This window comes from Duganella aquatilis (assembly GCF_009674565.1).
Taxonomy (GTDB): domain Bacteria; phylum Pseudomonadota; class Gammaproteobacteria; order Burkholderiales; family Burkholderiaceae_D; genus Rugamonas; species Rugamonas aquatilis.
Window position 1 is genome coordinate 228,445 of the sequence record NZ_WKJL01000002.1, and the last position, 53,600, is coordinate 282,044.

59 protein-coding genes (2 of these 59 only partly in view) are annotated in these 53,600 nt (G+C 64.3%); 20 read left to right on the top strand and 39 right to left on the bottom strand.

Features of this window, described 5'->3' with window-relative positions; all coding sequences use genetic code 11:
- The 5 genes from GJ698_RS05395 to GJ698_RS05415 all read right to left on the bottom strand — a co-directional run.
- Window positions 1-782, bottom strand: partial view of an aldehyde dehydrogenase (NADP(+)) gene (locus tag GJ698_RS05395; RefSeq protein ID WP_154356578.1) — the beginning only. Its footprint begins 796 nt before the window's first position; only the first 782 of its 1,578 coding nucleotides appear in the window; it begins with the start codon at window positions 780-782; its stop codon lies off the left edge, out of view.
- A 72-nt stretch (window positions 783-854) separates the two neighbouring features.
- Window positions 855-1,766 (bottom strand): 5-dehydro-4-deoxyglucarate dehydratase, encoded by a 912-nt coding sequence (gene kdgD, locus GJ698_RS05400; RefSeq protein WP_154356579.1) that lies wholly within the window; start codon window positions 1,764-1,766, stop codon window positions 855-857.
- A gap of 137 nt (window positions 1,767-1,903) precedes the next feature.
- The gene (locus GJ698_RS05405; RefSeq protein WP_154356580.1) at window positions 1,904-2,659 is read right to left on the bottom strand and encodes a FadR/GntR family transcriptional regulator; all 756 of its coding nucleotides are present in this window, start codon (window positions 2,657-2,659) and stop codon (window positions 1,904-1,906) included.
- Window positions 2,660-2,749: 90 nt separating this feature from the next.
- Window positions 2,750-3,568, bottom strand: coding sequence for an HDOD domain-containing protein (locus GJ698_RS05410; RefSeq protein WP_154356581.1), 819 nt, complete (start codon window positions 3,566-3,568; stop codon window positions 2,750-2,752).
- Window positions 3,569-3,584: 16 nt separating this feature from the next.
- The gene (locus tag GJ698_RS05415) at window positions 3,585-5,006 is read right to left on the bottom strand and encodes an MFS transporter (RefSeq protein WP_154356582.1); all 1,422 of its coding nucleotides are present in this window, start codon (window positions 5,004-5,006) and stop codon (window positions 3,585-3,587) included.
- Window positions 5,007-5,212: 206 nt separating this feature from the next.
- Between GJ698_RS05415 and GJ698_RS05420 the strand changes: the two genes are divergently transcribed.
- On the top strand, window positions 5,213-6,532 hold the full coding sequence (locus tag GJ698_RS05420) for a porin (protein ID WP_154356583.1): 1,320 nt from the start codon (window positions 5,213-5,215) through the stop codon (window positions 6,530-6,532).
- 81 nt (window positions 6,533-6,613) lie between these two features.
- Here the strand turns inward: GJ698_RS05420 and GJ698_RS05425 are convergent, their stop codons facing one another.
- The 4 genes from GJ698_RS05425 to GJ698_RS05440 all read right to left on the bottom strand — a co-directional run bounded on the left by GJ698_RS05425 (window position 6,614) and on the right by GJ698_RS05440 (window position 9,643).
- A complete protein-coding gene (locus tag GJ698_RS05425; protein ID WP_154356584.1) occupies window positions 6,614-7,195 on the bottom strand; it encodes a TerD family protein in 582 nt (193 codons plus the stop codon).
- Between the two features lie 16 nt (window positions 7,196-7,211).
- Window positions 7,212-7,910, bottom strand: a complete 699-nt coding sequence (locus tag GJ698_RS05430) for a TIGR00266 family protein (protein ID WP_154356585.1) — start codon at window positions 7,908-7,910, stop codon at window positions 7,212-7,214.
- Between the two features lie 24 nt (window positions 7,911-7,934).
- Window positions 7,935-8,510 carry a TerD family protein gene (locus GJ698_RS05435; RefSeq protein ID WP_154356586.1) on the bottom strand — a complete coding sequence of 192 codons (576 nt, stop codon included), beginning with the start codon at window positions 8,508-8,510 and terminating at the stop codon, window positions 7,935-7,937.
- An 83-nt stretch (window positions 8,511-8,593) separates the two neighbouring features.
- Window positions 8,594-9,643, bottom strand: a complete 1,050-nt coding sequence (locus tag GJ698_RS05440; RefSeq protein ID WP_154356587.1) for a DUF475 domain-containing protein — start codon at window positions 9,641-9,643, stop codon at window positions 8,594-8,596.
- Window positions 9,644-9,745: 102 nt separating this feature from the next.
- Here GJ698_RS05440 and nhaR point away from each other — a divergent pair, with 102 nt between their 5' ends.
- The 3 genes from nhaR (at window position 9,746) to GJ698_RS05455 (ending at window position 12,999) form a co-directional block, all read left to right on the top strand.
- Window positions 9,746-10,648: a transcriptional activator NhaR gene (nhaR, locus tag GJ698_RS05445; RefSeq protein WP_154356588.1), complete on the top strand. Its 903-nt coding sequence runs from the start codon at window positions 9,746-9,748 to the stop codon at window positions 10,646-10,648.
- Window positions 10,649-10,832: 184 nt separating this feature from the next.
- The gene (locus GJ698_RS05450; RefSeq protein WP_154356589.1) at window positions 10,833-12,170 is read left to right on the top strand and encodes a hemolysin family protein; all 1,338 of its coding nucleotides are present in this window, start codon (window positions 10,833-10,835) and stop codon (window positions 12,168-12,170) included.
- 34 nt (window positions 12,171-12,204) lie between these two features.
- Window positions 12,205-12,999 carry a substrate-binding periplasmic protein gene (locus GJ698_RS05455; RefSeq protein ID WP_154356590.1) on the top strand — a complete coding sequence of 265 codons (795 nt, stop codon included), beginning with the start codon at window positions 12,205-12,207 and terminating at the stop codon, window positions 12,997-12,999.
- Here the strand turns inward: GJ698_RS05455 and GJ698_RS05460 are convergent.
- The 6 genes from GJ698_RS05460 to GJ698_RS05485 form a co-directional block, all read right to left on the bottom strand.
- Window positions 12,993-14,045, bottom strand: a complete 1,053-nt coding sequence (locus GJ698_RS05460) for an AI-2E family transporter (protein WP_154356591.1) — start codon at window positions 14,043-14,045, stop codon at window positions 12,993-12,995. The genes GJ698_RS05455 and GJ698_RS05460 overlap by 7 nt on opposite strands.
- Window positions 14,046-14,059: 14 nt before the next feature.
- Window positions 14,060-14,653: an SCO family protein gene (locus GJ698_RS05465; protein WP_154356592.1), complete on the bottom strand. Its 594-nt coding sequence runs from the start codon at window positions 14,651-14,653 to the stop codon at window positions 14,060-14,062.
- 204 nt (window positions 14,654-14,857) lie between these two features.
- Window positions 14,858-15,754 carry a heme o synthase gene (gene cyoE / locus GJ698_RS05470; RefSeq protein WP_154356593.1) on the bottom strand — a complete coding sequence of 299 codons (897 nt, stop codon included), beginning with the start codon at window positions 15,752-15,754 and terminating at the stop codon, window positions 14,858-14,860.
- Between the two features lie 13 nt (window positions 15,755-15,767).
- Window positions 15,768-16,922 (bottom strand): COX15/CtaA family protein, encoded by a 1,155-nt coding sequence (locus GJ698_RS05475; RefSeq protein ID WP_166454807.1) that lies wholly within the window; start codon window positions 16,920-16,922, stop codon window positions 15,768-15,770.
- Between the two features lie 4 nt (window positions 16,923-16,926).
- Window positions 16,927-17,550 carry an SCO family protein gene (locus GJ698_RS05480; RefSeq protein ID WP_154356594.1) on the bottom strand — a complete coding sequence of 208 codons (624 nt, stop codon included), beginning with the start codon at window positions 17,548-17,550 and terminating at the stop codon, window positions 16,927-16,929.
- On the bottom strand, window positions 17,522-18,253 hold the full coding sequence (locus tag GJ698_RS05485; protein WP_371865154.1) for an SURF1 family protein: 732 nt from the start codon (window positions 18,251-18,253) through the stop codon (window positions 17,522-17,524). The genes GJ698_RS05480 and GJ698_RS05485 overlap by 29 nt, the downstream gene beginning before the upstream one ends.
- Before the next feature lie 33 nt (window positions 18,254-18,286).
- On the opposite strand from GJ698_RS05485, the gene GJ698_RS05490 reads away from it, so the two are divergent.
- Window positions 18,287-18,493: a twin transmembrane helix small protein gene (locus GJ698_RS05490; protein ID WP_154356596.1), complete on the top strand. Its 207-nt coding sequence runs from the start codon at window positions 18,287-18,289 to the stop codon at window positions 18,491-18,493.
- A 40-nt stretch (window positions 18,494-18,533) separates the two neighbouring features.
- Here GJ698_RS05490 and GJ698_RS05495 read toward each other — a convergent pair whose 3' ends face one another.
- The 7 genes from GJ698_RS05495 to GJ698_RS05520 all read right to left on the bottom strand — a co-directional run bounded on the left by GJ698_RS05495 (window position 18,534) and on the right by GJ698_RS05520 (window position 24,306).
- The gene (locus GJ698_RS05495; RefSeq protein WP_154356597.1) at window positions 18,534-19,403 is read right to left on the bottom strand and encodes a cytochrome c oxidase subunit 3; all 870 of its coding nucleotides are present in this window, start codon (window positions 19,401-19,403) and stop codon (window positions 18,534-18,536) included.
- Window positions 19,404-19,420: 17 nt separating this feature from the next.
- On the bottom strand, window positions 19,421-19,615 hold the full coding sequence (locus GJ698_RS05500; RefSeq protein WP_154356598.1) for a DUF2970 domain-containing protein: 195 nt from the start codon (window positions 19,613-19,615) through the stop codon (window positions 19,421-19,423).
- Window positions 19,615-20,154: a cytochrome c oxidase assembly protein gene (locus tag GJ698_RS05505; protein ID WP_154356599.1), complete on the bottom strand. Its 540-nt coding sequence runs from the start codon at window positions 20,152-20,154 to the stop codon at window positions 19,615-19,617. The genes GJ698_RS05500 and GJ698_RS05505 overlap by 1 nt, the downstream gene beginning before the upstream one ends.
- 1 nt (window position 20,155) lies before the next feature.
- Window positions 20,156-20,263, bottom strand: coding sequence for a cytochrome oxidase small assembly protein (locus GJ698_RS30790; protein ID WP_217363440.1), 108 nt, complete (start codon window positions 20,261-20,263; stop codon window positions 20,156-20,158).
- A 2-nt stretch (window positions 20,264-20,265) separates the two neighbouring features.
- Window positions 20,266-21,867, bottom strand: coding sequence for a cytochrome c oxidase subunit I (gene ctaD, locus GJ698_RS05510; protein ID WP_154356600.1), 1,602 nt, complete (start codon window positions 21,865-21,867; stop codon window positions 20,266-20,268).
- 15 nt (window positions 21,868-21,882) lie between these two features.
- On the bottom strand, window positions 21,883-23,100 hold the full coding sequence (coxB, locus tag GJ698_RS05515) for a cytochrome c oxidase subunit II (protein ID WP_154356601.1): 1,218 nt from the start codon (window positions 23,098-23,100) through the stop codon (window positions 21,883-21,885).
- A gap of 282 nt (window positions 23,101-23,382) precedes the next feature.
- Window positions 23,383-24,306, bottom strand: a complete 924-nt coding sequence (locus tag GJ698_RS05520; RefSeq protein WP_154356602.1) for a methyltransferase domain-containing protein — start codon at window positions 24,304-24,306, stop codon at window positions 23,383-23,385.
- Window positions 24,307-24,501: 195 nt separating this feature from the next.
- On the opposite strand from GJ698_RS05520, the gene GJ698_RS05525 reads away from it, so the two are divergent.
- Together GJ698_RS05525 and trmL are read left to right on the top strand one after the other, a co-directional pair.
- Window positions 24,502-25,233: a ComF family protein gene (locus GJ698_RS05525; RefSeq protein WP_166454812.1), complete on the top strand. Its 732-nt coding sequence runs from the start codon at window positions 24,502-24,504 to the stop codon at window positions 25,231-25,233.
- Window positions 25,234-25,257: 24 nt separating this feature from the next.
- Entirely contained in the window at window positions 25,258-25,728 is a 471-nt protein-coding gene (gene trmL / locus GJ698_RS05530; protein WP_154356604.1) for a tRNA (uridine(34)/cytosine(34)/5-carboxymethylaminomethyluridine(34)-2'-O)-methyltransferase TrmL, read from the top strand.
- A gap of 50 nt (window positions 25,729-25,778) precedes the next feature.
- Here trmL and GJ698_RS05535 read toward each other — a convergent pair whose 3' ends face one another.
- Together GJ698_RS05535 and GJ698_RS05540 are read right to left on the bottom strand one after the other, a co-directional pair.
- Window positions 25,779-26,729, bottom strand: a complete 951-nt coding sequence (locus GJ698_RS05535) for a DMT family transporter (protein ID WP_154356605.1) — start codon at window positions 26,727-26,729, stop codon at window positions 25,779-25,781.
- Window positions 26,730-26,789: 60 nt separating this feature from the next.
- The gene (locus GJ698_RS05540; protein WP_154356606.1) at window positions 26,790-27,536 is read right to left on the bottom strand and encodes a helix-turn-helix domain-containing protein; all 747 of its coding nucleotides are present in this window, start codon (window positions 27,534-27,536) and stop codon (window positions 26,790-26,792) included.
- A 169-nt stretch (window positions 27,537-27,705) separates the two neighbouring features.
- On the opposite strand from GJ698_RS05540, the gene GJ698_RS30795 reads away from it, so the two are divergent.
- Window positions 27,706-28,527 carry a phage tail protein gene (locus tag GJ698_RS30795; protein WP_229259845.1) on the top strand — a complete coding sequence of 274 codons (822 nt, stop codon included), beginning with the start codon at window positions 27,706-27,708 and terminating at the stop codon, window positions 28,525-28,527.
- A 9-nt stretch (window positions 28,528-28,536) separates the two neighbouring features.
- Window positions 28,537-28,938: a phage tail protein gene (locus GJ698_RS05550; protein WP_208023776.1), complete on the top strand. Its 402-nt coding sequence runs from the start codon at window positions 28,537-28,539 to the stop codon at window positions 28,936-28,938.
- On the opposite strand, the gene GJ698_RS05555 is transcribed toward GJ698_RS05550, so the two are convergent.
- The 4 genes from GJ698_RS05555 to GJ698_RS05570 are packed head-to-tail and all read right to left on the bottom strand — an operon-like array spanning window position 28,935 to window position 31,973.
- On the bottom strand, window positions 28,935-30,023 hold the full coding sequence (locus GJ698_RS05555; RefSeq protein WP_154356607.1) for a helix-turn-helix domain-containing protein: 1,089 nt from the start codon (window positions 30,021-30,023) through the stop codon (window positions 28,935-28,937). The two genes, GJ698_RS05550 and GJ698_RS05555, sit on opposite strands and share 4 nt — an antisense overlap.
- The gene (locus tag GJ698_RS05560; protein WP_154356608.1) at window positions 30,020-30,310 is read right to left on the bottom strand and encodes a hypothetical protein; all 291 of its coding nucleotides are present in this window, start codon (window positions 30,308-30,310) and stop codon (window positions 30,020-30,022) included. Before GJ698_RS05560 ends, GJ698_RS05555 begins: the two co-directional genes overlap by 4 nt.
- Window positions 30,307-30,789: a D-glycero-beta-D-manno-heptose 1-phosphate adenylyltransferase gene (gene rfaE2 / locus GJ698_RS05565; RefSeq protein ID WP_154356609.1), complete on the bottom strand. Its 483-nt coding sequence runs from the start codon at window positions 30,787-30,789 to the stop codon at window positions 30,307-30,309. Before rfaE2 ends, GJ698_RS05560 begins: the two co-directional genes overlap by 4 nt.
- A 2-nt stretch (window positions 30,790-30,791) precedes the next feature.
- The gene (locus GJ698_RS05570) at window positions 30,792-31,973 is read right to left on the bottom strand and encodes a PilT/PilU family type 4a pilus ATPase (RefSeq protein ID WP_154356610.1); all 1,182 of its coding nucleotides are present in this window, start codon (window positions 31,971-31,973) and stop codon (window positions 30,792-30,794) included.
- A gap of 109 nt (window positions 31,974-32,082) precedes the next feature.
- Here GJ698_RS05570 and GJ698_RS05575 point away from each other — a divergent pair, with 109 nt between their 5' ends.
- The 3 genes from GJ698_RS05575 to GJ698_RS05585 all read left to right on the top strand — a co-directional run bounded on the left by GJ698_RS05575 (window position 32,083) and on the right by GJ698_RS05585 (window position 34,365).
- Entirely contained in the window at window positions 32,083-33,018 is a 936-nt protein-coding gene (locus GJ698_RS05575) for a hydrogen peroxide-inducible genes activator (RefSeq protein WP_154356611.1), read from the top strand.
- Window positions 33,019-33,073: 55 nt separating this feature from the next.
- Entirely contained in the window at window positions 33,074-33,928 is an 855-nt protein-coding gene (ubiA, locus tag GJ698_RS05580) for a 4-hydroxybenzoate octaprenyltransferase (RefSeq protein WP_154356612.1), read from the top strand.
- A gap of 89 nt (window positions 33,929-34,017) precedes the next feature.
- A complete protein-coding gene (locus tag GJ698_RS05585; RefSeq protein WP_154356613.1) occupies window positions 34,018-34,365 on the top strand; it encodes an ElaB/YgaM/YqjD family protein in 348 nt (115 codons plus the stop codon).
- On the opposite strand, the gene GJ698_RS05590 is transcribed toward GJ698_RS05585, so the two are convergent.
- Window positions 34,349-35,326, bottom strand: coding sequence for an alpha/beta fold hydrolase (locus GJ698_RS05590; protein WP_154356614.1), 978 nt, complete (start codon window positions 35,324-35,326; stop codon window positions 34,349-34,351). The two genes, GJ698_RS05585 and GJ698_RS05590, sit on opposite strands and share 17 nt — an antisense overlap.
- A gap of 80 nt (window positions 35,327-35,406) precedes the next feature.
- On the opposite strand from GJ698_RS05590, the gene GJ698_RS05595 reads away from it, so the two are divergent.
- Window positions 35,407-35,823, top strand: coding sequence for an Rrf2 family transcriptional regulator (locus GJ698_RS05595; protein ID WP_154356615.1), 417 nt, complete (start codon window positions 35,407-35,409; stop codon window positions 35,821-35,823).
- Window positions 35,824-35,833: 10 nt separating this feature from the next.
- Here GJ698_RS05595 and proC read toward each other — a convergent pair whose 3' ends face one another.
- Both proC and GJ698_RS05605 read right to left on the bottom strand, forming a co-directional pair.
- On the bottom strand, window positions 35,834-36,658 hold the full coding sequence (gene proC, locus GJ698_RS05600; protein ID WP_154356616.1) for a pyrroline-5-carboxylate reductase: 825 nt from the start codon (window positions 36,656-36,658) through the stop codon (window positions 35,834-35,836).
- A 3-nt stretch (window positions 36,659-36,661) separates the two neighbouring features.
- Entirely contained in the window at window positions 36,662-37,366 is a 705-nt protein-coding gene (locus tag GJ698_RS05605) for a YggS family pyridoxal phosphate-dependent enzyme (RefSeq protein ID WP_154356617.1), read from the bottom strand.
- Window positions 37,367-37,425: 59 nt separating this feature from the next.
- Between GJ698_RS05605 and GJ698_RS05610 the strand changes: the two genes are divergently transcribed.
- The 4 genes from GJ698_RS05610 (at window position 37,426) to GJ698_RS05625 (ending at window position 42,833) form a co-directional block, all read left to right on the top strand.
- The gene (locus GJ698_RS05610) at window positions 37,426-38,469 is read left to right on the top strand and encodes a type IV pilus twitching motility protein PilT (protein ID WP_154356618.1); all 1,044 of its coding nucleotides are present in this window, start codon (window positions 37,426-37,428) and stop codon (window positions 38,467-38,469) included.
- 105 nt (window positions 38,470-38,574) lie between these two features.
- Complete coding sequence (locus GJ698_RS05615; RefSeq protein WP_154356619.1) at window positions 38,575-39,711, top strand: PilT/PilU family type 4a pilus ATPase; 1,137 nt, start codon at window positions 38,575-38,577, stop codon at window positions 39,709-39,711.
- The gene (locus GJ698_RS05620; RefSeq protein WP_154356620.1) at window positions 39,711-40,196 is read left to right on the top strand and encodes a glutathione peroxidase; all 486 of its coding nucleotides are present in this window, start codon (window positions 39,711-39,713) and stop codon (window positions 40,194-40,196) included. The genes GJ698_RS05615 and GJ698_RS05620 overlap by 1 nt, the downstream gene beginning before the upstream one ends.
- A gap of 141 nt (window positions 40,197-40,337) precedes the next feature.
- The gene (locus GJ698_RS05625; RefSeq protein WP_229259846.1) at window positions 40,338-42,833 is read left to right on the top strand and encodes an EAL domain-containing protein; all 2,496 of its coding nucleotides are present in this window, start codon (window positions 40,338-40,340) and stop codon (window positions 42,831-42,833) included.
- On the opposite strand, the gene glcF is transcribed toward GJ698_RS05625, so the two are convergent.
- Genes glcF through GJ698_RS05640 form a run of 3 tightly spaced genes read right to left on the bottom strand, consistent with a single transcriptional unit; the run spans window position 42,825 to window position 46,579 of the window.
- Entirely contained in the window at window positions 42,825-44,054 is a 1,230-nt protein-coding gene (gene glcF / locus GJ698_RS05630; protein WP_154356622.1) for a glycolate oxidase subunit GlcF, read from the bottom strand. The two genes, GJ698_RS05625 and glcF, sit on opposite strands and share 9 nt — an antisense overlap.
- Before the next feature lie 3 nt (window positions 44,055-44,057).
- On the bottom strand, window positions 44,058-45,098 hold the full coding sequence (gene glcE / locus GJ698_RS05635; RefSeq protein ID WP_154356623.1) for a glycolate oxidase subunit GlcE: 1,041 nt from the start codon (window positions 45,096-45,098) through the stop codon (window positions 44,058-44,060).
- Between the two features lie 2 nt (window positions 45,099-45,100).
- Window positions 45,101-46,579 carry an FAD-linked oxidase C-terminal domain-containing protein gene (locus tag GJ698_RS05640; protein WP_154356624.1) on the bottom strand — a complete coding sequence of 493 codons (1,479 nt, stop codon included), beginning with the start codon at window positions 46,577-46,579 and terminating at the stop codon, window positions 45,101-45,103.
- A gap of 89 nt (window positions 46,580-46,668) precedes the next feature.
- On the opposite strand from GJ698_RS05640, the gene GJ698_RS05645 reads away from it, so the two are divergent.
- Window positions 46,669-47,223, top strand: coding sequence for a cob(I)yrinic acid a,c-diamide adenosyltransferase (locus tag GJ698_RS05645; protein ID WP_154356625.1), 555 nt, complete (start codon window positions 46,669-46,671; stop codon window positions 47,221-47,223).
- Here GJ698_RS05645 and GJ698_RS05650 read toward each other — a convergent pair.
- Window positions 47,220-47,963, bottom strand: a complete 744-nt coding sequence (locus GJ698_RS05650) for a M48 family metalloprotease (RefSeq protein WP_154356626.1) — start codon at window positions 47,961-47,963, stop codon at window positions 47,220-47,222. The two genes, GJ698_RS05645 and GJ698_RS05650, sit on opposite strands and share 4 nt — an antisense overlap.
- Window positions 47,964-48,027: 64 nt before the next feature.
- Window positions 48,028-48,933 (bottom strand): LysR family transcriptional regulator, encoded by a 906-nt coding sequence (locus GJ698_RS05655; RefSeq protein ID WP_154356627.1) that lies wholly within the window; start codon window positions 48,931-48,933, stop codon window positions 48,028-48,030.
- A gap of 99 nt (window positions 48,934-49,032) precedes the next feature.
- On the opposite strand from GJ698_RS05655, the gene GJ698_RS05660 reads away from it, so the two are divergent.
- Window positions 49,033-50,232 carry an SGNH/GDSL hydrolase family protein gene (locus GJ698_RS05660; protein ID WP_208023777.1) on the top strand — a complete coding sequence of 400 codons (1,200 nt, stop codon included), beginning with the start codon at window positions 49,033-49,035 and terminating at the stop codon, window positions 50,230-50,232.
- On the opposite strand, the gene dxs is transcribed toward GJ698_RS05660, so the two are convergent.
- Genes dxs through GJ698_RS05675 form a run of 3 tightly spaced genes read right to left on the bottom strand, consistent with a single transcriptional unit; the run spans window position 50,219 to window position 53,241 of the window.
- Complete coding sequence (gene dxs, locus GJ698_RS05665) at window positions 50,219-52,090, bottom strand: 1-deoxy-D-xylulose-5-phosphate synthase (RefSeq protein ID WP_154356629.1); 1,872 nt, start codon at window positions 52,088-52,090, stop codon at window positions 50,219-50,221. The genes GJ698_RS05660 and dxs overlap by 14 nt on opposite strands.
- A complete protein-coding gene (locus GJ698_RS05670) occupies window positions 52,091-52,981 on the bottom strand; it encodes a polyprenyl synthetase family protein (protein WP_154356630.1) in 891 nt (296 codons plus the stop codon).
- Window positions 52,978-53,241: an exodeoxyribonuclease VII small subunit gene (locus GJ698_RS05675; RefSeq protein ID WP_154356631.1), complete on the bottom strand. Its 264-nt coding sequence runs from the start codon at window positions 53,239-53,241 to the stop codon at window positions 52,978-52,980. The genes GJ698_RS05670 and GJ698_RS05675 overlap by 4 nt, the downstream gene beginning before the upstream one ends.
- Before the next feature lie 324 nt (window positions 53,242-53,565).
- Between GJ698_RS05675 and GJ698_RS05680 the strand changes: the two genes are divergently transcribed.
- Window positions 53,566-53,600, top strand: partial view of an aromatic ring-hydroxylating oxygenase subunit alpha gene (locus GJ698_RS05680; RefSeq protein ID WP_154356632.1) — the 5' end (the start) only. It continues 1,066 nt past the right edge of the window; the window shows 35 of its 1,101 coding nt (coding positions 1-35); it begins with the start codon at window positions 53,566-53,568; its stop codon lies off the right edge, out of view.

Below are 53,600 nucleotides of genomic sequence, written 5' to 3' on the forward strand. Positions count from 1 at the left end.
GGGATCGGCTCTTTACGGGCTGCCGCGGTTTGCATCAGGGCGATGCCGCCGGCGCGCGAGCCGGTGAAGCCAACCGCCTTGATGAACGGATGCGCCACCAGGTTCTGGCCGATGGTCTGGCCCGAGCCGATCAGCATCGAGAACACGCCTTCCGGCATATTGCATTCTTCAGCGGCCTTGGCCACTGCCTTGCCGACCAGTTCCGAGGTCCCCAGGTGAGCCGAGTGGGCTTTGACGATGACCGGGCAGCCGGCTGCCAGTGCCGAGGCGGTATCGCCACCGGCCACCGAGAACGCCAGCGGGAAATTCGATGCGCCGAACACGGCAACCGGGCCCAGGCCGATTTTGCGCAGGCGCAGGTCAGGACGTGGCGCAGGAACGCGGTCCGGCAGCGCGCTGTCCAGCGTCGCGGTCTGGAAGCGGCCGTCGCGCACCACTTTGGCGAACAGGCGCAGCTGGCCGACGGTACGACCGCGCTCGCCTTCCAGGCGGGCTTGCGGCAGGCCGGTTTCCTGCATGGCGCGCTCGATCAGGGTCGGGCCCAGATCCATGATGCGGTCAGCGATGGTTTCCAGGAATTTGGCGCGCACTTCCAGGCTGGTGGCGCGGTACACGTCGAAGGCCGCGTTGGCCAGTTCGGCCGCGCGTTGCAGGTCGGCGGCGCCGGCCAGGCCGAACGCTGGCTCGATTTCGGCGTTACGGGATGGATCGATGGCCTTGATGGTGCCTTCTTTGCCGAGGACCGCGCTGCGGCCAATGATCATTTCGCCTGCTACTTGCATGTTGACTCCTAATGGTTGAAAAGCGCGGTCGGAGCCGCGCTTTGATTTTGCTTATGGGTATAGCTTAGCTGATTACTGCGCGCCTTGCTTGAGCATCAGTTTGTGCAGCATGTCGATTTCTTCCGCGTTCAGGTCGGTCAGCGGTGCACGCACCGGACCGGCATCGTAGCCCGCCAGTTTGGCGCCGGCCTTGACGATCGACACGGCGTAACCGGCTTTGCGGTTGCGGATGTCCAGGTATGGCAGGAAGAACTCGTCGATCATGCGGTTCTGTTCGGCGTGGTTGTCCGACGCGACAGCGTGGTAGAAGTCCATCGCCAGTTTCGGCATGAAGTTGAACACGGCCGACGAGTACACCGGGGTGCCCAGCGCCTTGTAGGCGGCAGCGTACACTTCCGCGGTTGGCAGGCCGCCCAGGTAGCTGAAGCGGTCGCCCATTTTGCGCCAGATCGAGACCATCAGTTCGATGTCGCCGATGCCGTCCTTGAAGCCGATCAGGTTAGGGCAACGGTCGGCCAGGATCGCCAGCGAGTTCGGGCTCAGGCGGCAGTTGGCGCGGTTGTACACCACGACGCCCAGGTTGGTGGCTTTGCAGACTTCTGCCACGTGTTCGATCAGGCCGTCCTGCGACGCTTCGGTCAGGTAGTGCGGCAGCAGCAGCAGGCCTTGCGCGCCGGCTTTCTCGGCTTCCTTGGCGTAGGCGGCAGCCACGCGGGTCGGACCACCGACGCCAGCCAGGATCGGCACCTGGCCTTTGCAGGTATCGACGGCGGTCTTGATGATTTCCGGATATTCCTGTGGGGTCAGCGAGAAGAACTCGCCGGTGCCGCCGGCGGCGAACAGCGCACTGGCGCCGTAAGGGGCCAGCCATTCCAGACGTTTGATATAGGTCGACTTGTTGAAGTTGCCTTCAGCGTCAAAGTCGGTAACCGGGAACGACAGCAGGCCGGAGGAAAGGATTTTTTTCAGGTCATTCGGTTGCATTACAGTCTCCAAATATTAACGTCTGGGTGAAATGGGTGAGGACGCTCTTGCGCCGTGTTGTATGACATCGTACAACTAGATCCGGTTGGAAGCAAGCGATTTAACGTCAAGCGTCAAATCGCCTGCCCTGTCGTTGTTTAAACGCTCACCTCTTGCTGGGCGCGGCGCAGGCGCTCGCGGCTGTTGCTGAGGTGGGTGCGCATGGCCGCGCGCGCCGCTTCCGCGTCCTTGCGCAGGATGGCGTTGTAGATATCGTCGTGCTCGCGGTTGACGCGCTCCTGGTAGGCCACCGGATCGTCATGCGCCAGCTGCGCCGAATCGAGGCGCGCGCGCGGGATGATGGTGTTGCCCAGGTCGCTGAGGATGTCGACGAAATAGCGGTTGCCGGTGGCCTGCGCGATCAGCAGGTGGAAGGCCTTGTCCGACTCCACCGCGCCGGGGCGGTTCTGCGACGACACGATGCGCTTGAGCGCCGCGTCCATCGCCTGCACCTGCTCTTCGCTGCGGCGGCTGGCGGCCAGCCAGGCAGCTTCCGTTTCCAGGCTGATGCGCAGCTCCAGGATGGACAGCACGTCGCCGATGGTGCGGATGGTGTCGGCGGCAAAGATATTGGTCGGCTGCGGCTCCAGCACGAAGGTGCCGATGCCGTGGCGGGTCTGCACCAGGCCGGCGGCCTGCAGGTGCGAGATGGCCTCGCGCACCACGGTGCGGCTGACACCGTGCATTTCCATGATGACGGACTCGGTCGGCAGCTTTTCACCCGGTTTCAGCGTGCCGGCCTGGATGCTGCTGGTGAAGCTCTCCACCACGCCTTGGGCGAGGTTGCGGTGCTTCTTCTTCGGCACGAGGGCGGGCGCTGCGGCGGCAGCGGGGACAGTTGCGGTCTGATTCATGGCGGTTTGCTGTTGTATGACGACTATAAGGATACACGTATTGGTGCAGGGATTATATCTACAACATCATTTTTGCCACAAATTGTGTGCTTACACCAGCAGCGCCGCGCTCATCGAGGCGGCCTCGTCGGCCGATTCGCGCAGAATCTGGTCGAGCAAGGCGTTGTCGTCGACAAAGCCGGACAGCGACGGGCTGTCCTCGGCGGCGGCCAGCGGCGAGCGCACCGGCGCCAGGCGCTTGGCGATCAGCAGCGTATCGCGCAGGCCCAGCGGCGGCGGCGTCAGCGTGGCGCCGCGCAGCGAGACGATGGCCTGGCTGACCGGTTCAGGAATATTCATTTTCTTCATCATCTCGCGCGAGATGATTTCCTGCGCCGCGCCCATCCACTCCACCGAGTCGTCCAGCAGGCCGGGAATCTCGTCGGCGCGCGACAGCAGGTAAAAGCCGCCCGCCTCGTGGACGATGCCGGCGAACAGCGCGGTATCCGGATCGGACGAGGTCAGCTTGCGGCCGATGACATGGGCCAGCGCCGCCACGTGCGCCGTGTGGCGCCACAGCTGGTCGGCCTGCGCGCGCAGTTGCACATCGCGGATGCGGGCGCCGAACTGGCGCACCACCATTGCCGCCGCCATGGTGTACAGGTTGCGGTAGCCGACGCGCTGCACCGCCGCCCGCACGCTGGTGACCGGCGTGCCGCTGCGGTTGAACACCGCCGCATTGGCCAGCGCCACGGTGCGCGCGGCCAGCATCGGCTCGCCCAGCACCTTGCGGATCACGTCGTCCATCTCGCAATCCGGATCGGCGAGCGCCAGCTGCAGGCGCAGCGCCGCGTTCACGCTGGTCGGAAAAACCAGTTCGCCGCGCGCCGCCTGCGCGAGAATCTGCGAGAAGTCTTTAAGTTTTACCATGGAAACATTATAGCCCTTAACGCGCCGAGCCCCTTGCAACTTGCTCGCCAGCGTTGCTGCCCAACCGCAGCGCATCGGCCAGGCCCAGCAGGCTGACCAGCGCCACCAGCAGGAAGGCCAGCCGGTAATCGATGGCGGCCCAGCCGCCGATGCCCAGCTGCTGCGCGCTCCAGTGTCCCAGCCGCACGCCGCTGGCGCCCAGCGCCACGCCGAGGCCGAGCGCGACCTGGAAGGCGGTGCTGAACAAGGTGTTGGCGGCCGCCATGCGCTGCTGCGGCACATCGGCGAAGGCGATGGTGTTGAGCGCGCTGAACTGCATCGAGCGCGTCAGGCCGCCGACGAACAGCACGGCGGCGATCAGCCACACCGGCGTCGCCGGCGTCAGCAAGGCGCAGGCGGCCAGCGAGGCAACGTTGGCCAGGCCGTTGACCAGGATCACCGGCTTGAAGCCGAAGCGGCGCAGGATCGGCGTGGTGGCCGGCTTCATCATCAGGTTGCCGGCGAACACCGCGATTACCAGCAGACCGGAGTGGAAGGCGTCCAGTCCGAAGCCCAGCTGGAACATCAGCGGCAGCAGGAACGGTACGGCGCCGATCGCCATGCGGAACAGCGAGCCGCCGAGGATGGTGATGGAAAACGTCGGTATCGCCAGCGACGACAGATCGATCAGCGGGTGCGCGGCACGCTTCAGGTGCCAGCCCAGCGCCGCCAGCAGCAGCGCGCCAATCAGCAGGCAGGCGCCCGCCTCGCTCCAGTCCGGGTTCTGGCCGCCGATCACTTCCGCGCCCCAGGTCAGCAGCAGCAAGGCGCTGCCGCTGAGCAGGAAGCCGGGCCAGTCGAACGGCCTCGGCGCGGCCGCGCGCTTGCCGGGAATCAGCCACCACGCCAGCGCCAGCGCGATCACGCCCAGCGGCAGGTTCAGGTAAAAAATCCAGCGCCACGACGCATAGCTGGTGATGAAGCCGCCCACCGGCGGTCCCAGCACCGGCGCCACCAGCGCCGGCCAGGTCAGTGTGGCGATCACCGCGATCAGCCTGTCCTTCGGCGTGTTGTTCAGCACCACCAGGCGGCCGACCGGCACCATCATCGCGCCGCCCGCGCCTTGCAGCACGCGCAGCCAGACGAATTCGCCGAGGCTGTCGGCCATGCCGCACAACACCGACGCCAGCGTGAAGATCGCCAAGGCCATCGCAAACACGCGGCGCGCGCCATAGCGCTCGGCCACCCAGCCGCTGATCGGAATAAATACGCCCAGGGTCAGCAGGTAGGCGCTGACGCCGATGTTGAGCGCCAGCGGCGCCACGCCGAACGAGCGCGCGATGTCCGGCACCGCCGTGGTGATCACGGTGCCGTCCAAATTCTCCATGAAGAACGCGCCGGCCACCAGCAAGGCGATCCACTTGCTGTTCACCGCCGTGCCCACTGTCCCGCTTTGCATACGCCGTCCCTGCCGTCATTGGTTCAACGCGACATTCTGCCGCATCGCCGTCATTCCCGCACGCATGCTTGCAAAACGCTAGCTTTGGTTCATTCATGCAAGTGTGTTGGAAGCGCCACGAATTTTGCGAACACTCGTGCCATTTCCTCAAGACTGCTATAGAGTCGAACTACCGAGCACAACCAAAAACATCGGAGACAAACCACATGAAGAGAACTACCGCATCCGCAGCGTGCATGACCGCGCTCGCCCTGTTCGCCGGCCACGCCGCCGCCCAATCCTCAGTCACCATGTACGGCACCATCGATGTCGGCATCGACCGTATCGACAAAAGCCAGGGCAATGTACAGGGAACGGTATTTGGCGTCAGCGGCGCCACGCCCGTCCCCAACAGCATCGCCGCGCCGTCGAGCGTGACGACGCGCCTCAGCCCGTCGCACACGCGCCAGAGCAATATCGGTTTCAAGGGGGTGGAAGACCTGGGCGGCGGCTACCGCGGCCTGTTCGTGCTGGAGGGCGGCATCACCGCCGACAACGGCGGCCTCGCCAACGACAACCGCCTGTTCGGCCGCCAGGCCTATGTGGGCCTGACCACGCCGGTCGGCGAAGTCAAGCTGGGCCGCCAGGCCAGCCCGATGCTGATCGCCTACTACCTGGTGACGCCGGAAGCGCTGGGCAGCACCGACTTCTTCGGCGCCGGCCTGGTGGTCAACACCGTGCAGACCTGGCAGGACAACCAGATCAGCTACGCCATCAAGAAAGGCCCCATCACGGCCATCCTGTCGTACGCCACCAATGCCGGCATCGGCAGCGGCATCAGCGCGGCGCGCTCGACCGCCACCGCCTCGACGCCGGTGGCCACCGGCACCACCGGCCAGATCGTCGGCGGCCTGACGGCCGGCGCGGAAACCGCCAGCGGCCGCGGCAAGGCTGCCGGCGCCATGCTGGCCTACCGCACCGACGACCTGGTGGCGCTGGCGTCCTACCACCGCAACAACTTCGACAACGTGCCGATCGGTGTGGTGTCGGGCACCACGCTGGTGCCGCTGTTCATCGGCGAGAAGTTCACCTCCTACATGGGCGCGGTGAAATACACCTTCCCCGGCATCGGCACCTCGCTCGCCATCGGCGGCCACGAAGCCAAGTTCGACCTGCGCGGCGCCACCGATCCGAAAGTGCGCACCTGGACCGCGACGCTCAAGCATCCGGTCGGCGCTTTCGACCTCAGCGTGATCCTGCTCGATACGCGCTTCACCAACTACACAGAGGGCAAGGACCGCGGCCTGATGTTCGGCGCCGACTACAACTTCTCCAAGCGCACCGCGATTTACTCGCGCTTCGGCGGCATCAAGGATACGCGCGGCAAGACCGTGGTCAGCAGCGCCACGCCGCTGCCGCTGGCTGGCGGCCCGGGCGCGATCCTGATCCCGCTGGGCACGCAGGAAGTGCCGCTGTTCTCCGGCGCCGGCCAGAACATCGACGCCCGCACCACCATGGTCAGCCTCGGCATCCGCCACTCGTTCTAAAACAAACCGGGGTCAGTGCCGACATTCGGACATTTCGCTTGCGAAATGTCCGAATGTCGGCACTGACCCCGGTTTTAGAAATTACAGGTGGGTGGCGATCTGCGGCAGCAGGTCGTCGAACGTGCGGCCGTTGCCGTTTTCGCCGATGGCGTGCATCTTCCATTCGCCGTTGTGGCGATACAGCTTGGCCATGATCTGCGCCGAGTGCGGTCCCTGCACCGACAAATTGAACCGCGCCACTTCCTTGCCGCCGGCCGCGTCGACCAGGCGGCAATAGGCGTTCTCCACCTGCGAGAAAGTTTGACCGGTGAAGCTGTTCACCGTGAACACCAGGCTCTTGATGTGCGGCGGTACGGCGTTCAGGTCGACATTGATCTGTTCATCGTCGCCATCGCCGGCGCCGGTGCGGTTGTCGCCGGTGTGGACGATGCTGCCGTCCTTGCTCTTCAGCTGGCGGAAGAAGATCACGTCCACCGGACGGTGGCCTTCGTCGAACATCACGCACGATGCGTCGAGGTCCACCGCTTCGGTCTTGGAACCGAAGCCGAGGAAGCCCTTGCTCTTGATGGCGTCCCAGCCCAGGCCCATGGTCACGCGGCCCAATGCGCCGCCGGCTTCCTTCTCCAGAGAGATCTTCTGGCCCTTGCTCAAATTGACTGACATAGTTACTCCTTGAATTTTACGAGGCCGACTGACGCGTCAGCCAGGCTTGCAGCGATCCGCTGTTGCGCGAGCAGATCAAAATCTTGCCCTTGCCCGAGAAGCGCAGCACCAGGCCTTCCCCGCTGGTCTGGCTGTTCACCAGATTGCTGAGGAAGCCGCTGTTACCGCCCGTGGTCACCGAGATTTCGTAGCGCAGCGCGCTGTCCCATGCCACCACGTGCGCATTGTCGATGATGACGTCGCGCCCCGGCTCCACCTCCAGCTGCGAGATCGAACCGAAGCCCGACACCACGGCCTGGCCGACGCCGCTGGTTTCGGTGATGAAGAAACCGCCGCTGCCGGCGAACAGCGCGTTGCCCAGGCTTTGCGTGCGCACCTTCAGTTCCACGCCGGAAGTGGCGGCGACAAACGCGCCGTCGCTCAGCATGTACTGCTGGTTGCCGAGATCCAGCGTCTGCATCGCGCCGGGCAAGGTTGGCGACAGCAGGCAATCGCCGTCGCCGCGCACCGCCTCGATGTGCTGCTGGAAGAAGGACTCGCCGTTGGCGAAGCGCCGCATCAGTGCCGCGCCGATGCCGCCGGTGATCTTGCCCTTCAGGTCAAGCGCCGCTTCCATCATCACCATGGCGCCCGATTCGCAGTAGATTTTTTCTCCCTGGCGCAGCGATACATGCAGAAATGGATCGACGTCACCGGTGATCGTAAATACAGGCATGATTGCGAGTCCTTTCAGATAAAGTTAAACGCCTACGCCGAACGAGCCGGCCAGCGGACCGAGGCCGCCTTTGAAGCCCTGGCCGACGGCCTTGAACTTCCAGTCGGCGCCGTTGCGATACACCTCGCCGAAGATCATGGCCGACTCGGTCGAGCCGTCTTCCGACAGGTCGTAGCGGGCGATTTCGGCATTGCTGCCGGCGTTCACCGTGCGGATGAAAGCCTTCTGCACCTGGCCGAAGTTCTGGCGGCGGGCGTCGCCTTCATGGATCGTGACGCAGATGGCGATGCGCTCGACATCGGACGGCACCTTGGTCAGGTCGATGGTGACGGTTTCGTCGTCGCCATCGCCGGCGCCGGTGCGGTTGTCGCCCGAGTGCAGCACCGACTGGTCGGTCGACTTCAGGTTGTTGTAGAAGATGAAGTCGCTGTCGTTGCGCACCTTGCCGTCGGCTTTCAACAGGAAGGCCGAGCCGTCCAGGTCGAACTGATTGCCGTCGGTGGAACGCACGTCCCAGCCCAGGCCGACCGTGATCTTGGTCAGGCCGGGCGCTTCTTTGCTCAGGTTGACGTTGCCGCCTTTTTGCAGACTGATTGCCATTTGTGATACTCCTTAATGAGAACCGGACTTGGGGTACTGCAAGGCGGCGGGCCGTGTCCGTAATAAACGGCCCGCCGTATTCTTTACGCCGTGACGGCGAGTGTCTTGGCCTGCTGGCGACGGTGGCGTACCGAGGACCATACCGAGGCGCCGATGAAGGCCACGCCTATCAGGCCGGTGAAGATTTCAGGCACATGGAACTTCATGCTGGCCAACATGATCGCGGCCAGGATGCCGATCGCATAATGGGCGCCGTGCTCCAGGTACACGAACTGGTCGAGCGTGCCTTTCTTCACCAGGTAAATCGTCATCGAGCGGACAAACATCGCGCCGATCGCCAGGCCCAGCATGATGATCACGACGTCGGTGGTGATGGCGAACGCGCCGATCACGCCGTCGAAGCTGAACGATGCATCCAGCACTTCCAGGTACAGGAAGCCGCCGATACCGCCCTTCTTGACCATGTCGCCGACGTTGCCGCCTTCTTCTTCCTTCTCCAGCAGGCTGCTGATGCCGTCGACAAAGACGTAGATCAGGATGCCCCACAGGCCGGACATCAGCACCACCATCTTCTGCGCTTCAGCCACCAGGCCCATGCAGGCCATCAGCACGCCGATGGAAATCATCACCGAGATGGATGAGACCTTGCCCAGCGTGCCGAGTTTCTTCTCGAAGTTGCCCAGCCAGTGCGTTTCCTTTTCCGAATCGAGCAGGAAGTTCAGGAACACCAGCAGCAGGAACATGCCGCCGAACGCCGCCACTTCAGCGTGGTGATTGGTCAGGTGCATCGAGTAGGTCTGCGGGTCGTTCAGCGCCAGCGTCCACACATCCATGATGCCGATGTCGGCCGCCACCGCGACGATCACCAGCGGGAACAACAGCCGCATACCGAACACGGCGACGATGATGCCGACGCCGAGGAACAGCTTCTGCCAGTACTCGTTCCAGTTCTTCAGCACCGAGGCGTTGACCACGGCGTTATCGAAGGACAGCGACACTTCCATCGCCGCCAGGATCAGCGCGATACCGAAGGCGGACAGCGCGCCGCTCCACCCTGCCAGGGAGTAGCCCCACCAGCCTGCCACCGCAAGGCAGACAAAGCTGACGAGGAAGGAAATTCTGAAGTGCTTCATCGTTTTCTCTCGTGGTTATTTAATCGATGGACGCAGTGTAAAGAAAACCGACGGTTTGAAAAATAGAAGATAATTGAAGTATTACTTCGTAAAAACCGAACCATGAAAAATAGCGGATTGAATTTCAGACACTTGTATTTCTTCTGGATGGTGGCCAAGGAAGGCGGCGTCACGCGCGCCGCCGAGCGCCTGGGACTGGCGGTGCAGACCATCAGCATGCAGCTGGCGTCGCTGGAACAATCGATCGGCAAGCAGTTGCTGGAGCCGCAGGGACGGCGCCTGGTGCCGACCGAGGCGGGCAAGCTGGCCCTCAGTTATTGCGAGCAGATCTTCCTGCTGGGCGACCAGTTGCAGGACGCGCTGGAGGAAGCGGAAAACGACAAGATGCGCCTGACGGTCGGCATCTCCGACTCGCTGCCCAAGCTGATCGCCTTCCGCCTGCTGCAGGCCACGCAGCAGATGGACACGCGCGTGCACCTGGTGTGCATGGAGGATGAATTCGAAAACCTGCTGGCCGACCTGGCGCTGGGCAAGCTGGACGTGGTGCTGACCGACCGCACCGTGCGCGCCGGCGGCAGCCTGAAAGTGTTCAGCCACCTGCTGGGCGAAAGCGACATGAAACTGTTCGGCGTGCCCAGACTGGCGCGCAAGTACCGCCGCGACTTCCCGGCCAGCCTGCACGGCGCGCCGCTGCTGGTTCCCACGCGCAACAACGCGCTGCGCGGCCGCATCGACGCCTGGCTGGTCGAGCACAAGGTGCGGCCGCAGATTGTTGCGGAGTTCGAGGACAACGCCATGCTCAACACCTTTGGCCGCAACGGCCTGGGCCTGTTCTTCGCGCCGTCGGCCCTGGCGCAGGACATCGAAGACCAGTTCGGCGCCGTGCTGGTCGGCGACGCGCCGGAACTGCGCGAACACTTCTACGCCATCTCCAACGCCCGCAAGATCACGCACCCGGCAATCGAAGCCATCCTCGGCGCCGTCCATCGCGGCCTGTTCGCTTAATCCGGGGTCAGTTCTGCCAATCGCACACGAGCCCTGCCGTAAGCGGCTGCTACGGCAGGGCTCGTGTGCGATTGGCAGAACTGACCCCGGAGGTTTCAATTAGGAAATAACGGAATTTGCGCTGTGCAAACGCGCAGTCGTTTAAGATGGAGGTTTCAACAACGTAAATTGCCGCTCGGCCCCTATGCAAAACTTCCTGCTTGTCGTTCTCGCCATCTTCCTGGTTGCTTTGAACGGTTTCTTCGTCGCTGCCGAATTCGGCATCGTCACTCTGCGAAAAACGCGCGTTCGCGCGATCGCCAAGACCAAGGGAATACAGGGGCGCATCCTCGGCAAGGTTCACGGCGAGCTGGACGCTTATCTGTCCGCCTGCCAGCTCGGCATCACGCTGGCCTCGCTGGGCCTGGGCTGGGTCGGCGAGCCCGCCTTCGCCGGCCTGCTGGAGCCGTTGCTGACCTTCATCGGCATCACCTCGCCCGAACTGGTGCACGGCATCGCCTTCGTGTTCGCGTTCGGCGTGATCTCCTTCCTGCACATCGTGGTCGGCGAACTGGCGCCGAAATCGCTGGCGATCCGCATGCCGGAAGTGGTCGGCCTGTGGAGCGCGATTCCGCTGTACGGCTTCTACTGGGCCATGTACCCGTTCATCTGGGTGCTGAACGCCAGCGCCAACATGGTGCTGGGCCTGGCCGGCCTGTCCGGCAAGGGCGGCCACGACAGCCACTATTCGGTCGATGAACTGAAGCTGATCCTGCGCACCAGCCAGCCGGGCGAAAAATTCAACCAGGACGAGCGCAACATCCTGGCGCACTCGCTGGACTTCAGCGACCTGGCCGTGTCCGACCTGATGCGTCCGATCAACGAGGTGATCAGCCTGCACGCCACCCGCTCGCTGAAGGACAACCTGGACACCATGCTGCGCAACCGCTTCAGCCGCTATCCCTACTACGACAAGGACGGCGACACCGTGCTCGGCGTGGTGCACCTGAAAGACCTGTTCTTCGCCATGCAGTCCGGCCGCCAGGTCACCGACCTGGTGCCCTTCCTGCGTCCGGTGGAGACGATTTCCGCCCGTACCGCGGCGCTGGAACAGTTCCGCCGCTTCCGCGACGGCGCGCCGCACTTCGCCCTGATCGGCGAAAAGGGCAAGCGCCCGGTCGGCTTCATCACGCTGGACAATCTGCTGGGTGCGATGGTCGGCGAGATCCACGACGAATTCCGCCTCAACGAGAACGACTGGCTCAAGCAGCCGGACGGCACGCTGATCGGCAAGGCCAGCCTGCCGATCTTCTCGCTGGAGCGCACGCTGGGCATCGACATCGAAAATGAGGAACTGGGCCTGGAAGAGGTAGAATCCGTGGGCGGCCTGCTGATGCTGAAGCTGGGCGATATCCCGAAACAGGGACAGCGCATCAGTTTCCGCCATTTCGACATCGTCGCCAAGAAAATGAACGGCCCGCGTATCCTGCTGGTGAAAGTCATTCCCAAGGATGACACCGAGGACAACGCCGACCAGGACTGATAAAGGCGCCCCCAAGTGGCGCCAGGGGGAGACCATGCTAGCCAGGCTTATCCTGTGTGCCGCGCTGCTGTGCCTGACGGGCACGGCCAGCGCGTACGGCGACTGCGGCCACCTGCGCAGCGCCTTCTACGAATATGGCGCGCTCTACTACAAGGCAGCCGACGGCAGCTGGACCGGCATCGACAAGGATGTGGTCGACGAAGTGGCGCGCCGCATGGGCTGCACTATCGAACCAAGCACCGACTCCCGCGTGCGCATCTGGGCCGGCATGAACGGCGGCAACATCGACATGTCGGTGTCGACCGTCGCCACGCCGGAGCGCGAAAAGTTCGGCCGCGTGATTCCCTATCTGTCCGAACGCAACTACGTGCTGCTGCACCAGAACGTGCCCGCCGAGGTGCGCAGCATCGACGACTTCACGGCCGACCACGGCCTGCGCATCGGCGTCATCAAATCCTTCCGTCACGGTAAATTCTACGATGCCTGGCTGACGCAGCTGCGCGCGCAGGGCCGCGTCTACGAGGCAGCCGACTACCCTGCCCTGCTGCGCCTGTTCAAGGTGGGACGGGTGCAGGCGATGATGTCGATCAGCTCCGGCTGGTATCCGCTGAAACAGGAAAAACCGCCGACGCCGCTGCGGGTAATGGACTGGGCGCCGCCCAAGGACGGCGTGATCGGCGGCCTGATCCTGTCGCGCCAGCACGTCGACGAGGCGACGGCGGAACGCTTCAGCCAGACCATCCGCGCCATGCGCGAGGACGGCACGCTGAAGCGCATCTTCGAGCGCCACCTGAACGCCGAGCTGGCGGCCCGGCTGCTGAATTACTGAGGCTGGCTTTCCAGCTGGTGGCCGGTCCAGTTGCGCAGCAGGCCCAGGCCCACCGCCAGCAAGGTCGGGCCGATGAACAGGCCGACGAAGCCGAACGCCAGCACGCCGCCCATCACGCCCAGCAGCACCAGGATGAACGGCAGGCTGCTGCCGCGCGAGATCAGCACCGGCTTGACCACGTTGTCGACGCCGCTGATGACGAACATGCCCCAGATGAACATGAAGATGGCCCAGCCGGTGTCGCCCTGGTTGAACAGCCAGATGGTGGCGCCGCCCCAGATCAGCGGCGGCCCGACCGGTATCAGCGAGAACAGGAAGGTCGCGACCGACATCAGCGCCACCGCCGGCACGCCGGCGATCAAAAAGCCGATGGCGGCCACCACCGCCTGCGCCAGCGCGGTGCCGAGGATGCCGTACATCACGCCACGCACGGTGCGGCTGACGGTATCGGCCACGGTGATGCTTTGTTCGCCGATCAGCTTGTCCATGCCGGTGGCCAGCGCCTGCACGATGGCCTGGCCGTCGCGGTACAGGAAGAAGCTGACGAACACCGCCAGGCTGACCTGCGCCACGCCCGAGCCCAGCACCATGCCGCCGCCGAGCAGCAGGCGGCGGCCGGGTTCCAGCAGGTTCTTGGCGACGTTCAGCAGTTCTTCGCGACTGTGCAGCAGCTTGCGCAGATAGCTGTCGACCATTTCGCCGACCAGCGGGACGTCCTTCAACCACAACGGCGGGTCCAGCGTGCCGCTGTCGAGGTTGGCCTTGATCTGGTCGTAGTAGGAGGAGGCGTTATCGGCGATGTTCCAGGTCACCAGCGTCAGCGGCACGATGATCAGCAGCGTCAGGCCGATGCTCATCACCAGCGCGGCGATGGTGCGGCGCTGCTTCAGGCGCGCCAGCAGGCGCAGGTACAGCGGCCAGCTGGAGATGCTGATGGCGGCGGCAAACAATATCGCCGCCAGGAAGGGCCGCAGCACGGCCAGGCAGCCGATCACCAGCAGGATGACGGCGGCCAGGCGGGTGAAGGGCTGGAAGCGTTGTTGCATACGCTCTCCGGGGATCAGGACAACAGCAGTTTCAGGTCATGCACGGTGAAGCTGGCAGGCTGGCCCGGACGCAGCAGCAGGCGGATCTTGCCCTGCTTGTCGAACACGTAGCTGGCGGCGGTGTGGTCCATCGAGTAGCTGCCTGGCGTGGTGCCTGGCACCTTGTTGTACATCACCTTGAATTCCTTGCCGACGGCGGCGGTCTGCTCCGGCGTGCCATACAGGCCGAGGAAGCGCTTGTCGAAGGCCGGCACGTATTCGGACAGCAGCTTCTGCGTATCGCGCTCAGGATCGATGGTGACGAACAGCACCTGCACCTGGTCGGCCTGCGGACCGAGCTGCTTCATCACCTCGGACATTTCAGCCATGGTGGTCGGGCACACGTCCGGGCACTGGGTGTAGCCGAAGAACATGATCACCGCCTTGCCCTTGAAGTCCGCCATGGTGCGCGGCTTGCCGTTGTGGTCGGTCAGCGCGAAGTCCCTGGCGAACGAAGCGCCGGTCAGATCGGTACTCTGAAACGCCACCTTCGGCGCCTCCGCCTTCTTCTCGCCGCAACCGGCCAGCAGGGAAACAGCGATCAAAGCAAAGGCGAGAACTTTTTTCATCGAGATAGGTCTTTCAGTTGAACTGGGTCTGCTGAGGCAGGTCTAACAGCATGATACCGCGCATGGAGGCCATCATGAATGAAAGCGACGCTAAAGAAAAGATTCGTACCGCAATCAATGATTCCGAATACCTGTGGCATGGCCGCCAAGGAAGCAGTCTCCACGGAGCCCCCTCAAAAAGAGCCTTGAAGGAGCTGCGTTGCGTTAGATTTTGATGTAGTGATCGACCAGCAGGGCCAGGAACAGCAGGCCGAGGTAGATGATGGACCAGGTGAAGGCTTTGCGGGCGATCAGGTCGGTGTAGTGGCGGTAGATTTTCCACGAGTGACGCAGGAACATGGCGTTCAGGATGATGGCGCTGAGCAGGTAGATCAGGCCGCTCATCTGCACCGCGTACGGCAGCAGCGTCGTCGCCGCCAGCGCGATCGAGTACAGCCAGACGTGGAATTGGGTGAATTTCATGCCGTGCGTGACCGGCAGCATCGGCAGCCCGGAACGCGCGTAGTCGTCGCGGCGGTACAGCGCCAGCGCCCAGAAATGCGGCGGCGTCCAGACAAAGATGATCATCACCAGCAGCCACGCCTCCATCGGCACGTCGTTTGCCACCGCCGCCCAGCCCAGCGCCGGCGGCATCGCGCCCGACAGGCCGCCGATGACGATGTTCTGCGGCGTCGCCGGCTTCAGAATCATGGTGTAGATGATGGCGTAACCAAGGAAGGTGACGAAGGTCAGCCACATGGTCAGCGGATTGACCAGGGTATTCAGCACCCACATGCCGGCGCCGCCGATCACCAGCGCAAAGATCACCGTCTGCGTGACGCTGATGTCGCCCAGCGCCATCGGCCGGCGCGCGGTGCGTGCCATGCGCGCGTCGATCTCGCGCTCGGCCAGGCAGTTGACCGCAAACGCCGCCCCCGTCAGCAGCCAGATGCCGACCGTTGCGTACAGCACCAGATGCCAATCCGGCAAACCTTCCGAGGTGCCAAGGAACATGCCGATGACGGCACAGAACACCGCCATCATGGTGACGCGCGGTTTGGTCAGCGCCCAGAATTGCGAGGCGCGGCTCTGATGTTTGATGGTTACGGTTTGCGTGGTCATGAGTGCAACTTTTTCAATGCCGTACCGTCGACGAGGGAGGATGCGCGGCGCCCGAGGCTGCCTTTTTAGCAATGTCGTACTGGTACTTAGCCTTGTAGTTTAACATGGTCAGCAACAGGACGAGCAGCGCCGCCCCGGCGTTGTGCAGAACCGCGATGGTCAGCGGGAAGCTCAGGTAGATGGTGGCCACGCCGGTAACGATCTGCGCCGCCAGCGCCAGGGCGATGTTGCGGGCGGTTTTATGCAGTACGTCATGGCCCCAGGCGCGCCATGCGGCATAGCCTGCCACCAGTGCGACGATGATGCCGAAGTTGCGATGCACCCAGTGGATCGCCGTCAGCGCCGAAAACGGCAGGTAGTGGCCGGCGGCCGTCTTGCCCAGCTCGCGCCACAGCGTGAAGCCGTGTTCGAAGTCCATGTCAGGAATCACCTTGCCGCCGCACAGCGGGAAGTCGGTACAGGCCAGCGTGGCGTAGTTGGTGCTGGTCCAGCCGCCCAGCGCCAGCTGCACCAGCAGCAGCGCGGCGGCCACGCCGGCCAGGATGCGGATGTTGCGCATGGCCGGCGGCGAGGCGCTGACCACCGTGCGCGGCGCATGCAGATGGTTCTGGCGGCCGCCGTACCACACCAGCATCGACAGCAGGCCCAGGCCCAGCAACAGGTGGATGGTAACGATCACCGGCTGCAGCTTCAACGTCACGGTCCAGGCGCCGAACGCGCCCTGCAGGCAGACGAAGAAGAACAGCGCGGTCGGCATCCACGGCGCGTATTCGGCGCGCCTGGTCTTGCGCCACTGATACCAGGACTGCGCCATCATCGCCACGATCAGCACGCCGATGGTCATCGCCAGGTAGCGGTGGATCATCTCGATCCAGGCCTTGACCACGGTCACCGGCCCGGTCGGCATCAGCGCCTCGGCGGCGACGATCTGCGCATGCGCCAGGAAGGGATTGGCGGCGCCGTAGCAGCCCGGCCAGTCCGGGCAGCCGAGGCCGGAGTCGGTCAGGCGCGTAAAGGCGCCGAACACGATCAGGTCGAACGTCAGGAACACACTGACCCACACCAGCTTGCGGTACTTGTTGGCGTCCGACGAGGTCCAGACGATGGTGGCCGGCAGCAGCGCGATCATCAGCGCCGTAATCGCCATTTGTGCAAGAGTGAGATGCATACGTTTAACCTATGGCCGAAGCCTTCAACAATTTCGCGATGTCCTTGTGGACCCGCTTGACCTTCTCCACATCGCTCGACACCGCGCCTTTCGGGAAGCGCATCATCAGATTGCCCAGCGGGTCGATCAGGTACACATGCTCGGACGCCTGGTCCGCCACGCCCGCCTCCAGCGGCAGCCACTTCTCCACCACGCCGGCCGGCGCGCGCAGCATGCGGGTGCCGTCGTTCACGCGCAGCAGCATGGTTTCCAGCGGCTGCGCGTCGGTGATCAGCCACACGCGCTCGATGCGCTCCATCTCCTTGCCCTGCATGGTGCGCAGCTGGCGCATGGCGAACAGCTGGTCCTGGCACGTCTGCTGGCAGTCGGACGGACCGACTTTCAACATGATCCACTTGCCCTTGTAATCCTCCAGGCTGGCCGGCTTGCCGTCCAGCGTGGTGCTGGCCATGGCTGGAATCGGATACGCGCGCGGATCGATCAGCGCGCCGTAATTGGTTTCCCCGCCCTTCGGCTTGATCACGTAGTACGTGAAGTATGACGCAATCAGCGGCGCCGCGCACACCGCCAGCACCAGCAACAGCTTCCAGCGGCCGCGATTATTTGGTTTTTCCACGTCTGAATCCATTCACTGCAAAAAAGATAACCGCCATCGCCGACAGTGCGTACCACTGGAAGGCATAGCCCTGATGTTTTTCCACGCCCAGCGACGGCGCCGGCCAGTCGCGCACCATCTGCGCGTCGTCGCCAGACGGCTGCGCCGGCGCGGCCTGCTCCAGCACGAACGGCTGCATGGTCAGGCCGCTGTCCCTGGCCAGCTGCAAGGGATCGGCGTTCTGCACGATGGCGCTGGGCGCCAGCGGCTGCGCGCTGCCCAGCTCCATCACATGGCCGGCGTTCAGCCGCGCCACGCCCTGCAGCGTGACCGTGCCGGCCGGCGTGGCGTAGACCGGCAGCTTGTCGCGCACAGCCGGATCGCGCGGCAGCCAGCCACGCGCCACCAGCACGTGCATGTTCGATCCCGCTATTTTAAACGGCATCAGCAAATAGAATCCGGCCCGGCCCTGGTATGGGCGGTTGTCCAGGTAGACCGGCCAGTTGCGCACGAATTCGCCGGTGACGGTGATGCGGCGCCAGGCCACCGCGTCGGCGGCTTGCGGCGCGCCGTCCAGCACCAGCGGCGCGGCGGCGGCGCCGTCGGCCAGCCGGCCTTGCAGGGCGATTTTTTCGGCGGCGCGGCGCTCCTGCCAGTTGCCGAGCTGTAGGCCCAACGCCACGACCAGCACGGTGGCAACGAAAGGAATCAATTTAAAGCGGAACACCATTACAATGGAACCTCGATCAAATCGCCACCCACAAATGAGATGAAAATTGCTGTCGCCATCGCCTTCATCCTGATCCTCGGCAGCCTGGGTTCAGCGCTGTTCTTTCTGATGCGCGACAAGGGCCGCAGCAACAACACTGTGCGCGCGCTGGCGGTGCGGGTGGCGCTGTCGATCACGCTGTTCCTGCTGATCCTGCTGGCCTACAAGCTGGGCTATATCCAGCCCAAGGGCATCCGCATGGGATAAAAAAAAGCCGCACCGGAGTGCGGCTTGTCGGCTTGCGCCATTATAGCCAATACACGACCACGTAAAGTCCCAGCCAGACCACGTCGACAAAGTGCCAGTACCAGGCCGCGCCTTCGAAGGCGAAGTGGTTGTCCGGCGTGAAATGTCCCTTCAGCACGCGGTACAGCACCACCGACAGCATGATCGCCCCCATGGTCACGTGGAAGCCGTGGAAGCCGGTCAGCATGAAGAAGGTCGAGCCGTAGATGCCCGAGGTCAGCTTCAGGTTCAGCTCGGTGTACGCGTGGTGGTACTCGTAGGCCTGGAAGCCCATGAACACCGCGCCCAGCACAATCGTGGCAAACAGCCAGAGCGCCGTCTGCGCGCGATGGCCGGCGCGCAGCGCATGGTGGGCGATGGTCAGCGTCACGCCCGAGGTCAGCAGCAAGGCGGTGTTGATGGTCGGGATAGGGAACGGGCCCATGGTGCGGAATTCTTCCACCGTGCCGGCCGGCGTGGCGCCGCCCCAGTGCGGCGCGTAGTCCGGCCAGATGAACTTGTGGTCCAGGTCGCCCAGCCACGGCATCGAGATGGTGCGCGCATAGAACAGCGCGCCGAAGAAGGCGCCGAAGAACATCACCTCGGAGAAGATGAACCAGCTCATCGACCAGCGGTAGGAATGGTCGATGCGCTGGCTGTACAAGCCGCCCTCGGATTCCTTGATGGCGTCGCCAAACCAGAAGTACAGCACGGTGATGGTGCCGAGGATGCCGATCAGGTTGGCGGCCGGCCCCCACGACGCGTCATTGACCCACGCCGACGCGCCGATCATGGTCACCAGCATGCTCAGGCCCGCCAGCAGCGGCCAACGGGACGGTCCCGGCACGAAATAATACGGCGCGGCCCCACCGTGTGAACTTGTTGAACTCATCTTCATCTCCCCCTCACTTATTTAGCTACTACGAATTTGACGATTGTTATCAGTACGCCGATGAACACCGCCACCGCCAGCAGCGCCGCGATGATGATGTGGACCGGATTCAAGCCCTGCTGGTCCTCGTCGAAGTCGCGCTTGCGGCGCAGCCCCACGAACGACCACAGCACGGCCTTCAGCGAATACAGGAAGCCGGGCTGCTTGTCCATCAGTTGGCCGCCGTCTTGACCAGACCGCCGCCCACCTCGAAGAAGGTGTACGACAGCGTGATGGTCTTCACCTCCCTTGGCAGCTTGGGATCGATGTAGAACACCACCGGCATCTGGCGCGCCTCGTTCGGCTTCAGCGTCTGCTGCTTGAAGCAGAAGCACTCCACTTTCATGAAAAACGGCGTCGCGTTCTGCGGCGCGTAACTCGGGATCGCCTGCGCGTTCATCTCGCGCGGCTGGGTGTTGACCACTTCATACAGCACCGTGTTCAGCTCGCCCGGATGCACGCTCATGCTGGCCTGCGTCGGCCGGAAGCGCCACGGTCCCTGGGCATTGCCGTCGAACTCGATGGTGACGTTGCGCGTCTTGTCCACCTGCGTGTTCTGGTCGTAGGCCGCCGTGCCGTCTTTCTGCGTCAGCACATTGATGCCCAGCGCTTCGCAGATCTGGCGGTAGAACGGATTGAGCGCATAGGCAAAGCCGAACATCACCGCGGCGATGACGATCAGCTTGCCCAGCAGCTTTTTGTTCTCGGTCATCTCAGCTCAGCCAGATGCGCTTGACGAACACCGAGGCGAAGAAGAACGCCGCCAGGCCGAACAGGATCAAGGCGGTGCGCAGATTGTTCGGTTTCTTTTGGCCGTTCATGGTTATTTGAACTCTGGCGGCGTTTCGAAGGTGTGGAACGGCGCCGGCGACGGCACGGTCCACTCCAGGCCTTCCGCGCCTTCCCATGGCTTGGCTTCCGCCTTCTTGCCGCCGCGAATGGTCGGCAGGATCACGAAGAACAGGAAGAACACCTGCGACAGGCCGAAGCCGAAGGCGCCGATGGTGGCCACCATGTTGAAGTCGGTGAACTGCGCCGAGTAGTCGGCGTAGCGGCGCGGCATGCCGGCCAGGCCCAGGAAGTGCATCGGGAAGAAGGTGACGTTGAAGGTGATCAGCGACAGCCAGAAGTGGGTCTTGCCCATGGTCTCGTTGTACATGTGGCCGGTCCATTTCGGCGACCAGTAGTAGAAGCCGGCGAACAGCGCGAACAGCGAGCCGGCCACCAGCACGTAGTGGAAGTGCGCCACCACGTAGTAGGTGTCCTGCAGCTGGATGTCGATCGGCGTTACCGCCAGGATCAGGCCGGTGAAGCCGCCGATGGTGAACACGAAGATGAAGCCGACCGCGAACAGCATCGGCGTCTCGAACGTCATCGAGCCGCGCCACATGGTGGCGATCCAGTTGAATACCTTCACGCCGGTCGGCACCGCGATCAGCATGGTGGCGTACATGAAGAACAGCTGCGAGGTCACCGGCATGCCGGTGGTGAACATGTGGTGGGCCCAGACGATGAACGACAGGATCGCGATCGACGCCGTGGCGTACACCATCGAGGCGTAGCCGAACAGCTGCTTGCGGGCAAACGCCGGCAGGATCTGCGAGACGATGCCGAACGCCGGCAGAATCATGATGTACACCTCGGGGTGGCCGAAGAACCAGAAGATGTGCTGGTACATGACCGGGTCGCCGCCGGCGGCCGCGTTGAAGAACGAGGTGCCGAAGTGGCGGTCGGTCAGCGTCATGGTGATGGCGCCTGCCAGCACCGGCATCACGGCGATCAGCAGGTAGGCGGTGATCAGCCAGGTCCAGCAGAACATCGGCATCTTCATCAGCGTCATGCCGGGCGCGCGCATGTTGAGGATGGTGACGATGATGTTGATCGAACCCATGATCGACGAGGCGCCCATCAGGTGCATCGCGAAGATGGCCATGTCCATGCCGGGACCCATCTGGGTCGACAGCGGCGCATACAGCGTCCAGCCGGCGGCGGTGGCGCCGCCTGGCGCCAGGAACGAGGTGGCCAGCAGGATGGCAGCCGGCGGCAGCAGCCAGAACGAGAAGTTGTTCATGCGCGCGAACGCCATGTCCGACGCGCCGATCTGCAGCGGGATCATCCAGTTGGCGAAGCCGACGAAGGCCGGCATGATGGCGCCGAACACCATCACCAGGCCGTGCATGGTGGTCAGCTGGTTGAAGAATTCAGGCTGGAAGAATTGCAGGCCGGGCTTGAACAGCTCGGTACGTATCATCAGCGCCAGCACGCCGCCGGACAGCAGCATGATGAACGAGAACCACAGGTACAGCGTACCGATATCCTTGTGGTTGGTCGCGAACAGCCAGCGCGCCGGACCATGTGGATGGTCGTGCGCGTGATCGTGGGCGTGATCATGATCGTGGCCGTGATCCAAAGTAGTTGTGCTCATCTGTAACGCTCCTGATTACTTACGTGCAGCCACAACTTCGGCTGGTTGAACGATGTTTTCCTCAGCCTTGTTCGTCCAGCTATTGCGGGTGTAAGTAATGACAGCCGCGATATCCGTATCCGACAATTGCTTCCAAGAAGGCATTTCGACGGGATATTTCCCGCTCTTCTTACCGTGCAGCAGCACGTTGATTTGTTCGGCTTTCGGGCCGGTGACCACCGGCGAACCGTCCAGCGCCGGGTAGGTGGCCGGCATGCCGCGGCCGTTGGCCTGGTGGCAGGCCACGCAGTTGGTGCTGTAGACTTTTTCGCCCTTGGTTTTCAGCTCGTCGATGGTCCAGGTCTTGGTTGGATCGTCGGCCAGCGCGGCCATTTCCTTCTTCTTGCCGTCGACCCAGACTTTATAGTCGGCGTCCGACACCACGCGCACCACGATTGGCATGAAAGCGTGCTCCTTGCCGCACAGTTCCGAGCAGTAGCCGCGGAAGATGCCGGTGTGCTCGGCCTTGAACCAGGTGTCGCGCACGAAGCCGGGAATCGCATCCTGCTTGACGGCGAAGGCCGGGATCGACCACGAGTGGATGACGTCGTTGGCGGTGGTGATCAGGCGGATCTTGCGGTGCACCGGCACCACCACTTCGTTATCGACTTCCATCAGGTAGTTGTCGCCGCGTTTCTCGGTCGGCTCGAAGCCCGGCGCCCCCACTTGCGCGCGCGGCGTCGACAGGTTGGACAGGAAGGAAATGCCCTCGCCCTCGCCTTTCAGGTAGTCGTAGCCCCACTTCCACTGCATGCCGGTGACCTTGATGGTGATGTCGGCGTTGGAGGTGTCCTTCATGCCGACCACGGTGCGGGTGGCGGGCAACGCCATGCCGATCACGATCAGGAACGGCACGATGGTCCAGGCCACTTCGACCGCGGTCGATTCGTGGAAGGTTGCCGGCTTGTGGCCCAGCGATTTGCGGTGCTTGAAGATCGAATAGAACATCACGCCGAACACAGCGATGAAGATGACCAGGCAGACGCCCATCATCCAGTTGTGCAGGCTGTAGACTTCGGTGGCGATTTGGGTGGCGGGAGGCTGCAGTGTCAATTCGCCGGCGACGGGGCCGCCGGTGCCGCCCGTCGCGGCGTTGTAGGTACCTGTTGCGGTGTCAGCTGCCCACGCTGGCACACCGGCTGCCAGCATGGCCAGCCCGAGCATCAACGCTTGAAGTCGCTTCGCATATGTCATGTTTTCCCCAACTGCCCAAGAAATTAAAATATTTTTTTAACGTCTTTCCGGCTGATCGGTAAACTGAACCGGCGACGCTCCTTAAACAACCGCGCATCGTGGGATGCGCACTTCTGCTTAATGCAACTGCTCGTTCGTGCTCGATGTAACCTGTGTTTGCCATGGTGGCAAAGTTAGTGATTGATTATATAGAACAAAAACGTAGCACATCAAGCAATAAACTATCTCGCGGCCTTATTGTTGCCAAGCAGCTTTACGCCGCATGGCAACATACAATCCGCCTCAGCCCGGCTTACGCGGCGGCTCGAAACGAATAATCGCTTCGCCTTTGGAAGTCACCTTGGGCGCCGGGCGGAAGGCGTGACCGTAGATAACTTCGAAGGTCAGGCCCAGTTTGCCGTCGGCGCGGCGACCGCGCTCCAGGGTGTCCAGCATGCGTTGCCAGGCCTGCTTGCCCATCATGCTGCGACGCAATGTGGTGAGCGGATTGCCGCCCAGCGCGCGCACGTCAGCCAACAACGCTTGTGGCGTATCGTAGGTCACGGTGATAGTTTCCATGTCCAGCACCGGGGTCGAAAACCCCACTTCGACCAGTTGATCGCCGAAATCGTGCATGTCGACGAAGGGCAGCACGTGCGGCGCCAGGTCGGCTTCGGCAAAAGCGGTGCGCAGCTCACGCAGCGAATCCGGGCCGAAGCAGGAAAACATCAACAGACTGTTCACGCGCAGCACGCGGCGCCACTCGGCAAACACGCGGTCCGGCTGCGGATGCCAGTGCAGCGCCAGGTTGGACCAGACCAGGTCCAGCGAATTCGGTCCCAGCGGCAACTCGGAAAAATCGCCGCATACCAGGTCGAGGCCGCTCTTCGACGGCAGCAGCTTGCTCAGCAGCTGGTTCAGCGAGGATTGCCGGGCGGCCGGGCCTTGCGCGGCGCGCAGCATCGCTTCGGAAGCGTCCAGCCCGAGAATCTGGGCGGCGGGATACGATTTTTGCAACAAAGGCAGATCGGCGCCGGTGCCGGTGCCGGCGTCCAAAACGCGCGAAGGCGCTATTTTAATCAATTCCAGCCGATCAAACATGCGCGAAGATACTTCTCGGCGCAGAAAATCGGCCGGCGCGATACGTTCCGGGCGGGAAAACAGGCGGCGCACGCGTTCCAGGTCGATCGGCGCGCTGAGTTTGGGGGGATTGGCGGGGACTTGCATGATGATAGGTCGTTGTAATGCGATAATGTCGGCAGTGTACATGGTTGGACGCTATCGCGACGACGCCCGGTCAGGTTTTCGACGGCGGAGCGTGGCATGAATGACAAGAAACGGGCGGCGCGACAGCGCGATGGCGACGGACGGGTGCGCAGCTACCACGCGCCGCTCAGCGCCCTGCTGCGGCGCTGGGGCGGCATGTTGCTGCATCGTCTGCTGCCCGGCGCCTGCGCCCTGTGCGGCGGCGACAGCTACCACGCCCTGTGCGCCGGCTGCGCCGCGCAATTCTTCGGCCCCGCCGCCGCCATCGCCCGCTGCCACGTCTGCGCCAATCCGCTGGACGGCCACGCGCTCCCGGCCCGCGATGCCGCGCGGCAAGGCACCGCACTGCTGTGCGGCGTCTGCCAGGCGCACCCACCGGCCTTCGACCGCACGCTGGTCGCGGCCGATTACGCCATGCCGGTCGACCAGCTGGTGCTGCAACTGAAATTCGGCCACCGTCTGGCGCTGGCCCCGTTGTGCGCCCGGCTGCTGCGCGACAGCGTGCTGTCCCAGCCGGACTTCACGCTGCCCGCCCTGCTCTGCCCGGTGCCGCTGGGACCGCGCAGGCTGGCCGAACGCGGCTACAATCAGGCCCTGGAAATTGCCCGGCCGCTGGCAAGCAGCCTGGGCATCGCCCTGCACGCGCAACTGGCGGTCCGCCTGCGCGAGACGGCCGCCCAGAGCAGCATCGCGCCCGATCGCCGCCAGCAGAACATCGCCGGCGCCTTCGCCGTGCCGGACGCCGCCCTGGTGGCAGGCCGCCACATCGGCGTCGTCGACGACGTCATGACCAGCGGCCGCACGCTGAACGAACTGGCGGCCACATTGAAACGCCACGGCGCCGCGCGCGTGAGCAACCTGGTGTTTGCCCGCACGCCGCCGCATTGAAGATTGAAGAAGAAAGAGGAAAGCATGTTCCACGTCGTCCTGGTCCACCCAGAAATTCCGCCGAACACCGGCAACGTCATCCGCCTGTGCGCCAACACCGGCGCCCAGCTGCACCTGATCGAGCCGCTGGGCTTCCCGCTGGAAGACTCCAAGCTCAAGCGCGCCGGCCTGGACTACCACGAGTACGCCCGCATGAAAGTGCACAAGGACTGGGCCGCCTTCCTGGCCGAGGTGCAGCCGGACGCCAGCCGCATGTTCGCCATGACCACCCACGGCAGCGCGCCGTTCGGGCAAGCCAGCTTCCAGCCCGGCGACGTGTTCGTGTTCGGCTCGGAGACGGCCGGCCTGCCGGTGGAACTGCGCGAAAGCTTCCCCACAGCCCAGCGCATCCGCCTGCCGATGCGTCCGGACAACCGCAGCATGAACCTGTCCAACACCGTCGCCGTGGTGGTGTTCGAAGCCTGGCGCCAGAACGGCTACGCCGGCGGCGCCTGAAATCCGGGGTCAGTTCTGCCAATCGCACACAAGCCCAGCCGTAGCGGCCGCTACGGCTGGGCTTGTGTGCGATTGGCAGAACTGACCCCGGATGCATGCAGCCACACTGAACCGGCCACGCCGGCGATCAGCAGCACGATCGCCGCCAGCTCCAGCGGACGCGGCGCCTGGTGCTGGTACAGAAAACCGTACAGCAGGCCGAACAGGGTTTCAAACAGCAGCAGTTGGCCCGACAAGGTCACCGGCACGCGCTGGCTGGCGAGATTCCACAACTGGTTGCCGATCACCGAAGCACCCAAGGCGACGATGGTCACCACGCTCCAGAAACGCAGCCAGTCGCGCGGCACGCCGCCACCGGCCCAGCCGCAGCCATAGGCCGCCACGCCCAGCGCCAGCGCCACCACGCCGGTGCTGATGCCGTACAGGCCGGCCCACTCGGCGCCGCTGAAGCGCGGATTACTTTTCAGGAAGCGCGCATTGTCGACCGCGAACCAGGTCCAGCACAGCAGCGCGCCGAACGCGCACAGCATGCCCAGCGCCACCATCGGCCACGGCTGCGCCGCCCGCTGCGCATGCGTGAACACATCCACGTTGATGCAGGCGATGCCGGCCACCACCAGCGCCAGCGGCCATGCCAGCTGACGCAGCGGCAAGGCGCCATGATCGCGCCGCCCCAGCAAGGTCACGCTCAACGGCAGCAGGCCGATCACCAGCGAGGCCGCCGCCACGCCCGCCAGCTGCACGCCGGTTGACAGCAGCAGGTAATAGACAATATTCCCCGCCAGCGCATGCCGCAGCAGTACCACGCAATCCGCGCGCGTAACCCGGCGCAGCAGCCCGTTCAGGCGCGGCAGCAACAGCAGCAGGGTGATCAGCCCGTAGGCCAGGTAGCGCCCCAGCGCCAGCTCCATCGGCGAGAATTCCGCCAGCCAGCGCGGCATCACAAAAATCATGCCCCAGAAGGCTCCGGCCGCCAGGCCGCACGCAACGCCATACCACATACGCAATCTCCTTTTCGAGACGCATTGTGGCGGCGCGCGGCCGGCAGGGATTGTCTGAGGCTAGCGGATTTTTGTCTGGTTCTGCTTACGGTAGGCCAGCGGCGTGATGTCCATGTCGCGGCGCATGGCGTGCGTCAGCGCGCTCTGGTCGGCGTAACCGGCCAGCGTGGCCAGCTGCGCGATCGGCAGCGACGATTCCACCAGCTGGCGGCAGACGAAGCGCAGGCGCATCGCGTTCAGCCAGGCTTGCGGCGTGGTGTCCAGTTCTTCGCGGAACACGCGGTGCAGGTTGCTCACGCTCATGCAGGCCAACCTGGCCATGCTGTCGGTGGTCCAGGGCTGGCCGGGCGCCGCCTCGAAGCGCGTCAACACTGCTTGCAGGCGCGAGGCCGGGCGTGGCGGCTGGCAGGTCAATGCTTCCAGCAGCAAGGGTGTCCAGTTGGCCAGCACGCCGGCGCTGGCCGCGCCTTGCGCATGCATCACGCCCATGAAATCGATCAGCTTGCCGGCGGCGGCGCCGATCGGCGCATACGTCCGCTCGGCCAGACGGCCCGCCGTTTCCTGCGGCACGCCGGCCAGGTCGAAATCCAGGATCAGCGACTGGTTCGGCTCGCGCGAAAACTGCGTGTGCACCAGCCCCGGCGCGATGAAGGCGGCGCGCAACGGATGGACCACGTCGCCAGCGCCGTTGATGTCCAGCGTCAGCTTGCCCTTGAGCGGCAACACCATCTGGGCGAAGTCGTGCGCGTCCGAGAACGGAGCGGCGTAACTGCGCACATCGATTTCAGTGAGGGTCAGGGCTGGCATGCCATCAGTGTAATACAGTTCCCACGCGATGTTAGCGCCTGCGCCAAAGACGGATAGCCACCCTGTCTCACTTTGATTGAAATACAACCTTATCCGGAAAAAATCTTTTCCTGCATTGACGCAACAATGTCATCTACCTAATCTGCCGGGGTAATCAACGGAGAGCAGCATGACCACACCCTATATTGGCCAGATTATCATGACCGGTTTCGGCTTCACGCCGAGGGACTTCGCTCCCTGCAACGGCCAGTTTCTGTCCATCCAAAAATATCCGGAACTGTTCGATGTCATCGGCACACGCTATGGCGGCGACGGCGTGCACGACTTCGCCCTGCCCAACCTGCAAGGCGCGACGCCGGTCGGCGCCGGCGCCTCGGCTGATCCGGCCTGGACGCCCTCGCCCTACGCTTTCAACGACAGCGGCGGCGCCGAGGTCGTGATGCTGCAACCCGGCCTGACGCGGGTCGTGCAGGCAGCGGCGTCGAACGACGCCATCGCGGTCGCCACCTTCGGCGGCAATGGCGGCCGCCAGAACATGCAGCCGTTCCGCGTGGTCAATTTCTGCATCGCGCTGCGCGGCGTCAGTCCCGCGCCGATGATAGGCGAAATCCGCATGCTGGCGTTCGCGCGCGCGCCGCAAGGCTGGCTGCCGTGCGACGGCGGCATCTACCGGATCGCGGATCACGACGAGCTGTTCATGGCCATCGGCGCCACCTATGGCGGCGACGGCGCCGCCACCTTTGGCGTGCCGGACCTGCGCGGCCAGGTGCCGGTGCACCAGGGACTGGGGCGCAGCACCGGCGCCAGGCGCCGCCTGGTTGGCGAAGGCGGCGGCAAGGAAACGGTGGCGCTGGAAGTGCGCCATCTGCCGGCGGCCATGCCTGCGCGGGGCCGCACCCTCGCCGCCGTGCACGACAATATGATGCCGACGCTGACCGCCTCGTATTGCATCGCCACGCATGGCGCCGCCCCTACTCGCTCGCTGTGCTAGGAGCGTATTGTGAACAGTCCATTTATCGGTGAAATCCAGATTTTCGGTTTTGGTTCCGCTCCGCCCGGCTGGGCCTTGTGCGACGGCAGCCTGGTGGCAGTCAAGGAACATCCCGGCCTGTTTTCCCTGATCGGCGCCACCTACGGCGGCGACGGCGACCGCACATTCCGCCTGCCCAACCTGGCCGGCCGCGCCGTCTGCGGCCACGGCGCCGGCAACGGCCTGACGCCGCGCCACATCGGCGACAGCTTCGGCGCCAACAGCGCCTCCCTGCGCGCGGCGCCGGTCCACGCCGCTGGCGAGGCGTCCCTGCCAGTGGTCCAGATTGGCGACCAGCCGCCCGAAAACCGCCAGCCCTTCGTGGCGCTCAACTTCTACATCGCGCTGCGCGGCGACATGCCGCTGTTCTAGATGGTGGCGCCGAACTGGCCGAGATCGCGCAGCAGCGACTGCATGCGAAAATCCTGCGGCGTCATGCCGTAGAAACGGCGGAAAGCGCGGATGAAATCGGATGCGCTGCTGAAGCACAGCCCATACGCAATCTGCGTCACCGCCACCTTGGGCGAGCGCACCAGCTCGTTGGCCGCCTCGCGCAGCCGGCAATGGCGGATATAGGCGCCCAGTCCGCCCTCTGCTTCAAACATGCGGTACAGCGTCGGGCGCGGGATGGAGAATTGCTGCAGGACGGTTTCCGGCGTCAGCGTTTCCTCGCCAAGATTGACCTGAATATAGCGCTGCACCTGGCCGCGCAACGCCGCATTGGCCGCCGCCCGCGCGCCTGCCGAAAGCCGCGCCTGCTTGCCGAAGGCGGCGATGATCAGCTGCACACAGGTGCGGATCGCCGTCGCCGCCTCGGCATCGGACAGCCGCGGCAGCTGATGGCACAGGGCCGCCACCTGCGCCAGGATCAGGCGTCCCAACGGCGTGGTATAGCTCACCACGCGGCCATGGATGGCCGGCGCGTCGACAATCTCCGCCTCCACCATCGCGCGCGGCACGAAGAACGCCAGCACGCGCGCGCGGCTGGGACGCATCATCTGCATCGGCTGGCCCATGTCCAGCGCCAGGACGCCGGGCGTGAACTGATCGGCCTTGCGCAGCTGCGAACCGGCCACGGTTTCGATCATGCCCTCCACCGCCACATGGAATACATAGTCGCGCACGGCGTCGCGCGAGATGCGCGCATTGGTGCGGCGCTGGCACACCGGATCGGTGCGGCTGTCGAGAAACACCAGATCCTTGAACACATAGGTATCCAGCTCGCCAAAGAAGCCGCTGGCCATCTGGCCGCGCGTCACCGGCACTTCCAGGATGCGGCCGACGTAGTCGCTCCAGGCCGGCGCTTGCAGCGAGCGCACCTCGCCCGCCACGGTGAAATGCTGGCGCAGCATCTGCGGCGCCGCATTGGTCGCCACGCCGCCATCGTCCGGCAGGACATAGCGCTGATCGCGCGCGGCGATGCGCTGTGAAACAGTATCGGTATAACCGACGCTCATGCCCGCCAGCGCCGCACGCAGTGCGCCAGGAACAACAGGAAGGCGCCGCACACGCCGACGCACAGCGTGATGCCGGCCAGTATCGCGGCCGGCTGGCGATAGCCGAAGGCGTCGGCGCCAAACGCCAGCGCCACCGTCGCCAGCAGCTGCGCCGGATACAGGTAGCGCAACCAGCCGAAGGCGCGCGCGTCGCCGCGCCGCCAGTAGCGCAGCGCCAGCGCAAAGGCCGGGCCCCACAGCACGCCGAGGAACACCAGTGTCGCGAAGGCGATCAGCAGCAGTCTCATGACTGGTGGGCGCGCACTTTGGTCAGCAGCTTGGTGGTCGAGCGGTCATGCTCGAAGTCGATGGCGATCGCCTGGCCGCCGTAGGCCAGCACCGCCTGGCCTTCCGGGATCGCGTCCATCTGGTAATCGCCGCCCTTGGCGTAGATTTCCGGGCGCGCCTGCTGCACCACTTCCAGCGCCGTATCCTCGTCGAAGTCCACCACCAGGCTGACCGACTCCAGCGCCGCCAGCACCGCCATGCGGTCGCCGCAGTTGTTCAGCGGCCGGTCGTCACCTTTGCCGAGCCGTTTGACGGACGCGTCGGTATTGGCCGCCACCACCAGCGAGGCGCCCAGCGCGCGCGCCTGCGCCAGGTAGGTCACGTGGCCGCGGTGCAGGATGTCGAATACGCCGTTGGTCAGTACCACCGGCTTGGGCAGTGCGGCGACGCGGGCGGCCAGTTCGGCGCGGGTACAAATCTTGTCTTCAAATTGAGGCATAGTCAGGTCTTAGGTTCTTCGTCGTCAGGTTTTTCTTCTTCGATGCTCAGCGCGCCGAACGCGCCGCCCCCTTCTCCGGGCTCGGCGCGGCCGCCGTGCAGCTTGATCTGCAGGCGCAGGCCGTTGGCCGAATCGGCATTGCGCAGCGCCTCTTCGTAGGCGATGTAACCCTTATTATAAAGTTCATACAGCGCCTGGTCGAAGGTGCACATGCCCAGCTCGCGCGACTTGTGCATGATTTCCTTGATCGCCTGGAAATTGCCCTTGAAAATCATCTCGGCGATGGTCGGCGTATTCAGCAGGATTTCGATGGCGGCCTTGCGGCCCTTGCCGTCCTCCGTGCGGATCAGCCGCTGCGAGACGATGGCGCGCAGATTGGACGACAGATCCATCAGCAGCTGGTTGCGGCGCTCCTCGGGGAAGAAGTTGATGATGCGGTCCATGGTCTGGTTGGCGTTGTTCGCGTGCAGCGTGCCCAGGCACAGGTGGCCGGTCTCGGCAAACGCGATCGCGTGCTCCATGGTTTCGGTGTCGCGGATCTCGCCGATCAGGATCACGTCCGGCGCCTGGCGCAGCGTGTTCTTCAGCGCGTTGTGCCACGACAGCGTATCGACGCCGACCTCGCGGTGCGTCACCAGGCAGCCCTTGTTCTTGTGCACATACTCGACCGGGTCTTCCACCGTGATGATGTGGCCGGCCGAGTTGGTGTTGCGGTAATCGATCATCGCCGCCAGCGTGGTCGACTTGCCGGAACCGGTGCCGCCCACCACCAGCACCAGCCCGCGCTTGGTCATGATGATGTCCTTCAGCACCTCCGGCAGTTCCAGCTTTTCCAGCGACGGAATCTCGGAAGCGATGGTGCGGATCACCATGCCGACGTTCTGCTGCTGCACGAAGACGTTGACGCGGAAGCGGCACACCTCGGGCAGCGAGATGGCAAAGTTGCATTCCAGTTCAGCCTCGAACTCGCGCTGCTGCTTGTCGTTCATGATCGACAGGGCCAGTGCGCGCGTGACACTACCGCTGAGCTTCTGCTGGCTCATGGCTTTCATCGCGCCCTGCGCCTTCATGCTTGGCGGGAAATCGGCGGCGATGAACAAGTCCGAACCGCCGGTATGGTGCATCACCTTCAGCAGCTTGTGCAGATAGGCTTGCGCTTCTTCGGGACCAAATGTGGAGGACATACACCGCCTTTCAAAATTACGCTGCATTATATCGACAGCATTCCGCTACAATAGCTCAACTTGGCGTTCATTTATTGCATCCCAGCATCGCCTGTGTTCAAATAACTTCATGACACTGACCGAACTGAAATACATTGTCGCTGTTGCAAGAGCGAAGCACTTCGGACATGCGGCCGAGGCCTGTTACGTCGCCCAGCCGACGTTGTCGGTCGCCATCAAAAAGCTCGAAGACGAATTGGGCGTGGTCCTGTTTGAACGGGGCGGCGCCGAAATCTCCGTCACGCCGCTGGGCGCGCAGATCGTCGCCCAGGCCGAGCGCGTGCTCGAACAAACCGCCGCCATCAAGGAACTCGCCAAGCAGAACAAGGACCCGCTGGCCGGGCCTTTGCGCCTGGGCGTGATCTACACCATCGGCCCCTACCTGCTGCCACCGCTGGTCAAAGGCATGATCGACAAGGTGCCGCAGATGCCCTTGATCCTGCAGGAAAACTTCACCGTCAAGCTGCTGGAAATGCTGCGCCAGGGCGAACTGGACGCCGCCATCATGGCGCTGCCGCTGCCGGAGCATGGTATGGCCATGCAAGTCTTGTACGACGAACCCTTCGTGGTCGCCATGCCGACGCTGCACCCGTGGACCAAGCGCAAGAGTATTCCCGCCGACGACCTGAAAACCGAGAACATGCTGCTGCTTGGTAACGGACACTGCTTCCGCGACCAGGTACTGGAAGTATGTCCCGAGATGGCGCGCTTCTCCGCGCCGGGCAACGGCATGCAGCGCACCTTCGAGGGCTCGTCGCTGGAAACCATCCGTCACATGGTGGCCAGCGGCATCGGCCTGACCGTGCTGCCGCGCGCCTCGGTGCCGGACATGGACGCCAAGGACGGCATGCTGCAGTTCCGCCCGTTCGACGAGCCGGCGCCGTCGCGCCGCGTGGTCATCGTGTGGCGCAAAAGCTTCACCCGCAAGGCCGCCATCGACGCCGTGTGCGACGTGGTCGCGTCCTGCAACCTGCCCGGCATCACCACCCTCTGCGCCGACGAATGACAGCGGGTCGCAGGATTTGCGATAATGACCGCTTTCCTGTTACCCGAAGTCGCATATGACCAAGCTGGCGCTCTACCTTCGTCTGATCCGGATGGACAAACCCATCGGCACCCTGCTGCTGCTGTGGCCGACGCTGTATGCGATGTGGATGGCGTCCGGCGGTGTGCCGGACTGGAAACTGTTGGTTATCTTTACGCTCGGCACCTTCCTGATGCGCTCGGCCGGCTGCGCCATCAACGACTACGCCGACCAGGACATCGACAAATTCGTCAAGCGCACCGCCCAGCGCCCGATCACCAGCGGCCGCGTCAGCGGCAAGGAAGCGGTGGCGATCGCCGTGGTGCTGACGCTGATCGCCTTCTGCCTGATCCTGCCGCTGAACGCGCTGACCAGGCAGATGTCGGTGGCGGCGGTGATTCTGGCCGGCAGCTATCCCTACACCAAGCGCTTCTTCGCCATTCCGCAGGCCTACCTGGGCATCGCCTTCGGCTTCGGCATTCCGATGGCGTTCGCGGCGATCCAGAACCAGGTGCCGCCGGTGGCCTGGCTGCTGCTGGTCGGCAACGTCTTCTGGACCCTGGCCTACGACACCGAATACGCCATGGTCGACCGCGACGATGACCTGAAGATCGGCATCAAGACCTCGGCGATTACCTTTGGCCGCTACGACGTCGCCATCATCATGTTCTGCTACGCCATGCACCTGGCGATCCTGCTGGTCTGCGGCTGGCAGCTGGGCCTGCGCCTGTGGTTCGTCGCCGGGCTGGCGGCGGCGGCCGGCATGGCCTGCTACCACTACACCTTGATCCGCAACCGCGAACGCGATCCCTGCCTGTACGCCTTCCGCCACAACAACTGGCTGGGCGGCGTGGTGTTTGCCGGCGTGGCGCTGGACTACGCGCTGCGCTAAGTCCAATTGAGCGGGCGCAAAGTGGTGACATCGCCGATACTTACACTGGTCATCCCTTCCCACCAGTGAACACAGACGAGGTCAACACCATGGATCAAACCCAACCGAACAGCGATATCGCCGACAGCCAGAGCGCCAGCAGCACCGCCCGCGAGCGCCTGATGGGCGAACTGAACCACACCATCGACGAAGCGGAAAAATGGCTGGCCGACAGCGCCGGCGAAGTCAGCGCGGCCGCCTCCGAAGCGCGCACCCGCTTCGACGACACCCTGCGCACCGCCAAGAGCGACCTGCGCAAGCTGGAAGACAGCATCATCGCCCACAGCCGCGAAGCGGCCGACACCGTCAACGTCTACGTCCAGGACAACCCATGGCGCGCCGTCGGCATCGGCGCCGCCATCGGCCTGGTGATCGGCACGCTCATTTCGCGCCGATAGTTTTTGCCTCGACGCTGTTGGCGAACGCCACCAGCGCCGCATTCACCAGCGCTGGCTGTTCCTGCTGTATCCAGTGGCCGCAATCGGCGACCAGTTCGCTGCGTACCAGGCCAGGCGCCAGTTGGATCATCGCGTCGATGATGTCGCTCATGCCCGGCATCTGCAGGCCAGGATCGCGTTCGCCAGCCATGAACAGCGCCGGTACGGCTAGCTGCATGCCGCTCAACGCTGCCTGCAATTCCCAGTTGCGATCCAGATTGCGGTAGTAGTTCAGCGCTCCACCGAAACCACTGCGCGCATAGGCATCCACATAGACTTGCAAGTCCGCCTCGCTGAGCCAGGCCGGCAGCGCGGCGGACGGCAGCGGCGCCAACATGCCGGACAGGCGCGCGACCATGCTGAACGGATTCACTGCGCCCTCGCCCGATGCGGACAGCAACAGCTTGCCGAGCGTCTCGCGCACATCGCGCTCCAGTTCGGCCTGCGGCCCGTCCTGCTGCTGCAGATACAAGGTATAAAACAGCGCCTGCTCATTTTGCGGAAACAGCTGCGACGGCGGCATCGGCGCACGGCCCATCAACGGCACGCCAAACGCCGCCACCGCGTGGAAACGATCCGGCCGCAACAGCGCCGCCTGCCATGCCACCGTCGCGCCCCAGTCGTTGCCCACGATGATGGCACGCTCGATGTCCAGCGCATCCAACAAGCCGACCATGTCGCCGACCAGATGCCACACCGAATATTGATCGGCGCCGGCAGGCCGGTCCGTTTGGCCATAGCCGCGCATGTCAGGAGCGATCGCGCGAAAGCCGGCGCCAGCCAACGCCGGCAACTGGTGACGCCACGCATACCAGGTTTCAAGAAAACCATGGCAGAACAGGACTGCCGGGCCGCCGCCCTGCTCGGCGACATGCATCTGGATGCCGTTTGCCGCGATCAAACGATGTTGTAGGGCACTCATATCGATCCTCATGCGTAACAATGAGTGTTACGATACACGCTTGAGCGCACTTGCGCAACATATAGAGTTACACGATAAAAATGAAGAAAGACAGCAAACTAGGCCGCATGCTGCATGTGCTGATCCACATGTCGCTGCGCGGCGGCCGCGCCACCTCCGACACGATCGCGCAGATGCTGGACACCAATCCGGTGGTGGTGAGGCGCACGATGGCGGGCCTGAAGGCACGCGGCTATGTGGCGTCGGAAGGCGGGCACGGCGGCGGCTGGCAGATACTGCGGCCACTGGCCGACCTGACCGTGCTCGATATTTACAGCGCGCTGGATGAACCGGAATTATTTGCCATCGCCTGCGCGCAGGATCATCCGGGCTGCCCTGTCGAGCAGGCCAGCAACACCGCGTTGCGCGGCGTGATGGAAGAAGCGGAAGCGACGATGCGAACGCGCATGGCGTCGATCACGCTGGCGGACATCGCCAGCGAAGTCGTAACGGAATAACCGCGGCGCCTTAGCCGGCGGCACCCAGCTCGTCGCCGAGTTCCTTGCCGCGTGCGGCGGCGGCTTTCATGGCGGTGACGATGGCGGCCTTGACGTCGCTGCTTTGCATGCTGGTCAGCGCGGCGTAGGTGGTGCCGCCTTTCGAGGTGACGCGTTCGCGCAGCAGCGCTACCGGTTCGCTCGACTGTTGCGCCAGCTGGGCCGCGCCGGTGAAGGTGGCCAGGGCCAGCTGCTTGCCCTGCTCCGCGCTCAGGCCCATTTCTTCGGCAGCCTGCTGCATCGCTTCGATGAAGTAGAACACATAGGCCGGGCCGCTGCCGGAGACCGCCGTCACCGCGTCGATCTTGCTTTCGTCATCCAGCCACACGGTCGGGCCGACGGCGCGCAGGATGTCGTCGGCGGCCTTGGTCTGTTCGGCGCTGACGCCGGCCATCGCCACCATGCCGGTGATGCCCATGCCGATCAGCGCCGGCGTGTTCGGCATGCAGCGCACGATGGCGCCGTAGCCGCCCAGCCAGCGCGACAGGTCGGCGCCGCGGATGCCGGCCGCGATCGAGACGATCAGCGGCTGTTTCGCCTTGTCGAGGAACGGCAGCACCTGCGCCGCCACCTCGCGCATGCTTTGCGGCTTGACCGCCAGCACGATGACGTCCGCCGCGCCAAGCGCCGCATCGGCCGCCGCCGAGGTGGTCACGCCGTACTGCTTGTGCAGCCGCGCCAGCGCCTCCGCGTTCGGGTCGGCCACGTGGATGTTGGCGCCGTCGGTCAGTTTGTTGGCCAGTCCCGCGATCAGGGCCGCCGCCATATTGCCGCCGCCGATAAATGCTATCTTCATGTCTCAAGCCTTGTCATAGTTGCGCGCGCCGAAAATGGCGCTGCCGACGCGCACGATGGTGGCGCCCTCGACGATTGCCGCCCGCATGTCGGCCGACATGCCCATCGACAGCGTATCGAGCGCCAGCCCGTCCGCGCGCAGTTGTTCATATAAAGTCCGCAGCTGCGCGAAGGCCGCGCGCTGCTGGTCGAAATCGTCGGCCGGCTCGGGGATCGCCATCAGGCCGCGCAGGGTCAGGTTGGGCAGCGCGGCGACCTTGTGGGCCAGCGCCGCCAGTTCCTCCGGGGCGACGCCGCTCTTGCTGGCTTCGCCGCTGATGTTCACTTGCAGGCAGATCTGCAACGGCGCCATCCCGGACGGCCGCTGTTCGGACAGCCGCTGCGCGATCTTTTCGCGCTCGACCGTGTGCACCCAGGCGAAGTGCTCGGCGATGGGGCGCGTCTTGTTGCTCTGGATCGGGCCGATGAAATGCCATTCCAGCGCCGGCGCCCCGGCCTCCTGCACGGCGCGGATCTTGTCCAGGCCCTCCTGCAGATAGTTCTCGCCAAACGCGCGCTGGCCGGCCGCCACCGCCTCCAGCACCGCCTCCGGACCGAAGGTCTTGGACACGGCCAGCAGCTGCACCGCCGTCGCCGGCCTGCCTGATTCTTGAGCAGCGGCAACAATTGTGGTGGTGATGGCTTGCAAGTTCTGGCGGATCGGGGACATAATCATCGAGTAAAAAGCGTTAAATTGGCCACATCAACGTCTGGGCACAGGGATTATAAATGGACATCTCCGAACTTCTCGCATTCTCCGTCAAGAACAAGGCGTCGGATTTGCACCTGTCGGCCGGGCTGCCACCGATGATACGGGTGCACGGCGACGTGCGCCGCATCAACCTGCCGCCGCTGGAGCACAAGGATGTGCACGGCATGATTTATGACATCATGAACGACGGCCAGCGCAAGGCGTATGAAGAGATGCTGGAAGTCGACTTCTCGTTCGCGATTCCCGGCCTGGCGCGCTTCCGCGTCAACGCCTACAACCAGGAGCGCGGCGCCTCGGCGGTGCTGCGGACGATTCCGTCCAAGATCCTGAGCCTGGAAGAACTGAACGCGCCGAAGATTTTCGCCGAGTTCGCGCTGAAGCCGCGCGGCCTGGTGCTGGTGACCGGCCCGACCGGCTCCGGCAAGTCGACCACGCTGGCGGCCATGGTCAACCACCTCAACGAAAACGAGTACGGCCACATCCTGACGATCGAAGACCCGATCGAGTTCGTCCACGAATCGAAAAAATGCCTGATCAACCAGCGCGAAGTGGGGCCGCACACGCTGTCGTTCAACAACGCGCTGCGCTCGGCCCTGCGCGAAGATCCGGACTGCATCCTGGTCGGCGAGCTGCGCGACCTGGAAACCATCCGCCTGGCCCTGTCGGCGGCGGAGACCGGCCACCTGGTGTTCGGCACGCTGCACACCTCGTCGGCGGCCAAGACCATCGACCGTATCGTCGACGTGTTCCCGGCCGATGAAAAGGAAATGGTGCGCGCCATGCTGTCGGAGTCGCTGCAGGCGGTGATTTCGCAGACGCTGCTGAAAACCAAGGACGGCGCCGGCCGCGTGGCCGCGCACGAAATCATGGTGGCGACGCCGGCCATCCGCAACCTGATCCGCGAGGCCAAAGTGGCGCAGATGTATTCGGCGATCCAGACCGGCAGCGGCGTCGGCATGCAGACGCTGGACCAGAACCTCACCGACCTGGTCCGCCGCAACATCATCAGCGCCGCCGCCGCCCGCAACGCCGCCAAGTCGCCCGACAATTTCCCCGGTTAAACTCCGGGGTCAGGCCCTTCATTTCTACACGGTCTCTGCTGTAGCCGTGGCTACAGCAGAGACCGTGTAGAAATGAAGGACCTGACCCCGTCTTGAAAGAAGATTATGGAACGCGATCAGGCCTCAAAATTCATGTTCGACTTGCTGCGCCTGATGCTGGCCAAGAAAGGCTCGGACCTGTTCATCACCGCCGGCTTTCCGCCGGCCGTCAAGATCGACGGCAAGATGACGCCGGTGTCGGCGCAGGCGCTGACCGCCGCCCACACGCTTGATCTGGCCCGTTCCATCATGAACGACAAGCAGGCCGCCGGCTTCGAGCTGACCAAGGAAGCCAACTTCGCCATCAGCCCCGGCGACATCGGCCGCTTCCGCGTCTCCGCCTTCGTGCAGATGGGCGCGGTCGGCATGGTGCTGCGGACCATCAACTCCGACATCCCCAAGCTGGAAGAACTCGGCCTGCCGGAGGTGCTGAAGGACGTGGTAATGTCCAAGCGCGGCCTGGTGATCATGGTCGGCGCCACCGGCTCCGGCAAGTCGACCACGCTGGCCGCCATGGTCGGCTACCGCAACGAGAACAGCTACGGCCACATCATCACCATCGAAGACCCGGTCGAATTCGTCCACCCGCACAAGAACTGCATCGTCACCCAGCGCGAAGTCGGCGTCGACACCGACGACTGGGCGGTGGCGCTGAAGAACACGCTGCGCCAGGCGCCGGACGTGATCCAGATCGGCGAGATCCGCGACCGCGAGACCATGGACCACGCCATCGCCTTCGCCGAAACCGGCCACCTGTGCCTGGCCACCCTGCACGCCAACAGCGCCAACCAGGCGCTCGACCGCATCATCAACTTCTTCCCCGAGGAACGCCGCCAGCAGCTGCTGATGGACCTGTCGCTGAACCTGAAGGGCATGATTTCGCAGCGCCTGATTCCACGCAAGGAATCCAAGGGCCGCGCGGTGGCCATCGAGATCATGCTGAACTCGCCGCTGATCTCGGACCTTATCTTCAAGGGCCAGGTGCACGAGATCAAGGAGTTGATGAAGAAGTCGCGCGAGCTGGGCATGCAAACCTTCGACCAGTCGCTGTTCGACCTGCACGAGGCCGACCTGATCACCTACGAGGACGCGCTGCGCAACGCCGACTCCGTCAACGACCTGCGCCTGACCATCAAGCTGGAAGGCAAGGCCGCGAAAAACCGCGACCTGTCGGCCGGCACCGAACATTTGGGAATCATCTAATGAGCACGATCTTCGACATCAGCGCCGACAGCCTGTCCGGCCAGCCGGTCAACCTCGGCCAGTACAAGGGCAAGGTGCTCCTGATCGTCAACACCGCCAGCAAGTGCGGCTTCACGCCGCAGTACAAGGGACTGGAAGCGGTGTACCAGCAGTTCAAGGACAAGGGCGTGGAAGTGCTGGGCTTCCCATGCAACCAGTTCGGCGCCCAGGAGCCGGGCCAGGCCGAGGAAATCGGCGCCTTCTGCGAAAAGAACTACGGCGTCACCTTCCCGCTGTTCGCCAAGATCGACGTCAACGGCGACCATGCCCACCCGCTGTTCCAGAAGCTGAAGAAGGACGCGCCGGGCATCCTCGGCACCCAGGCCATCAAGTGGAACTTCACGAAATTTCTGATCCGCAAGGACGGCACCGTCTACAACCGCTACGCCCCCGCCACCAAGCCGGAAGAATTGATTGCCGACATCGAAAAACTGCTGGCTGAGTGATTCCGACAACACAATGACGAAAACGATTTCCAAAACAAGCGCAAGGCTTAACTTTTTGGTAATATTGAATTTCGTTTCCTGCCGAATCAGTCGCCTATGTCCTTAATGGGAAAAATTCTGTCTTACTGGCTGCGGATGGGGATGTACTCCAGGCTGTTCGTCCCCATCCTGCTGATTATCGCGATGGTGGTGGGCTTGCGCTATCACCTGATGCTGGAGTCCGAAACCGCCAACGCCAACGCCCGCTATCAACGCGAGGCTGGCGAAGTGACTGCGCATTTACGCAAGACGCTGCAGCCGGCGCTGGCCATCTCGGACCGCGCCGCCCTGGATAACACGCTGTCCGGCGCCCTGCTGCTCAATGGCGACCTGAGCGCCGCGCGGCTGGACTACGCCGGCGGCCACCTGGAAGCGCTGCGCAGTCCGCAGGCGCAGCCGCAATATCCGCGCTGGTTTGTGCAATTCAGTCCGCTGGCCCGCGCCAGCCGCACGGTCATCCTTGACGGCGCCACGCTGGTGCTGGACTTTGAGCCGGTGCGCGCCATCAACGACGTGTGGCGCAGCATCTACCAGCAGGCGGTGATCTCGGCGATCAACGTCTTCGTCATCTACACGCTGCTGGGCATCATCATCCTCGCCAACAAGCGCATGCTGGCGCGCCTGGCCGACGCCACCAACCGCTTCCAGGGCGGCGACCACGATGTACGCCTGCCGGTGCAAGGCACGCTGGAAGCGCGCATGCTGGCCTCCACCTTCAACAACATGGCGCAGCGCGTGCAGGCGCTGGTGCACAAGCTGCAGCAAAGCCAGAACAACCTGAGCGCGCAGCTGACGCGCACCCTGCTGGCGCAGAAACAGCTGCAGGTCGAGAAGGACCGCATCGAAGTAACGCTGGCCTCCATCGGCGACGCCGTCATCACCACCGACTTGCACGGCAAGATAGACACCATCAACGAAGTGGCGCAGCAGCTGACCGGCTGGCCGGAATCGCGCGCGCGCGGCATGGAGCTGCACCAGGTGTTCGTGCTGTCGAATAACTTCGGCCAGCACTCGCTGCTGAAGGCGATGAAGGCGATTTACGCCGGCGGTGAAGTGGTCAAGGTGGGCAACCAGAACCTGCGCAACCGCATGGGCCAGACCTGCACCGTGGAGTACACCGCCAACGCCATCCGCACGCCGCAGGGCGAGGTGCAGGGCTCGGTGCTGGTGTTCCGCGACGTCACCGAACGCCGCCAGCTGATGCAGCAGATTTCGTGGCAGAGCAATCACGACATCCTCACCGGCCTGCCCAACCGCACGGCGCTGGCCTTGCGCTTCGAGCAGGAGGTGGAGCGCGCGCGCGAGCATAACTACCTGCTGGCGGTATGCCTGTTCGACCTGGATCACTTCCAGCACGTGAACCAGACCATGGGTCAGGCCGTCGGCGACGAAATCCTCAAGCAGGCCGCCAGCCGCCTGCACGACTTTGCCGGCCAGCGTCACTACGTGGCGCGCCTCGGTGGCGATGAATTCGTGCTGCTGCTGCCGGAACTGAGCGACCGCGCCGCCATCGAGTACGCGATGAGCAAGCTGATGGCCGCGCTGGCGCGCGACTATGTCTGCGGCGGCAAGGCGGTCAGCATGTCGGCAAGCGTCGGCATCGCGGTCTACACCGGCAATGACCTCAGCGCGGACAGCCTGCTGCGGCACGCGGACCAGGCACTGTACCAGGCCAAGATCACGGGCCGCAACCGCCACCACTTCTTCGACGCCGATCTCGACGAACAGGTGCGCACCCACCACAACCGCCGCACCGAAGTGCGCGCGGCGGTGCGCGCCAATGAGCTGGTGCTGTACTACCAGCCGAAGCTGGACATGCGCAAGGGCCGCATCGTCGGCATGGAAGCGCTGCTGCGCTGGAACCATCCGCTGCGCGGCATCGTCGGGCCGATGGACTTCCTGCCGATCGTCGAACATACCGACGTCATCGTCGATATCGGCGAGTGGGTGCTGCGCGAGGCGCTGCGCCAGCTGCAATCGTGGCGCGCGTTCGATACGGACTGGGTGATCAGCGTGAACATCGCGGCGCGCCACTTCCAGCGCCACGATTTCGTCGAGCGATTGAAGACGATCCTGGCGGAGTTCCCGGAAGTGCCGCCGCACATGCTGGAACTGGAGATCCTGGAATCGTCGGCGCTGAGCGACATCAGCCACGTGCGCAGCATCATGCTGGACTGCCAGGCGCTGGGCATCAGCTTCGCGCTGGATGATTTCGGCACCGGCTACTCGTCGATGTCCTACCTGAAGCGGCTGCCGGCCGACATCCTGAAGATCGACCAGAGCTTCGTGCGCAACATGCTGGTGGACCGCGACGACCTGCACCTGGTCAGCGCGGTGATCGGGCTGGCGCGTTCATTCGGCCTGGGTGTGATTGCCGAAGGTGTCGAAACCATCGAGCATGGAGCGATGCTGATGCGCCTCGGCTGCGATCTGGTGCAGGGCTACGGCGTGGCGCGGCCGATGCCGGCCGACGACGTGCTGTCGTGGGTGGCCAGCTTCGATACCGCCAAGGTGTGGCAGGCCGCCGCCAGCCTGCCGCCCATCATCAGCCTGCACGGCAACCCGGCCGGCGGCACCTCGCAGCTGGCGTTAATTTAAGGCGCGGTCCAGCAGTTCTATCCAGTGCATCACCGGCGTTTCGGTGCCGGATTGCAGGTGTGCGCTGCAGCCGACGTTGGCGGACACGATGGTCCGTGCGCCGGTGTTTTCCAGGTTGACCAGCTTGCGGTCGCGCAGTTGCAGCGACAGTTCCGGCTGCAGCAGCGAATAGCTGCCGGCCGAGCCGCAGCACAGGTGGCTGTCGGCGCACAGCACCACGTCGATGCCGGCGGCGCGCAGCACGCCTTCCACCTTGCCGCGTATCTGCTGCCCGTGCTGCAGCGTGCAAGGAGGGTGATACGCCACGCGCCCTGCTCCGCCGGCCTTGACGCGCTGCGCCAGCGCGTTTTCAAATTCAGGCAGGATCTCGCTCAGGTCGCGCGTCAGCATCGCAATGCGCGCCGCCTTGGTGGCATACGCAGGATCGTGCGCCAGCAAATGGCCATACTCCTTGACCGTCACGCCGCAGCCGGACGCCGTCATGACGATGGCCTCCACCGCTGCGCCGTCCTGCACGTACGGCCACCATGCATCGATATTGCGCCGCATATCGTCCAGCGCCGCCTCCTGGTCGTTCATATGATGCCGCAGCGCGCCGCAGCATCCGGCCCTAGCCGCGACGATCAATTGCACGCCCAGCGCATCCAGCACGCGCGCCGTGGCGGCATTGATGTTCGGCGCCATGCCCGGTTGCGCGCAGCCCTCCAGCACCAGCATCTTGCGCGCATGCTCGCGCGCCGGCCACACACCGGCATCCTGGCGCTGCGGCACCTTGTCCTGCATCGCCGGCGACAGCAGCGGACGGAATATCTGCCCCGCCTGCAACGCCGTCTTGAAGACCGCCTTGCGCGACAAGCCTTCCACCAGTACCTTGCGCTTGACGCGCTCCGCCAACGGACGCTGCACGCGTTCCTCCACCACCTTGCGTCCGATATCGATCAGGCGCCCATACTTCACGCCGGAGGGACAGGTCGTCTCGCAGTTGCGGCAGGTAAGGCAGCGGTCCAGATGCAGCTGCGTCTTGGCCGTCACCGCCTCGCCCTCCAGCACCTGCTTGATCAGATAGATGCGCCCACGCGGCCCGTCCAGCTCATCGCCCAGCAGCTGATACGTGGGACAGGTGGCAGTACAAAAGCCGCAATGCACGCAGGCGCGCAGGATCGCTTCGGCCTCGTCGCCTTCGCGCGTGTTCTTGATGAAGTCAGCCAGATTGGTTTGCATAGTTCAGTACATGCGCCCAGGGTTGAAGATGCCGGCAGGATCAAAGGACTGCTTCAGGCGCTCATGGATTTTCGCCACCGCCGGCGCCAGCGGATGGAACACGCCAACGCTCTTGTCCGCGCCACGGAACAGCGTCGCATGTCCGCCCGACGCGGCGACGGTGCGGCGTATGCTGTCCGCATCGGCCGCACCATCGACCTTGAGCCAGCGTTGCGCACCACCCCACTCGATCAGCTGTTCTCCACGCAGGATGATCGCGCTGGCGTGCGACGGCACCGACATGCGCCACAACGTGCCGCCGCTGAAGTAAGCGTGCGTTTGATCGCGCAGCGCGGCCCAGTAAGCGTCGGCGCCATCCAGCGCCTGCCCGCCCAGCTTGCGCTGCGCCGCCTCCACCGCCGCATCCGCGCCGGACAGGCGCAGCGTCAGCACATCCTGATGCCAGCAGCTGGCCGATATCGGCAAGGGCTGCCCGGCCCATTCGTTCAGGCGCGAGAGCACATCGATCTCGTTCACCTCGAAGCTCAGGCTGGCCTCGCGCAGCGGCACCGGCAGCACCTTCAGCGACACTTCCAGTATCAGACCCAATGTGCCCAGCGAACCGGCCAGCAGGCGCGAGACGTCGTAGCCGGCGACGTTCTTCATCACCTGTCCGCCGAAGCGCAGCACCTCGCCGCGACCATCCATCAGCACCACGCCCAGCACGAAATCGCGCGCCGCGCCGGCGCTGGCCCGGCGCGGCCCTGACAAGGCGCTGGCCACCACGCCGCCGATGGTCGATTCGGGGCCGAAGCGCGGCGGCTCGAACGCCAGCATCTGATTGTGTTGCGCCAGCAGCGCTTCAATCTCCGCCAGCGGCGTGCCGCAACGGGCGGTAATCACCAGTTCCGTCGGTTCATAGGAAATAATGCCGCTGTTGACGCGCGTATCCAGCACCTCGCCCGTCAGCGCCTGGCCGTACCAGTCCTTGGTGCCGCCGCCACGCAGGCGCAGTGGCGCTTGCGCGTTGCGGATGCGGGCGGCGAAATCGTCATAGACAGTCATGGTTAGAATCGCGGAAGGTGGGCAAACGGCAGCACGCCGCCGCTGACGCGCATCTTGCCGAATTCGGCGCAGCGGTGCAGCGTGGGGATCGCCTTGTCGGGATTGAGCAGGCCATGCGGATCGAAGCTGCGCTTGACCGAGAAGAACGCCTCCAGCTCCGCCTGCGCAAACTGCACGCACATGGAATCGATCTTCTCGATGCCCACGCCATGCTCGCCGGTGATGGTGCCGCCGACTTCCACGCACAACGCCAGGATCTCGGCGCCGAAGGCTTCCGCGCGCTGGAACTCGTCCGGGATATTCGCGTTAAACAGGATCAGCGGATGCAGATTGCCGTCGCCCGCGTGGAACACGTTCGCGCAACGCAGGCCATATGTGAGTTCCATCGCTGCGATGCCGGCGAGCACCTCGCCCAGGCGCTTGCGCGGAATGGTGCCGTCCATGCAGTAGTAATCCGGCGAGATGCGGCCGGCGGCGGGGAAGGCGTTCTTGCGGCCGGACCAGAACTTCAGCCGCTCCGCCTCCGACTGCGACACCGCGATCGCACTGGCGCCGGCCTGGTTCAGCACCGCCGACATGCGCGCGATTTCCTCTTCCACTTCCTCGATGGTGCCGTCGGCCTCGCACAACAGGATGGCGGCGGCGTCGGTGTCATAGCCAGCCTTGACGAACGGCTCCACCATGCGCGAGGAAGTCTGATCCATCATCTCCAGGCCGGCGGGAATGATGCCCGCCGCGATCAGCGCCGCCACCGCGTGACAGCCCTTCACCACCTCGTCGAACGACGCCATGATCACGCGCGCAGTGGCCGGCTTGGGCACCAGCTTGACCGTCACTTCGGTGACGATGCCCAGCATGCCCTCGGAGCCGATAAACACCGACAGCAGATCCAGTCCCGGCGCATCGAGCGCCTCGCTGCCCAGTTCCACCACGTCGCCGTCGATGGTCACCACGCGCACACGCAGCACGTTGTGCACCGTCAGGCCGTACTTCAGGCAATGCACGCCGCCGGAGTTTTCCGCCACGTTGCCGCCGATGGTGCAGGCGATCTGCGACGATGGATCGGGCGCGTAGTACAGGCCATGCTGCGCCGCCGCTTCCGAAATCGCCAGGTTGCGCACACCCGGCTGCACCACCGCCGTCCGCGAATAGGCGTCCATGCGCACGATACGGTTCAACCGAGCGGTAGACAACACCACGCCGTCGGCAATTGGCATCGCGCCGCCGGACAGGCCGGTGCCCGCGCCGCGCGGCACGATGGGCACGTTCAGGTCGCGGCATACCTTGAGCACCGCAACAATCTGCGCCTCGGTATCGGGCAGCACGACGATCATCGGCAGCTGCCGATACGCCGCCAGACCATCGCATTCATAAGGACGCGTATCCTCGGGCGCCGACAGCACAGCGCGCTGCGGCAGCACATGCTGCAACGCCGCAGCAAGCTGCGCACGCCGGGAGACAAGGTCAGAAACAGTGTTCATGGGTCATGCACCTGAAAACACAGATGGAGCCACGATTGTAAGCCCATTTGTTGTATTCTTCGGTGCATCGCCATCAAGGACTGAATATTATGGGCAACCGACTCTCTAAAATTGCTACGCGTACCGGTGACGGCGGCACGACCGGTCTGGGCGACGGCAGCCGCACGGACAAGGACAGCGTCCGCATCACCGCCATCGGCGAGGTGGATGAATTGAATTCGCATCTGGGCCTGCTGCTGTGCGAGGAGATGCCGGCCGATCTGCGCGACGAACTGGTCACCATCCAGCACGATCTGTTCGACCTGGGCGGCGAGTTATGCATTCCGGGCTATCAGATGATCAAGGAAGCGCATGTCGAGCGGCTGGATGATCTGCTGGCGAAGTACAACGCCACGCTGCCGCCGCTGACGGAATTCATTCTGCCGGCCGGCTCGCGCGCCGCCTCGCAGGCGCATGTGTGCCGCACGGTGTGCCGCCGCGCCGAGCGCGCCATCGTCACGCTGGGCAAGGCGGAGACCATCCACGAACATCCGCGCCAGTATGTGAACCGCCTGTCGGACCTGCTGTTTGTGCTGTCGCGTGTGTTGAACCGCTACGCCGGCGGCAGCGACGTGCTGTGGCAGCACGAGCGCAAACGCGGCTAATCGCCAAACAGCCGCGCCATGCCCTGCGCCATGCTGAGGCGCGAGGTGTTGGCGGGATAGGCGCCGGACAGCAGCGCCGTCTGCTCGCCATCGGCCAGCTTGCGGTAGAAGCTGACCATGTCGCCCGCCGCCCAGCCGGCGCGGTGGGCCAGCACCATGCCGAGATGATCGGCCTCGGATTCCTGCAGGCTGGATAGCTTCGACAGGCGGATCTGCAGCGACAGGTCGCTGTCCAACCGCGCCATCACCACTTCCAGCGGCACGGCCGGGAAACGGTTCAGCAGCATCGCCTCGGAGAAGGTTTCGCGGTGGTGCTCGGCCACCGCGTGCGCGACTTCATGCGCCAGCAGCGTCGCCAGCTCGCCATCGGTCAACGCCAGCCGGTGCACGAAGGCGCTGCCGACCAGGATCTTGCCGCCAGCCAGACACAGGGCGTCCACATCGTCATCGCTGGTGGTATGGACTTCCCACTGCCACTGCGCGGCCTCCGGTTTCAATTCGATAGCCACGCGGATCAATTCGGCGCTGATGTAACGCAGGCGCACCAGCAGCGCGCGGTCTTCATCGAGCTTGCCGTCGGCTGCCAGGTCCACCGTGCGGTCGATGTAGCGCTGTTCCATGCTTTCATCCACTTCGGCGGCGCTGAAGATCAGTTCCTGCACGCGGCCGGATTCCGGCACCTGCGCGGCAGCCGGCAATGTCATCGCCAACAACATCAAGCCTGCGGTAATCAGCTTCATGCCAGCCCCTGATATAAACTGTTTATATCAATATAGGACAGCCTGCGCCTTAGGCAAGAAAATTTCAGGAAGCGTTGTATCCCGGCAGCAGTGCAATCTGCACCGCCAGATAATCCAGCAGCAGGCGCGCGCGCAACGGCTGGTAGCGGCGCGATGGCGACAGCAGGTGCAGCGGCTGCGGTTGCCCATGCCATGCGGGCAGCACGCGCACCAATGCGCCGCTATCGAGCAAGTCCTGCACCAACCATAGAGGACACAGGCCGACACCGCCGCCTGCCGCCAGACTCTCCCGGATCGCCAGCGCATTGTTGACGCGATAGCGGCCGCGCGTCTGGACGGTTTCGCTGCGGTCGCCATCATGCAATGTGAGCAGATCGGCATCGGCCAGCCAGGCGAAGCGGATGTAGTCGTGCCGCGCCAGGTCCTGCGGCTGCTTCGGCTTGCCGCGCGCTTTCAGGTAGGACGGCGCGGCCACCAGCTGGCGCGGCGAGGTGGCGGCCAATCTGGCGATGGCGTCCGGCGGCAGCTCGCGTCCCTGGCGGACGGCGATGTCCACGCCTTCCTTGACCAGATCGACCATGCGGTCGTCGAGTATCAGTTCGATGTCCACCTGCGGATATTGCGCCAGGAACGGCGCCAGCAAACCGTTCAGGCGGAACTGGCCGAAGGCGGCCGGCGCGTTCAGGCGTATCAGGCCGGCCGGCGTTTCGGTCTGGCCGCGCGCCTCGGCCACGGCATCCTGGTATTCGGCCAGCACGCCCAGCGCGCGCTGGTAGAAGCGGCGTCCCTGCGGCGTCGGCTGCAAGCTGGTGGTGCTGCGCTCCAGCAGGCGCACACCCAGTTCGCACTCCAGGCTCGCCATCAGTTTGCTGACGGTAGGCTGGGTGGTGCCCTCCTCGCGCGCGACGGCGGACAAGCTGCCCAGTTCCACGGCGCGGACAAAACAGCGTAGCGATCGGATAGTGTCCATGCAGTCTCATTCCATATTTGAATGAAGTATAGTCAGTTTATCCTCCTTCTGCTCACCCGTGGAATGACCTATCGTGCGCTTTTCGACAGGAGAGCAGTCATGAAAAGATTTATCGCTGGCGCGCTATGCGCCGTCATTACCGGGCCGCTGCTTGCGGCGGATAACTGGATCGCGACCTGGCAGGCCAGCCCGCATGCGACGTGGGGCGAACAGGAATTCGCGTTGCCGACGGGCGTTCCCGCTGTACTGGAGCGGCAGACCGTGCGCGAAACGGCCCGCATCAGCATGGGCGGGCGGCGTGTGTGCGTGGTGCTGTCGAACCGCTATGGCACGCAACCGCTGGCGATCGGCGAGGCACGGCTGGCACGCGACGGCGAGGCCGGAACCGTGCTGACTTTTGGCGGACAGCGCGATGTCGTCATTCCGCCCGGTGCGCCCGTAGTCAGCGACGCTTTGGCGATGCCGGTGGCGGCGCTGGAAAAGCTGACCGTCAGCGTATATCTGCCGGAGCGTACGGCGCTGGCGACTTTTCACTGGGGCGCGCAGCAGACCGGCGCCATTGTGGAGGGCAACCAGGCCGGCGCGGTGACGTGGCGGGCGGCGCAGGCGCTGCATGGGCGGGCGCTGTTGAGCGGCATCTGGGTGGATGCGGCGGCGCCGACGCACGCGGTGGCGGCGTTTGGCGATTCGATCACGGACGGTAATGGCTCGACGCCGGATCGCGACCGGCGCTGGCCGGACTATCTGGCCGCGCGTCTCAGCGCCGGCGATGGTGGCGTCGCCGTCATCAACGCCGGCATTTCGGGCGCGAGGCTGCTGGGCGACCGCATGGGTGTCAACGCCGCCGCGCGCTTCGAACAGGACGTGCTGGCGCAGCCCGGCGTGCAAACGGCAGTGGTGCTGATGGGGATTAACGATATCGGCTGGCCGCAAAGCGTGTTCGCGCCGCAGGAAGCGCCGATGACGGCGGCGCGCATGATCGCCGTCTACCGCCAGCTGATCGCCCAGGCGCAGGCGCGCAAGGTGCGCATCATCGGCGCCACGCTGCCGCCGTTCGAAGGCACGGCCATCGCAGGCTATTACACGCCCGCCAAGGACGCGCTGCGCCGGCAGGTGAATCAATGGATCAGGGAGAGCAAGGAGTTCGACGCGGTGGCCGATATGGACGCGCTGCTGCGCGACCCGGGCCACCCGTCGCGCATGCTGCCGCGCTACGACAGCGGCGACCACCTGCATCCCGGCGACGCCGGATACGAAGCGATGGCCGCCGCCGTGGCGGAGATGATCAGCCGTTATTGACGACCAGGCGCGGCTCGTCGCTCAGGTAGCGCTGTTTGATCGAAGCGGTGATGCCGGCGGCATCCAGGCCGACGCTGGCCAGCAGCTTGGCCGGGTCGCCGTGGTCGATGAACTTGTCCGGCAGGCCAAGCATCAGCATCGGCTTGACGAGGCCTGCGGCGGCCAGCGCTTCCGCCACGGCGGCGCCGGCGCCGCCCATGATGCAGCCCTCTTCCACCGTCACGAAGTAATCATGGTCGGCGGCCAGCTGCTTCACCAGCTCCACGTCCAGCGGCTTGACGAAGCGCATATTGGCCACGGTGGCGTTCAGCGTTTCGCCGGCGGCCACCGACGGCGCCACCATCGAGCCGAAGGCCAGGATGGCGATCTTCTGGCCGCCGCGCTTGATCTCGCCCTTGCCGATGGCAATCGACGTCAGCTCCGGCTTGATCGCCGCGCCGATGCCGGCGCCACGCGGATAGCGGATCGCGGCAGGACCGTTGTAGTGGTAGCCGGTGGTCAGCATCTGGCGGCATTCGTTTTCGTCCGATGCCGCCATCACCACCATGTTCGGGATGCAGCGCAGGTAGGCCAGGTCGTAGTTGCCGGCGTGGGTGGCGCCGTCGGCGCCCACCAGGCCTGCGCGGTCCAGCGCAAAGGTCACGTCCAGGTTTTGCAGCGCCACGTCGTGGATCAGCTGATCGTAGCCGCGTTGCAGGAAGGTGGAGTAGATCGCCACCACCGGCTTCAGGCCTTCGCAGGCCAGGCCGGCGCCGAAGGTCACCGAATGCTGCTCGGCGATGCCGACGTCGAAGTAACGGTCAGGATATTCCTGGTCGAAGCGCACCATGCCCGAACCTTCGCGCATGGCCGGCGTGATGCCGACCAGCTTCTTGTCGGCGGCGGCCATGTCGCACAGCCAGTCGCCGAAGACTTCGGTGTAGGTTTTCTTCGACGGCGCGGCGGCCGGCTTGATGCCTTCGGCCGGATTGAACTTGCCGGTGCCGTGGTACAGGATAGGCTCGGCCTCGGCCAGCTTGTAGCCCTGGCCCTTCTTGGTCACCACGTGCAGGAACTGCGGGCCTTTCAGCTGCTTGATGTTCTGCAGCGTCGGGATCAGCGACTCCAGGTCGTGGCCGTCGATCGGGCCGATGTAGTTGAAGCCGAATTCCTCGAACATCGTGGCCGGCACCACCATGCCCTTCGCATGTTCTTCCAGTTTCTTGGCCAGTTCCAGCACCGGCGCCGGCAGCACCGATTTGCCGACGTTCTTGGCGGCGGCGTAGAACTGCCCGGACATCAGGCGCGCCAGGTAGCGGTTCAAGGCGCCGACCGGCGGCGAGATCGACATGTCGTTGTCGTTCAGGATCACCAGCAGATTGACGTCGTCCTGCACGCCGGCGTTGTTCAGCGCTTCGAACGCCATGCCGGCGGTCATGGAGCCGTCGCCGATGACGGCGATGGCGTGCCGATGCTCGCCCTTGATCTTGGCCGCCTGCGCCATGCCCAGCGCCGCCGAAATCGAGGTCGACGAGTGCGCGGTGCCGAAGGTGTCGTATTCGCTTTCGTCGCGTTTCGGGAAGCCCGAAATGCCGTTCAGCTGGCGCAGCGTGTGCATGCGCTCGCGGCGGCCGGTCAGGATCTTGTGCGAGTAGGTCTGGTGGCCCACGTCCCAGACGATGCGGTCGTGCGGCGTGTTGAACACGTAGTGCAGCGCCACCGTCAGTTCCACCGTGCCGAGATTGGACGACAGGTGGCCGCCGGTCTTGGACACGGAATCGAGCAGGTAGGCGCGCAGTTCATGCGCCAGCGGCGTCAGTTGGCTGTACGAGAGTTTGCGTACATCGGCCGGGGATTCTATTTTTTCGAGCAAGTTCATTTATGCCTTCCGCTGCACGATCAGGTCCGCGAGTTCGCGTAATCGCAAAGCTTTTTCTCCAAACGGCGCGAGCGCAGCATGCGCGTCGAGCCGCAATTTTTCCGCCAGTGCGCGCGACGGTGCCAGACCTAATATGGATACATAGGTCGGCTTGTTGTCGGCCGCATCCTTGCCGGCGGTTTTGCCCAGCGTGGCCGAATCGGCCGTCGCGTCGAGCACATCGTCCACCACCTGGAACGCCAGGCCGATGGCGCGCGCGTAAACTTCCAGCGCGTTCAGTTCCGTATCGTCCAGTTCCTTGCCGGCCAGGGCGCCCAGCACCACGGACACGCGCAGCAAGGCGCCGGTTTTCAGCTGGTGCATGCGCTCCAGCTGTTCCAGCGTCAGGCTGAGGCCGACGCTGTCGAGATCGATGGCCTGGCCGCCGCACATGCCGGCCGAACCGGAGGCCTGGGCCAGCAGCCGCAGCATCGCCGCCACGCGTGCCGGCGGCACGCTGGTGGTCTCGGCCAGCACCAGGAAGGCCTGCGATTGCAGCGCGTCGCCGACCAGCAGCGCGGTCGCTTCGTCGTAGGCCACGTGCACCGTCGGCTTGCCGCGGCGCAGCGCGTCGTCGTCCATGCACGGCATGTCGTCGTGCACCAGCGAGTAGGCGTGGATCATTTCCACCGCCGCCGCCGCGCGGCTCAGCGTGGCAGGGGCGGCGCCGAACAGGGCGCCGGCCGCGTACACCAGCAGCGGCCGCACGCGCTTGCCGCCGCCCAGCAGCGCATAGCGCATCGCTGCGTGCAGCCTGGTGGGCACGGTGTCGGCCGACGGCAGGAAACCGGATAAATCGTTTTCCGATCCGGCCTGCACGGTTTTCATCCAGTCGTCGAAGGCGGCGCTCATTGTTCGCCCTCGCCAACCGCCACGAAAGGCTTCAGCATGTCGCCTTCCAGCACCTTGACCTGGGATTCCACTTTTTCCAGCTGGGCCGCGCAGAATTTCACCAGCTCCGAGCCGCGCGCATAGGCGGCCACCGAGGCTTCCAGCGGCAGTTGACCCGCCTCCATCTGTGCGACCAGTTGCGCCAGTTCCGCCATCGCTTCTTCAAACGAAGCGGGAGCGAGGGCGGCGGCGGTCGCGTCGGCAGTTAGTTTCTTAGACATAGTTATCAGTTATCTTGGGCACAGCCAGGCCAGCGCAGTGTAGCCCGATATTTTAGAACAAACCACCTTATCCCGTGGAACATTAGCGCCCGGGCATGCTGCGGACTCTGGATTTTAGCGCAATCGTCCTCATTTTCCCTGATGAGCATGCAGTTATTGCAATGTTCTGCACAATAAGCGAGCAAGCTGGACTGTTGGTACCGCGCAAAACACGGTATAATCGCCGGTTCTGTCCTAAATACCACCTCAACGCATTTGAATGCGGGTTGTCTTTACGGATTCTGTCTCTTCTTGGTTTGATGTATATATTAAGGGGGGGTTTGGATGTCCGATCTGGGTACCCACGCCAAGCTAGCGCG

Bases quoted from the DNA above. Each gene is read 5' to 3' on its own strand.
- GJ698_RS05410 (WP_154356581.1), bottom strand. From the start codon at position 3,568: ATGGTAAAACTTAAAGACTTCTCGCAGATTCTCGCGCAGGCGGCGCGC.
- GJ698_RS05505 (WP_154356599.1), bottom strand. From the start codon at position 20,154: ATGACCGAGAACAAAAAGCTGCTGGGCAAGCTGATCGTCATCGCCGCG.
- GJ698_RS05645 (WP_154356625.1), top strand. From the start codon at position 46,669: ATGGGCAACCGACTCTCTAAAATTGCTACGCGTACCGGTGACGGCGGC.
- GJ698_RS05570 (WP_154356610.1), bottom strand. From the start codon at position 31,973: ATGTCCTCCACATTTGGTCCCGAAGAAGCGCAAGCCTATCTGCACAAG.
- GJ698_RS05595 (WP_154356615.1), top strand. From the start codon at position 35,407: ATGAAGAAAGACAGCAAACTAGGCCGCATGCTGCATGTGCTGATCCAC.
- nhaR (WP_154356588.1), top strand. From the start codon at position 9,746: ATGAAAAATAGCGGATTGAATTTCAGACACTTGTATTTCTTCTGGATG.
- GJ698_RS05590 (WP_154356614.1), bottom strand. From the start codon at position 35,326: ATGAGTGCCCTACAACATCGTTTGATCGCGGCAAACGGCATCCAGATG.
- glcE (WP_154356623.1), bottom strand. From the start codon at position 45,098: ATGACTGTCTATGACGATTTCGCCGCCCGCATCCGCAACGCGCAAGCG.
- GJ698_RS30795 (WP_229259845.1), top strand. From the start codon at position 27,706: ATGACCACACCCTATATTGGCCAGATTATCATGACCGGTTTCGGCTTC.
- dxs (WP_154356629.1), bottom strand. From the start codon at position 52,090: ATGAACTTGCTCGAAAAAATAGAATCCCCGGCCGATGTACGCAAACTC.
- GJ698_RS05475 (WP_166454807.1), bottom strand. From the start codon at position 16,922: ATGCATCTCACTCTTGCACAAATGGCGATTACGGCGCTGATGATCGCG.
- GJ698_RS05655 (WP_154356627.1), bottom strand. From the start codon at position 48,933: ATGGACACTATCCGATCGCTACGCTGTTTTGTCCGCGCCGTGGAACTG.
- GJ698_RS05430 (WP_154356585.1), bottom strand. From the start codon at position 7,910: ATGCCTGTATTTACGATCACCGGTGACGTCGATCCATTTCTGCATGTA.
- GJ698_RS05640 (WP_154356624.1), bottom strand. From the start codon at position 46,579: ATGAACACTGTTTCTGACCTTGTCTCCCGGCGTGCGCAGCTTGCTGCG.
- cyoE (WP_154356593.1), bottom strand. From the start codon at position 15,754: ATGACCACGCAAACCGTAACCATCAAACATCAGAGCCGCGCCTCGCAA.
- GJ698_RS05495 (WP_154356597.1), bottom strand. From the start codon at position 19,403: ATGAGTTCAACAAGTTCACACGGTGGGGCCGCGCCGTATTATTTCGTG.
- GJ698_RS05500 (WP_154356598.1), bottom strand. From the start codon at position 19,615: ATGGACAAGCAGCCCGGCTTCCTGTATTCGCTGAAGGCCGTGCTGTGG.
- GJ698_RS05435 (WP_154356586.1), bottom strand. From the start codon at position 8,510: ATGGCAATCAGTCTGCAAAAAGGCGGCAACGTCAACCTGAGCAAAGAA.
- GJ698_RS05455 (WP_154356590.1), top strand. From the start codon at position 12,205: ATGCTAGCCAGGCTTATCCTGTGTGCCGCGCTGCTGTGCCTGACGGGC.
- GJ698_RS05650 (WP_154356626.1), bottom strand. From the start codon at position 47,963: ATGAAGCTGATTACCGCAGGCTTGATGTTGTTGGCGATGACATTGCCG.
- GJ698_RS05415 (WP_154356582.1), bottom strand. From the start codon at position 5,006: ATGCAAAGCGGGACAGTGGGCACGGCGGTGAACAGCAAGTGGATCGCC.
- GJ698_RS05625 (WP_229259846.1), top strand. From the start codon at position 40,338: ATGTACTCCAGGCTGTTCGTCCCCATCCTGCTGATTATCGCGATGGTG.
- rfaE2 (WP_154356609.1), bottom strand. From the start codon at position 30,789: ATGCCTCAATTTGAAGACAAGATTTGTACCCGCGCCGAACTGGCCGCC.
- GJ698_RS05605 (WP_154356617.1), bottom strand. From the start codon at position 37,366: ATGTCCCCGATCCGCCAGAACTTGCAAGCCATCACCACCACAATTGTT.
- GJ698_RS05460 (WP_154356591.1), bottom strand. From the start codon at position 14,045: ATGCAACAACGCTTCCAGCCCTTCACCCGCCTGGCCGCCGTCATCCTG.
- GJ698_RS05660 (WP_208023777.1), top strand. From the start codon at position 49,033: ATGAAAAGATTTATCGCTGGCGCGCTATGCGCCGTCATTACCGGGCCG.
- GJ698_RS05560 (WP_154356608.1), bottom strand. From the start codon at position 30,310: ATGAGACTGCTGCTGATCGCCTTCGCGACACTGGTGTTCCTCGGCGTG.
- GJ698_RS05535 (WP_154356605.1), bottom strand. From the start codon at position 26,729: ATGTGGTATGGCGTTGCGTGCGGCCTGGCGGCCGGAGCCTTCTGGGGC.
- GJ698_RS30790 (WP_217363440.1), bottom strand. From the start codon at position 20,263: ATGAACGGCCAAAAGAAACCGAACAATCTGCGCACCGCCTTGATCCTG.
- GJ698_RS05440 (WP_154356587.1), bottom strand. From the start codon at position 9,643: ATGAAGCACTTCAGAATTTCCTTCCTCGTCAGCTTTGTCTGCCTTGCG.
- GJ698_RS05425 (WP_154356584.1), bottom strand. From the start codon at position 7,195: ATGTCAGTCAATTTGAGCAAGGGCCAGAAGATCTCTCTGGAGAAGGAA.
- GJ698_RS05675 (WP_154356631.1), bottom strand. From the start codon at position 53,241: ATGTCTAAGAAACTAACTGCCGACGCGACCGCCGCCGCCCTCGCTCCC.
- glcF (WP_154356622.1), bottom strand. From the start codon at position 44,054: ATGCAAACCAATCTGGCTGACTTCATCAAGAACACGCGCGAAGGCGAC.
- GJ698_RS05525 (WP_166454812.1), top strand. From the start codon at position 24,502: ATGTTGCTGCATCGTCTGCTGCCCGGCGCCTGCGCCCTGTGCGGCGGC.
- GJ698_RS05465 (WP_154356592.1), bottom strand. From the start codon at position 14,653: ATGAAAAAAGTTCTCGCCTTTGCTTTGATCGCTGTTTCCCTGCTGGCC.
- kdgD (WP_154356579.1), bottom strand. From the start codon at position 1,766: ATGCAACCGAATGACCTGAAAAAAATCCTTTCCTCCGGCCTGCTGTCG.
- proC (WP_154356616.1), bottom strand. From the start codon at position 36,658: ATGAAGATAGCATTTATCGGCGGCGGCAATATGGCGGCGGCCCTGATC.
- GJ698_RS05420 (WP_154356583.1), top strand. From the start codon at position 5,213: ATGAAGAGAACTACCGCATCCGCAGCGTGCATGACCGCGCTCGCCCTG.
- ctaD (WP_154356600.1), bottom strand. From the start codon at position 21,867: ATGAGCACAACTACTTTGGATCACGGCCACGATCATGATCACGCCCAC.
- GJ698_RS05615 (WP_154356619.1), top strand. From the start codon at position 38,575: ATGGAACGCGATCAGGCCTCAAAATTCATGTTCGACTTGCTGCGCCTG.
- GJ698_RS05555 (WP_154356607.1), bottom strand. From the start codon at position 30,023: ATGAGCGTCGGTTATACCGATACTGTTTCACAGCGCATCGCCGCGCGC.
- GJ698_RS05585 (WP_154356613.1), top strand. From the start codon at position 34,018: ATGGATCAAACCCAACCGAACAGCGATATCGCCGACAGCCAGAGCGCC.
- GJ698_RS05620 (WP_154356620.1), top strand. From the start codon at position 39,711: ATGAGCACGATCTTCGACATCAGCGCCGACAGCCTGTCCGGCCAGCCG.
- GJ698_RS05540 (WP_154356606.1), bottom strand. From the start codon at position 27,536: ATGCCAGCCCTGACCCTCACTGAAATCGATGTGCGCAGTTACGCCGCT.
- GJ698_RS05490 (WP_154356596.1), top strand. From the start codon at position 18,287: ATGAAAATTGCTGTCGCCATCGCCTTCATCCTGATCCTCGGCAGCCTG.
- GJ698_RS05480 (WP_154356594.1), bottom strand. From the start codon at position 17,550: ATGGATTCAGACGTGGAAAAACCAAATAATCGCGGCCGCTGGAAGCTG.
- GJ698_RS05520 (WP_154356602.1), bottom strand. From the start codon at position 24,306: ATGCAAGTCCCCGCCAATCCCCCCAAACTCAGCGCGCCGATCGACCTG.
- ubiA (WP_154356612.1), top strand. From the start codon at position 33,074: ATGACCAAGCTGGCGCTCTACCTTCGTCTGATCCGGATGGACAAACCC.
- trmL (WP_154356604.1), top strand. From the start codon at position 25,258: ATGTTCCACGTCGTCCTGGTCCACCCAGAAATTCCGCCGAACACCGGC.
- GJ698_RS05575 (WP_154356611.1), top strand. From the start codon at position 32,083: ATGACACTGACCGAACTGAAATACATTGTCGCTGTTGCAAGAGCGAAG.
- GJ698_RS05610 (WP_154356618.1), top strand. From the start codon at position 37,426: ATGGACATCTCCGAACTTCTCGCATTCTCCGTCAAGAACAAGGCGTCG.
- GJ698_RS05405 (WP_154356580.1), bottom strand. From the start codon at position 2,659: ATGAATCAGACCGCAACTGTCCCCGCTGCCGCCGCAGCGCCCGCCCTC.
- GJ698_RS05670 (WP_154356630.1), bottom strand. From the start codon at position 52,981: ATGAGCGCCGCCTTCGACGACTGGATGAAAACCGTGCAGGCCGGATCG.
- GJ698_RS05450 (WP_154356589.1), top strand. From the start codon at position 10,833: ATGCAAAACTTCCTGCTTGTCGTTCTCGCCATCTTCCTGGTTGCTTTG.
- coxB (WP_154356601.1), bottom strand. From the start codon at position 23,100: ATGACATATGCGAAGCGACTTCAAGCGTTGATGCTCGGGCTGGCCATG.